Annotated in this window: 41 protein-coding genes and 1 CRISPR repeat array (1 of these 42 running past the window's edge); of the genes, 11 read left to right on the top strand and 30 right to left on the bottom strand. The window is 47.3% G+C overall.

Features of this window, described 5'->3' with window-relative positions:
• From MUB35_RS12665 to MUB35_RS12630, 8 genes are all read right to left on the bottom strand, one after another.
• Positions 1 to 101, bottom strand: partial view of an alcohol dehydrogenase catalytic domain-containing protein gene (locus MUB35_RS12665; protein WP_244806324.1) — the 5' end (the start) only. It extends 934 nt beyond the left edge of the window; only the first 101 of its 1,035 coding nucleotides appear in the window; its start codon is at positions 99 to 101; its stop codon lies off the left edge, out of view.
• A 90-nt stretch (positions 102 to 191) separates the two neighbouring features.
• Positions 192 to 1,475 carry a TRAP transporter large permease gene (locus MUB35_RS12660; RefSeq protein WP_033142236.1) on the bottom strand — a complete coding sequence of 428 codons (1,284 nt, stop codon included), beginning with the start codon at positions 1,473 to 1,475 and terminating at the stop codon, positions 192 to 194.
• Positions 1,475 to 1,975: a TRAP transporter small permease gene (locus MUB35_RS12655; RefSeq protein ID WP_148393724.1), complete on the bottom strand. Its 501-nt coding sequence runs from the start codon at positions 1,973 to 1,975 to the stop codon at positions 1,475 to 1,477. Before MUB35_RS12655 ends, MUB35_RS12660 begins: the two co-directional genes overlap by 1 nt.
• Before the next feature lie 15 nt (positions 1,976 to 1,990).
• Positions 1,991 to 2,992, bottom strand: coding sequence for a TRAP transporter substrate-binding protein (locus MUB35_RS12650; protein WP_244806323.1), 1,002 nt, complete (start codon positions 2,990 to 2,992; stop codon positions 1,991 to 1,993).
• Between the two features lie 12 nt (positions 2,993 to 3,004).
• On the bottom strand, positions 3,005 to 4,252 hold the full coding sequence (locus tag MUB35_RS12645; RefSeq protein ID WP_033142239.1) for an enolase C-terminal domain-like protein: 1,248 nt from the start codon (positions 4,250 to 4,252) through the stop codon (positions 3,005 to 3,007).
• Positions 4,253 to 4,366: 114 nt separating this feature from the next.
• Complete coding sequence (locus MUB35_RS12640; RefSeq protein ID WP_033142240.1) at positions 4,367 to 5,035, bottom strand: FadR/GntR family transcriptional regulator; 669 nt, start codon at positions 5,033 to 5,035, stop codon at positions 4,367 to 4,369.
• Positions 5,036 to 5,186: 151 nt separating this feature from the next.
• Positions 5,187 to 7,082: a heavy metal translocating P-type ATPase gene (locus MUB35_RS12635; protein WP_244806322.1), complete on the bottom strand. Its 1,896-nt coding sequence runs from the start codon at positions 7,080 to 7,082 to the stop codon at positions 5,187 to 5,189.
• A 56-nt stretch (positions 7,083 to 7,138) separates the two neighbouring features.
• Entirely contained in the window at positions 7,139 to 7,360 is a 222-nt protein-coding gene (locus MUB35_RS12630) for a cation transporter (protein ID WP_033142242.1), read from the bottom strand.
• A 188-nt stretch (positions 7,361 to 7,548) separates the two neighbouring features.
• Between MUB35_RS12630 and MUB35_RS12625 the strand changes: the two genes are divergently transcribed.
• On the top strand, positions 7,549 to 8,934 hold the full coding sequence (locus tag MUB35_RS12625; RefSeq protein WP_054352312.1) for an MATE family efflux transporter: 1,386 nt from the start codon (positions 7,549 to 7,551) through the stop codon (positions 8,932 to 8,934).
• Between the two features lie 47 nt (positions 8,935 to 8,981).
• On the opposite strand, the gene MUB35_RS12620 is transcribed toward MUB35_RS12625, so the two are convergent.
• Positions 8,982 to 9,914 (bottom strand): AraC family transcriptional regulator, encoded by a 933-nt coding sequence (locus tag MUB35_RS12620; RefSeq protein ID WP_033142244.1) that lies wholly within the window; start codon positions 9,912 to 9,914, stop codon positions 8,982 to 8,984.
• Between the two features lie 193 nt (positions 9,915 to 10,107).
• On the opposite strand from MUB35_RS12620, the gene MUB35_RS12615 reads away from it, so the two are divergent.
• Positions 10,108 to 12,117 carry a right-handed parallel beta-helix repeat-containing protein gene (locus MUB35_RS12615; RefSeq protein ID WP_244806321.1) on the top strand — a complete coding sequence of 670 codons (2,010 nt, stop codon included), beginning with the start codon at positions 10,108 to 10,110 and terminating at the stop codon, positions 12,115 to 12,117.
• A gap of 33 nt (positions 12,118 to 12,150) precedes the next feature.
• On the opposite strand, the gene MUB35_RS12610 is transcribed toward MUB35_RS12615, so the two are convergent.
• From MUB35_RS12610 to MUB35_RS12595, 4 genes are all read right to left on the bottom strand, one after another.
• Complete coding sequence (locus MUB35_RS12610) at positions 12,151 to 13,050, bottom strand: PHP domain-containing protein (RefSeq protein ID WP_244806320.1); 900 nt, start codon at positions 13,048 to 13,050, stop codon at positions 12,151 to 12,153.
• Positions 13,037 to 14,320 carry an MFS transporter gene (locus MUB35_RS12605; protein WP_227243850.1) on the bottom strand — a complete coding sequence of 428 codons (1,284 nt, stop codon included), beginning with the start codon at positions 14,318 to 14,320 and terminating at the stop codon, positions 13,037 to 13,039. Before MUB35_RS12605 ends, MUB35_RS12610 begins: the two co-directional genes overlap by 14 nt.
• Positions 14,317 to 15,369 (bottom strand): ROK family protein, encoded by a 1,053-nt coding sequence (locus MUB35_RS12600; RefSeq protein ID WP_103732404.1) that lies wholly within the window; start codon positions 15,367 to 15,369, stop codon positions 14,317 to 14,319. The genes MUB35_RS12605 and MUB35_RS12600 overlap by 4 nt, the downstream gene beginning before the upstream one ends.
• Before the next feature lie 104 nt (positions 15,370 to 15,473).
• Positions 15,474 to 16,025 (bottom strand): DUF2284 domain-containing protein, encoded by a 552-nt coding sequence (locus tag MUB35_RS12595; RefSeq protein WP_244806319.1) that lies wholly within the window; start codon positions 16,023 to 16,025, stop codon positions 15,474 to 15,476.
• A gap of 86 nt (positions 16,026 to 16,111) precedes the next feature.
• On the opposite strand from MUB35_RS12595, the gene MUB35_RS12590 reads away from it, so the two are divergent.
• Both MUB35_RS12590 and MUB35_RS12585 read left to right on the top strand, forming a co-directional pair.
• Entirely contained in the window at positions 16,112 to 16,612 is a 501-nt protein-coding gene (locus MUB35_RS12590) for a manganese catalase family protein (RefSeq protein ID WP_227210581.1), read from the top strand.
• Positions 16,609 to 17,118 (top strand): superoxide dismutase family protein, encoded by a 510-nt coding sequence (locus tag MUB35_RS12585; RefSeq protein ID WP_081960113.1) that lies wholly within the window; start codon positions 16,609 to 16,611, stop codon positions 17,116 to 17,118. The genes MUB35_RS12590 and MUB35_RS12585 overlap by 4 nt, the downstream gene beginning before the upstream one ends.
• Positions 17,119 to 17,203: 85 nt before the next feature.
• Here the strand turns inward: MUB35_RS12585 and MUB35_RS12580 are convergent, their stop codons facing one another.
• Together MUB35_RS12580 and MUB35_RS12575 are read right to left on the bottom strand one after the other, a co-directional pair.
• A complete protein-coding gene (locus MUB35_RS12580; protein ID WP_033139328.1) occupies positions 17,204 to 17,953 on the bottom strand; it encodes a NifB/NifX family molybdenum-iron cluster-binding protein in 750 nt (249 codons plus the stop codon).
• A gap of 130 nt (positions 17,954 to 18,083) precedes the next feature.
• Positions 18,084 to 19,268: an iron-containing alcohol dehydrogenase gene (locus tag MUB35_RS12575; RefSeq protein ID WP_244806318.1), complete on the bottom strand. Its 1,185-nt coding sequence runs from the start codon at positions 19,266 to 19,268 to the stop codon at positions 18,084 to 18,086.
• A 257-nt stretch (positions 19,269 to 19,525) separates the two neighbouring features.
• Between MUB35_RS12575 and MUB35_RS12570 the strand changes: the two genes are divergently transcribed.
• Together MUB35_RS12570 and MUB35_RS12565 are read left to right on the top strand one after the other, a co-directional pair.
• Entirely contained in the window at positions 19,526 to 20,650 is a 1,125-nt protein-coding gene (locus tag MUB35_RS12570; protein ID WP_033139327.1) for an aldo/keto reductase, read from the top strand.
• A 98-nt stretch (positions 20,651 to 20,748) separates the two neighbouring features.
• Positions 20,749 to 21,705 carry an alpha/beta hydrolase gene (locus MUB35_RS12565; RefSeq protein WP_033139326.1) on the top strand — a complete coding sequence of 319 codons (957 nt, stop codon included), beginning with the start codon at positions 20,749 to 20,751 and terminating at the stop codon, positions 21,703 to 21,705.
• A 66-nt stretch (positions 21,706 to 21,771) separates the two neighbouring features.
• Here MUB35_RS12565 and MUB35_RS12560 read toward each other — a convergent pair whose 3' ends face one another.
• The gene (locus MUB35_RS12560) at positions 21,772 to 24,147 is read right to left on the bottom strand and encodes a glycoside hydrolase family 31 protein (protein WP_244806317.1); all 2,376 of its coding nucleotides are present in this window, start codon (positions 24,145 to 24,147) and stop codon (positions 21,772 to 21,774) included.
• A gap of 348 nt (positions 24,148 to 24,495) precedes the next feature.
• Here MUB35_RS12560 and MUB35_RS12555 point away from each other — a divergent pair, with 348 nt between their 5' ends.
• Together MUB35_RS12555 and MUB35_RS12550 are read left to right on the top strand one after the other, a co-directional pair.
• Entirely contained in the window at positions 24,496 to 26,085 is a 1,590-nt protein-coding gene (locus MUB35_RS12555) for a DEAD/DEAH box helicase (protein ID WP_033139333.1), read from the top strand.
• 158 nt (positions 26,086 to 26,243) lie between these two features.
• Positions 26,244 to 27,119: a hypothetical protein gene (locus tag MUB35_RS12550; RefSeq protein ID WP_146051694.1), complete on the top strand. Its 876-nt coding sequence runs from the start codon at positions 26,244 to 26,246 to the stop codon at positions 27,117 to 27,119.
• A gap of 74 nt (positions 27,120 to 27,193) precedes the next feature.
• On the opposite strand, the gene MUB35_RS12545 is transcribed toward MUB35_RS12550, so the two are convergent.
• The 4 genes from MUB35_RS12545 to MUB35_RS12530 all read right to left on the bottom strand — a co-directional run bounded on the left by MUB35_RS12545 (position 27,194) and on the right by MUB35_RS12530 (position 30,259).
• Positions 27,194 to 27,796, bottom strand: coding sequence for a peptidylprolyl isomerase (locus tag MUB35_RS12545; protein WP_033139324.1), 603 nt, complete (start codon positions 27,794 to 27,796; stop codon positions 27,194 to 27,196).
• Positions 27,797 to 27,949: 153 nt separating this feature from the next.
• A complete protein-coding gene (locus MUB35_RS12540) occupies positions 27,950 to 28,405 on the bottom strand; it encodes a GyrI-like domain-containing protein (RefSeq protein ID WP_033139323.1) in 456 nt (151 codons plus the stop codon).
• 122 nt (positions 28,406 to 28,527) lie between these two features.
• Entirely contained in the window at positions 28,528 to 29,445 is a 918-nt protein-coding gene (locus MUB35_RS12535) for a helix-turn-helix transcriptional regulator (RefSeq protein WP_033139322.1), read from the bottom strand.
• Between the two features lie 22 nt (positions 29,446 to 29,467).
• Positions 29,468 to 30,259 (bottom strand): nitroreductase family protein, encoded by a 792-nt coding sequence (locus MUB35_RS12530; protein ID WP_033139321.1) that lies wholly within the window; start codon positions 30,257 to 30,259, stop codon positions 29,468 to 29,470.
• Positions 30,260 to 30,334: 75 nt separating this feature from the next.
• Here MUB35_RS12530 and MUB35_RS12525 point away from each other — a divergent pair, with 75 nt between their 5' ends.
• Positions 30,335 to 31,003 (top strand): MgtC/SapB family protein, encoded by a 669-nt coding sequence (locus MUB35_RS12525; protein ID WP_033139320.1) that lies wholly within the window; start codon positions 30,335 to 30,337, stop codon positions 31,001 to 31,003.
• A gap of 42 nt (positions 31,004 to 31,045) precedes the next feature.
• Here the strand turns inward: MUB35_RS12525 and MUB35_RS12520 are convergent, their stop codons facing one another.
• The 10 genes from MUB35_RS12520 to MUB35_RS12475 form a co-directional block, all read right to left on the bottom strand.
• Positions 31,046 to 31,858, bottom strand: coding sequence for a DNA-3-methyladenine glycosylase family protein (locus tag MUB35_RS12520; RefSeq protein WP_244806316.1), 813 nt, complete (start codon positions 31,856 to 31,858; stop codon positions 31,046 to 31,048).
• A complete protein-coding gene (locus tag MUB35_RS12515; protein WP_033139318.1) occupies positions 31,855 to 32,727 on the bottom strand; it encodes a phosphatidylserine decarboxylase in 873 nt (290 codons plus the stop codon). Before MUB35_RS12515 ends, MUB35_RS12520 begins: the two co-directional genes overlap by 4 nt.
• Positions 32,728 to 32,746: 19 nt before the next feature.
• Positions 32,747 to 33,424, bottom strand: a complete 678-nt coding sequence (locus MUB35_RS12510; protein ID WP_033139332.1) for a CDP-alcohol phosphatidyltransferase family protein — start codon at positions 33,422 to 33,424, stop codon at positions 32,747 to 32,749.
• Positions 33,425 to 33,485: 61 nt separating this feature from the next.
• Entirely contained in the window at positions 33,486 to 34,523 is a 1,038-nt protein-coding gene (locus MUB35_RS12505; protein ID WP_033139317.1) for a lysylphosphatidylglycerol synthase transmembrane domain-containing protein, read from the bottom strand.
• Positions 34,520 to 35,233 carry a phosphatase PAP2 family protein gene (locus MUB35_RS12500; RefSeq protein WP_033139316.1) on the bottom strand — a complete coding sequence of 238 codons (714 nt, stop codon included), beginning with the start codon at positions 35,231 to 35,233 and terminating at the stop codon, positions 34,520 to 34,522. Before MUB35_RS12500 ends, MUB35_RS12505 begins: the two co-directional genes overlap by 4 nt.
• Positions 35,234 to 35,408: 175 nt before the next feature.
• Positions 35,409 to 43,316 (bottom strand): DUF5695 domain-containing protein, encoded by a 7,908-nt coding sequence (locus tag MUB35_RS12495; RefSeq protein WP_244806315.1) that lies wholly within the window; start codon positions 43,314 to 43,316, stop codon positions 35,409 to 35,411.
• Positions 43,317 to 43,793: 477 nt separating this feature from the next.
• On the bottom strand, positions 43,794 to 44,831 hold the full coding sequence (locus MUB35_RS12490; RefSeq protein WP_244806314.1) for a LacI family DNA-binding transcriptional regulator: 1,038 nt from the start codon (positions 44,829 to 44,831) through the stop codon (positions 43,794 to 43,796).
• Between the two features lie 372 nt (positions 44,832 to 45,203).
• Positions 45,204 to 46,447: direct repeats of the CRISPR family, unit length 33 nt; unit sequence ATTTCAATCCACACCCTCCTCGCGGAGAGTGAC.
• Positions 46,448 to 46,738: 291 nt separating this feature from the next.
• A complete protein-coding gene (locus tag MUB35_RS12485; protein ID WP_244806313.1) occupies positions 46,739 to 54,292 on the bottom strand; it encodes a family 43 glycosylhydrolase in 7,554 nt (2,517 codons plus the stop codon).
• Between the two features lie 143 nt (positions 54,293 to 54,435).
• Positions 54,436 to 55,662 (bottom strand): helix-turn-helix domain-containing protein, encoded by a 1,227-nt coding sequence (locus MUB35_RS12480; protein ID WP_033139313.1) that lies wholly within the window; start codon positions 55,660 to 55,662, stop codon positions 54,436 to 54,438.
• A 340-nt stretch (positions 55,663 to 56,002) separates the two neighbouring features.
• Complete coding sequence (locus MUB35_RS12475; protein WP_244806312.1) at positions 56,003 to 56,512, bottom strand: cytochrome P450; 510 nt, start codon at positions 56,510 to 56,512, stop codon at positions 56,003 to 56,005.
• A 316-nt stretch (positions 56,513 to 56,828) separates the two neighbouring features.
• On the opposite strand from MUB35_RS12475, the gene MUB35_RS12470 reads away from it, so the two are divergent.
• Both MUB35_RS12470 and MUB35_RS12465 read left to right on the top strand, forming a co-directional pair.
• Positions 56,829 to 57,008 carry a hypothetical protein gene (locus tag MUB35_RS12470; protein ID WP_154266383.1) on the top strand — a complete coding sequence of 60 codons (180 nt, stop codon included), beginning with the start codon at positions 56,829 to 56,831 and terminating at the stop codon, positions 57,006 to 57,008.
• Positions 57,009 to 57,257: 249 nt separating this feature from the next.
• Complete coding sequence (locus MUB35_RS12465) at positions 57,258 to 57,452, top strand: KTSC domain-containing protein (protein ID WP_244806311.1); 195 nt, start codon at positions 57,258 to 57,260, stop codon at positions 57,450 to 57,452.
• The last annotated feature ends 219 nt before the right edge of the window (positions 57,453 to 57,671 follow it).

The following is a 57,671-nucleotide window of genomic DNA, read 5'->3' as shown; positions in this document are numbered from 1 at the left end:
TGAATCAAAACCTCATCATCACCGGGAACGGGAACCGGGACTTCACGCACTTCTACCTGATGCGGCCTTACAACCACTACTTCCTTCATTGTATTCTTCATTTTTCTTTCCTTTCCGGGTAATCCCCCTGCCCGAAATGAATTCCGGGCAGTATTTCATATTCTTAATTAAAATTCAGTATCATCTCTCTGTCAGGAAACCAGATTCGGCAGCAGCGTGGAGAGTGCCGGAACATAGGCAAAAATAATTGCACAAACTACTTCCACCGCCACAAAAGGAATCAGATTCTTTGCCACTTTGCTGACCGGCTGCTCCGAAAATCCACAGGCCACAAACATAGTCGTCCCAAATGGCGGTGTCGCCTGGCCAAGTGCCAACAGAAATACGAACAGCATACCAAAATGAACCGGGTCCACGCCGAATGCCACTGCGATCGGTGCCAGAATCGGACCGAGGATCAAATTGGTGGCGCCCACCTCCAGAAACATACCGCAGATAAGAAGCAGCACAATGATCAGTGCCAGGAACACATATTTATTACTTGCCACTGCCATGAATGCATTGGTGACCGCAACCGGAATCTTATAATAAGTGATCAGATATCCGAACATCTGTGCCGTAACAACCAGGAACATTAGGTTTGCAGTGCTGACAGCAGTTCCTTTCAGAATCTCCCAGACATCTTTTCCGCTGATTTCCCTGTAGATGGCAATGCACACCAGAAATCCGTAGAACACTGCAACCACTGCGGATTCCGTCGGAGTAAAAATACCTGCGTAAATGCCGCCCAGGATCACGATGGGCATGATCAATGCCCAGATTGCATCCTTGAAGGAAAGAAGAAATCTCCTGAAGGAAAATCCCGCCTCTTTTGGAAAATTACATTTTTTTGCTTTATAAAAGGCATATACACAGAGCAGGATTCCGCACAGGATACCCGGCAGAACACCTGCCATCAGCAGTTTTGCCACAGATACACCGGTAATATTACCATAAATAACAAATACTGTGGACGGCGGAATGACGATTCCCAGTGTTCCGCCAATTGCCTGTACGGCTGCCGCATAATCCTTGGGATATCCTCTTTTTACCATTTCCGGGTACATCAGACCGCCGATAGCCGCTGTTGTCGCAACAGAGGAGCCGGAAATTGCCGCAAAAAAGGTACACGCCACAATAGATACAAGTGAAATTCCTCCTGAGATCCAGCCTACAAAGGAATCTGCAAAGGCCACCAGCCTTTTGGAAAGACCGCCCTTTGACATGATATCACCTGCCAGAAAGAATGCGGGCAGAGCCAGCATGGAAAAGTTATCACACCCCGTAAAAATCTTCTGGGTGATCATGGCCAGTGATAATGCCGGGTCTAAAAATATAGCACAGATGCATGCACCTCCCAGGGCCCAGGTAATCGGCAGGCCGAGAAGCATGAGAACAATCAGTACAACGATCAAAGCTGCTGCGGAAGCTGACATCAGTTATTTCCCCCTTTCTCTTCGGTTGTTTTCATTGTTACGGTTTCCTGCAGTTTAAAGATTACGGAAATCACTGCAAGTCCAAATCCGAGACACAGGATTCCGTACATAACATTCATGGGAATCCTCATGGCCGGACTCAACTGGTATCCTCCAATGCGCAGCATACCAAAAGTGCTGTAAAAAAACACAGCGGATATAGCCAGTGCCAGAACCTGCCTTCCTATCTCAAAGGCCTTTTTCACTCCGGACGGCAGAAAATTATCTATAATGTCAATGCGTACCATGAGATTCTGGGATATACCCATATTGATTCCCAGAAGGATCATTGCCACGAACAGATACCTGGATGCCTCCTCAGACCAGGGTATGCTGTAAAAAATAACGTATCTGGTAAAAGTCTGCACCAGTATGATCACCATAATTGCCACCAGTATAACCGCAGTCAATGCATTCACAGCACTCTGCAGCCTGCTAAAAACCTGCTTTGCTTTCTCCATCTTCCTTCTCCTTTGCTATTTTGCTGCAGCTATCCTGTCAAGAGTCTCTTTGTAGTCTGCACCGTAAGTATCCCTGACACTCTGTGTCTCTGCAATCAGTTCTGTCTTATCCGGATAAGTCACCTTCATTCCCTGTTCCTCCAGTGTGGAAACAGCCTCCGCATCCATCTTCCGGCTCAGTTCCCGCTCCGCAAGGTTGGCTTCCTCCATACACTCCGCAATGACCTGCTGGTCCTCATCTGTGAGGGAATTCCATGTTTTGGGCGCCATCAGAACATACACCGTGGAATACACATGTTCTGTAATGGCCATATGCTTATTTACTTCCACCACATTATTTTTGTCGATGACCGTAGCAGGATTTTCCTGTCCGTCAATGGCGCCCTGCTGCATTGCGGTATATGCCTCACTCCAGGCCATGGGCACCGGATCCGCCCCCAGCGCTTTCCAGAGCTTCTGATGGATTTCATTTTCCATAACACGGATTCTCAGTCCCTTCACATCCTCGGCACTGTTGATCTCTTTCTTGGAATTGGTCAGATTACGGAACCCGGATTCCCAGATTCCTAATCCTTTCAGCTCCACCTTATCCAGTCTTTTGAGAAAGTCCTGTCCGATTTCTCCCATAAACACCTTATCCGCATGCTCTGTACCCTCGATCACATAGGGCAGGTCAAACGCTGCAATCTCAGGAATGAAATTCGCCAGCACACTTTGATTTACCACTGCTATATCCAGATTGCCCAGTTCACATGCCTCGATATTATCTCTCTCTGAGCCGAGCTGTCCGTTGTGGAAAACAGATATCTCAATTCTGCCCTCTGATTCTTCTTTTACATTCTCGGCAAACTCCTCCATGGAGATTCCAATGGCTCCGTCTGCTGCTGATGTCTGTGCCATTCTCAGGCTCACTTTTCCGTTTTCATCATAAATACTGCTGTCTTTGCCGCATCCCGCCATAGCCAGTGCTGCGAGTATTCCCGCTATGGACAATGCTGCCAGTTTTCTTACCTTCATGTTACCCTCCCTTTACGGTGTCTGCAGAGAACCGTCTCTCAATCTCGTTTGCGTCCATGTGGTGACTGTCTTTTCACACGGATATTTTGCTGCTTCCTTCTCATCAATATCCACACCCAGACCCGGTTTATCATTGGCATACACATAACCCCTGCGAAATTCGGGAAGACCTTGAAAGACTTCCAGCAGCGCGCCATGCGGCCCCTTCAGATCCTGTATCACAAAATTAGGCGGTTCGATTCCTGACCACTCCTGCACTCCGAAATTAGGTGCCGCCAGATCAATATGGATATTTGCCGCGTGAGCCAGGGGTGACATATCACCTGGCCCATGCCATGCGGTGCGCACACCAAACTGCTCCGCGAAAATCTGAAGTTTTCTGGCTGGTGTGATGCCTCCTATCTGACTGATATGTACACGGATAAAATCAATCAGCTGCTCTGCTATGAGAGTTTTCCACTCTTTAGGATTGTTGAAAAGCTCTCCCTGGGCAATGGGGATGCTGGTCTGTTCCCGCAAGTTTCTCAGCCAGTTTGTCTGCTCCAGCGGAACCGGGTCCTCCAGGAAAAACAGATCAAAGGGTTCCAGCTCCTTTGCCAGTTTGATAGCTTCCACAGGAGCGATGCGCTCATGTACATCATGTACCAATTCCATATCATATCCGATTCTGTCACGGATTTCTCCAAAAAGTTTTACTGTGTCACGAATATACTTCCTGGAGTCCAGATACATCCCATCATGTGCCCCTTCCGGCGCTGTCTCAGGTGTCTGTCCGTAAGGTGCCCCGCCGTAGCCGCCGCACTGGCAGCGCAGATGCGTAATTCCCATCTCCTGGAATCTTTGAATATTTTCACAGATTTCCCCGATATCTTTTCCGTCCACATGGCGGTATACCGGAATCCCTTCCCTTACTTTTCCTCCGAACAGCTGATACACCGGCATATCTGCCATCTTGCCTTTGATATCCCACAACGCCATATCAATGCCGGAAATCGCATTATTTTCAATAGGGCCGTTTCTCCAGTAGCCGTTCTGGTGCATAAGCTGCCATAATTCCTCAATATTCTCAGCGTCCCGCCCCACAAGAAGCGGTTTTAAATATTCCTCGATCAGGTGCTTTACCGTCAGATGGCGGTAAGCAAATGTAGCACAGCCCAGGCCGTACAATCCCGGCTGATTTGTCTCCACTTTGACTACGACAAGGTTAATGCCCTCCGGCGCTGTACATATGACCCGTATGTCCTGAATTTTAACTGACATCTCTCTCCTCCTATTACTTGTTACTCATCATACAAGTTAGAATATAAAAACATTGTCATTTTCCATATAACTGCCCGTTCCCACGGGAAACAGGCAGTTCTGTAAGAATCTGATTCACAGCTTTTTCATAGCTGCGTCCAGATGTTCATACATAATATCATGAGCTGCATCCGCATCGCCATTCTTAAATGCATCCAGAATCTGCGCATGGTAATGGATCCCTGAATCATAGCCAAACAGTTCATTCATCTGTTCATGATTCTGCCTGGTCTCCTGGAAAACCTTGTGCAGGCTTTTTTCCAGCAGGGCGTTGCCTGTAGAACGGCAGATAACTTCATGGAATTTCAGGTCTGCATTTACAAACTTTTCCCGATTTCCCTGGAACATCTGCATTTGCTCCAGATATGTCTCCAGAGCGGTGATGATCTTGGGCGTACATTTTTCCACTGCCAGTCTGCAGGCATCTGGTTCCAGTATTTTTCTGAATTCCAATACCTTTTCAATATCCCTGCAGTCCTCGGATGTGATCTTGTTCTCCGTCTCATCCCAGTTCTCCACACGGCTGTTGATCAGATAAGTCCCTTTGCCATGCACACTTTCCAGGACACCAAGGCCAATCAGATACTGCAGCGCCGTTCTGATACTGGAACGGCTCACGCCCAGCTCCTCTGTCATCTGGTTTTCTGACGGTATCTTCTCACCAACTGTCCAGTTTCCGGATTCAATATTCTTCTTCAGATAATCCACCACCTGGCTGGTTACATTGACACGTTTTATTTTCATATATCTTCCCTTCGTCTCAACTTGTAGGACAAGTGATAAGTTCATTATATTCTTTTTTCTTTTTCTGTCAATACAATTATAGAATAATTCTACCACAGTGAATGGATTTCGTAAATAATTGCCGAAAATAAGCGGTTCAATTTAGTAAAATTCACCCTGCCGGCGCCTCCCGGAAATTTTCTTTTCTCAACACCTTCTCCTCCTTCGGCACTCGGAGCGCGCGGACTGCATTTAATATGGCAATGACAGCAACACCCACATCTGCAAAGACTGCTGCCCACATAGATGCAATTCCAAGTGCTCCCAGAAGCAGAACAAAGGCCTTCACTCCCAGAGCAAAAACTATATTCTGGCGCACGATTGCCAGTGTCTTTCTGGAAATCCGCATAGCTGCCGCTATCTTTGACGGTTCATCTGTCATGATGACAATGTCTGCCGCCTCAATTGCCGCATCGGAACCAAGTCCACCCATAGCGATTCCTATATCTGCTCTTGCGAGCACCGGCGCATCATTGATCCCGTCTCCCACAAAAGCCAGCCTGCCTTTTTCACTTGTCCTGGCCAGCAGTTCTTCCATGTGTGCCACTTTATCCGCGGGAAGCAGTTCTGTATAGACCAGATCAAGCCCTAATTTCCCTGCTACCTTTTCGCCCACTGCCTTTGTGTCTCCGGTGAGCATAACCGTTTTCTGCACCCCTGCTTTTTTCAGTTCGCTGACAGCAAAGGCTGCGTCCTCCTTGATCTCATCCTCGATCAGGACAGCACCGCGGTATTTCCCGTCTTCCGCCACGTAGACAACGGTACCTGCTTCTTTCACTGGCTGAAACGTGATTTTTCTACTTTTCATCAGCTTTGCATTTCCTGCCAGTACATTTTTTCCATTCAGAGTGACAGAGATACCGTGTCCCGGGATCTCCTGTACATCAGAAACTGTAAACTGTTCGGTATTCTTTCTGTATGCCCTCACAATAGACCTGGAAATGGGGTGATTGGAGTCTTTTTCTGCACAGGCTGCCAGTTCCAGTAATCTTTCACCGGTGATTCCCCGGGGATAGCATCGCGTCACTGCAAAGGACCCTTTCGTCAGAGTACCTGTCTTGTCAAACACAACAGTCTCTGCTTTTGCCAGTGCCTCCAGGTAATTGCTTCCCTTGATCAGCACACCGCACTTTGAAGCTCCGCCGATGCCGCCGAAGAAACTCAGCGGAACAGAGATTACGAGCGCACACGGGCAGGAGATCACCAGGAATGTCAGCGCCCTGTGTATCCAGGGGGCAAACGCCTGCCCGGTAATAAGAGGCGGCAATATGGCAAGCAGTGCTGCTGCTGCCACAACTGAGGGTGTGTAGTATCTGGCAAAACGTGTGATAAATGCCTCGGACTTTGATTTTTTGCTGCTGGCGTTCTCCACCAGATCCAATATTTTAGAAACTGTGGATTCCCCGTAGGGCCTGGATACGCGGATTCTCAGGGTTCCTGTCTGATTAATGCATCCGCTGATGACCTCCGCCCCTGCCCCGGTTTCCCTTGGCATGGATTCCCCTGTCAGTGCAGAGGTGTCCAGAGTGGAGCTGCCCTCCAGAACGATTCCGTCAAGGGGTATGCGTTCTCCCGGTTTGACCAGAATCACATCTTCAACAAGAACTTCATCCGGTTCCACCCTGGTCTCTTTTCCATCCCTCACAACGTTGGCATAGTCCGGGCGTATATCCATCAGTCCTGCAATGGAACGGCGTGATTTGCTGACAGCATAGGACTGAAACAATTCTCCCACCTGATAAAACAGCATGACTGCCACACCTTCTTTATAGTCCCCCAGACACATGGCTCCCACAGTGGCAACGGTCATCAGAAAATTCTCATCGAATACCTGACCATGCAGAATGTTGGTGACAGCTTTCCAGATAATATCCCACCCGATCACGGCATAACAGACAAGAAATCCTATGAATTTTCCTGTTTCATTCAGAGGCAGCCATAAGACCGGCAGAAAAATGAGAATGGATGTGAGTATGCGGTATAATTGTTTTTTCTGTTTTTTTGTCATAATTCTCTTCCTTTCATAAATTGCGGCGGCAGGCAGTTCCCCCTGCCGCAATGATCTTAAATTTTTTTCACTGTGACATCCGGCTCAATTTTCCGAATCCGTTTCACCACTTTGTCCGCAATCTCAGAAAAGTACTCCTCAGATGCCTCCAGAACCATCTTCTGACTCAGAAAGTTCACTTCTACTCCGGTTACACCTTCCATCTTCCTTACAGAGTCCTCAATTTTTGCAGCACAGTGTGCACAGTCTAAATCTACCAGTTTAAATGTTTTTCTCATATTTACTTTCTCCTTTTCCGTTCATTTTGTTTTCATATGAATACATATTCATATGTTCATATATAATATACAAAGTATTATCCTGTCTGTCAATACTATTTTCTCTTTTTTTCAGATTCATCAAATTTCTGTATTGGATTTCTTCTTCAGATGGCTTAAAATAAAATCAGAAAGGATGGAGAACTCATATGGAGAATACGCAACAGATAAAAGAAAACCCGCTGGGCTTCAGCCCGATTGGTAAATTACTGCCCAAATTCGCGGTACCGGCTATCATCAGCATGCTGGTCAACGCGCTGTATAATATCGTGGACCAGATCTTCATCGGGCAGGGCGTGGGCATGTACGGAAATGCCGCGACAAACGTGGCTTTTCCCATTACCACCATAACTACAGCTATCGCTCTCCTCATAGGAATCGGAGGCGCCTCCAATTTTAATCTGGAACTTGGGCGTAAACATGAAGAAAAGGCAAAGCATATTGCAGGCACAGGATTCGGCAGCCTCATCCTGTGCGGCCTCATCCTGGTCATTTTGATCCGCCTGTTCCTGAAGCCGCTGATCCTGGCCTTCGGCGCTACCCCCAAGGTTCTGCCCTATTCCATGACCTATGTGGGGATCACCACCTGGGGCATTCCGTTTTTTATGCTGACAACAGGCGGCAACCATCTGATCCGGGCGGACGGCAGTCCTACCTATTCCATGATATCCATGGTCTCCGGCGCTCTGATCAATACTGTGCTGGACCCCCTGTTCATTTTTACCTTCGGCTGGGGTATTGCCGGAGCTGCATGGGCAACGGTGACCGGCCAGGTATTCTCCGCCTGTTTGGTCCTCTTCTATCTGCCCCGGTATAAAACCGTGGAGCTGAAGCTTAAAAATCTCATTCCCCGGTCTCACTGTATCAAAGCTATCGCGTCCCTCGGAATGGCCTCCTGCTTCAATCAGCTGGCCCTTACCGTGGTCCAGATAACCATGAACAATGTGCTTCGCCACTATGGTTCCCACTCCGTCTACGGAAGCGACATTCCCCTTGCGGTGGTAGGGATCGTAGCCAAGGTGAATATGGTGTTCCTGTCCATTGTCATCGGGATCGCCCAGGGTTCACAGCCAATCGTGGGATTTAATTACGGCGCCAAAAACTATTCCCGGGTGAAAAAGACGTATCTGTGCGCAGCCGGAACAGCAACTATTCTGGCTGTGACTGCATTTATATGTTTCCAGATCTTCCCCAGGCAGATCGTCAGCCTTTTCGGTTCCGGAGACAAGCTTTATTATCAGTTTGCCCAGAAGTATTTCCGCATTTTTATGTTCTGTACCTTCCTGAACGGCCTGCAGCCGGTGACCGCTAACTTTTTCACTTCCATCGGCAAAGCCACCCGCGGTATTGTGCTTTCCATGACAAGACAGATTCTGTTCCTGATCCCCATGATCCTGATCTTCCCCCTCTTTATGGGAATTGATGGAGTCATGTATGCCGGTCCTATTGCGGACGCGGCTGCCGGTATCCTGGCAGTTCTTCTGGTCCGGAAAGAGATAAGGCGGATGCCCGCAGACGGAGAACTTCCGGCGTAAAGCAACGTGTGCGGCTGTTTGCGTTTCCGCAGACAGCCGCACACGTTTCAGGTCTCCTTTTCGGGATGTTCTTTCCTGTCAAAATTAAGCTTCTTATACTGTTTCGGTGTAATATGATGATATTGTTTAAATATTTTTCCAAAATAGCTGCTGGTCCCGAATCCGGTCTCCACAGCCACCTCCAGAACACTTTTATCCGTATAACGCAGCAGCTCCTGTGCCTTCTGCAGACGCAGAGAGATCATGAACTCCACAGGTGTCTCCCCAAGACTCGTCTGAAACAGACGGTAGCACTCCCGCTCACTGATATGTATACTGGATGCAATATCCTGCACCGTAATCTTCTCACTGTAATGTTCCTGAATATAGGACAGCATCTGTTTGATTCGTTCATCCTCCAGGGCGTTGAAACCTGTCCCGCTTTTCTTCTCATCCATTGCCCAGGAATACACCATCTCCCAGAGCTTTGAGAAAAGATTCCGCAGGCGAAGCTCAAAAAAAGGCTCCCCCTTGCTGCTCAGTTCTGCCCCTTCCCTCATTTTTTCCAGAAACTCCGCGCTTCCCGTATCGGAACAGTAAAGGGGCACTGCGTCCAGTTGTTTCTGTTCCAGCACAGGAACAATATATTTGATATCCAGAATACTTCCCGATGCGCCTGCCAGAAAAGAACGGTCAAAGAACTGTGACTGCAGCCTTACCTCCTCCACAGGCTCCAGAGGATGCAGATAATGCAGAACCCCGGAATTGACAAATATTCCGTCCCCCTCATGCAGTATGAATTCATGATGATTGGTCTTATACTGCATACTTCCGCCCAAAATATGTCCGAACTCAAATTCATCATGCCAGTGCCACGGAATATCCCCGAAGAAATACGCCTCCGGTCTCGGCACATATAAGCCATAGTGAAGCATCTGGTTCTGATAAACGATTTTTTCCTTTTTTCTTCCGTCCATATCCAATTTTCTGAATTGTACCATAGCGACCTCCGTATATGGCAGGATTCTTATATTTTCAGGCAGTATGATTATTTATATATCCCTAAATTCACAGTATAATTATATTATCACAAGACCGGGAAGGTCAATAGAAAAGTTACTGTTCACAGAACTGCGCTTTTTGCAGGGCTGTAAATAGTAACTAGTTTCAAACAGCCAAAGGAGGATAACATCTATGATTTATTATGTAGCCGCAAATGCTCCCAGAAACGGATGCGGTACTAAGGAAAAACCGTTTCAGACCATCAGTGAGGCAGCCGCTGCCGCCCGCGCAGGAGACGAAGTCCTGGTAGCTCCGGGTATTTACCGGGAATATGTAAATCCGAAAAACGGCGGTACAGACGAAAACAATCGTATTGTCTACCGCTCAGAGGAGCCGCTGGCCGCTGTCATTACCGGCGCGGAACCTGTAAAAAACTGGACACAGTATCAGGGCAATGTCTGGACAGCCCGTATTCCCAACGGTATCTTCGGCTGCTATAACCCCTACACCACAGTCATTGCAGGTGACTGGTACCGTGCTCCGGAACCGGTGCATACCGGTGAGGTATACATAAACGGCAAATCCATGTATGAGGCATTTTCACTGGAGGATGTCACAAACCCATCCATTTACAAAGGTTCCTGGGACCCGGATTTTACCCTCTATAAATGGTACACAAAACAGGAAGACGGCTTCACTGTCATCTACGCCAACTTCCAGGGTGCTGACCCCAACGAGGAAAATGTGGAGATCAATGTGCGGCGCAACTGCTTCTACCCGGATAAGACTGGCGTTAATTATATCACGCTGTCAGGCTTCACGGTAAAACAGGCAGCTACCACATGGGCACCGCCCACTGCTTACCAGGAAGGCATGATCGGCCCCCACTGGTCAAAGGGCTGGATCATTGAGGACTGTGAGGTTTCCGATTCCAAATGCTCCGGTATCTCCCTGGGAAAATATCTGCAGCCGAACAATGAAAACAAGTGGACCACCAGATTCTATAAAGACGGAACCCAGACAGAACGTGACGCCATCTGCCAGGCACAGATTGAGGGATGGACAAAAGAGAACATCGGTTCCCACATTGTCCGCCGCTGCAACATCCACGACTGCGGACAGACCGGTATTGTAGGACATTTAGGCGGCGTGTTCTCTGTGATCGAGGACAACCACATTCACCATATCAACAACAAACAGGACCTGGCAGGCGCAGAGATCGGCGGTATCAAAATGCATGCTGCCATTGACGTGATCATCCGCCGCAACCATTTCCACCACTGCACCCGCGGCCTGTGGCTGGATTGGCAGGCACAGGGGACTCGTGTCACACAGAATCTGTTCCACGACAATGTTCCGCCAAAAGGAACAGAGATTGCCAATGGTCTGGCTCTGGCTGAGGACATTTTTATCGAGGTTTCCCACGGTCCCACACTGGTTGACAACAATCTGCTTCTGTCCGACTGCGCATGCCGCATCAGCACACAGGGCACCGCTCTTGTACACAACCTGATCGCAGGTTCCTTTACCTGGGTAGGCGCCGGTGTAGATAACGGCGGACAATATCTGCCATCCCCGAGGTATACGCCATATCACGTACCGCACCGCACAGAGGTTGCCGGATTTATGACGATCCTTCACGGTGATGCACGTTTCTACAACAATATCTTCGTGCAGAAGGAAATCCGCCGGGACCTGGCTGCCTATGCGGAATCTGAGGGCATGGGCACCATGGATAAATACCAGTTTATCTGCGGAACAAAACCGTACGACGGATATCCCACGGCAGAGACGTACTTTGGACGCTTCAACGCAGAGACTGCTGTGGACCATGACAACAAAGACATCTATTATGACCATCTTCCCATCTACACCGGAGGCAATGTATACTTTAACGGCGCCAAACCGTGTGATGCAGAGGAAAATTATAAAGTGGATGAGGAACACAAGATCACGCTGGAATTAAAAGAGGAAGGCGGAGAATACCGTCTGGAGACCAATCTGTATGATTACCTGCCAAAATTTGAGACTCCGTTTGTAAGCACAGAACTGCTGGGTGAGGCATTTGAGCCGGAACAGAAATTTGAAGCACCTGACGGAACTCCTATTGTATTTGACCGGGATTACTTTGGAAGAAAGCGCGATATGATGCCGCTTGCAGGTCCTTTTGCCTGCGGATGTGAATTAGAGGATGTATTATAATTCTTACCGCTCCTTATGGGACCGCCTGTTCTGCTATAGAACAGGCAGTTTCCATAAGGAGCATTTTTTCAATTCTGATGTAAGTCTTTCATCGCTCCACAGGGCATTATGACCTCCCAGTACGATGTTCGGCTTATTTTTGCCATGGAAATCGCTACCGCAGGTGACAAACAGTCCCTTTTGTTCCGCGGCTTCCAGATAATGCAGTGCCTGCTCCCTGCTGTGGTAGGAAGAAAATACTTCAATGCCGTCAATTTTCTCCTCCGTGATCTGATCCAGCAGTTCATCATTTCCGCCCAGATTCTGCCCCGGATGCGCAAGAACCGCCGCACCGCCCGCGCTGTGTATCAGGGTCGCAGCATCAGGAAGGGATAGATAGGATATCTCCACATAGGCCGGCTTTCCCTTTGCAAAAAAATCCCAGTAAAACCGCACATTTGGCATATCACTTTTCTCCCCGCCCGGAAGGTAGGGGGCCAGTATTTCATACCGGTCTGCATCCCCGCGTTTTAAGACATATTCAGCAATCTGTTCCCCGGTCACAACACCGTTATCTGCCCCGGCAAGAATTTCATCCGCATCCACCACAATACCTGCTGCCTGCCGGAAAAGCCGGATTTTTTCCTCTGCCGCCCTTCTCTCCTGTTGTAAAATATCTTGTTCCACGGCTGCAAATTCTTCACGGTTCACATCAATGCCATATCCCAACAGGTGAAAATTCTGTCCTCTATACACACAGTCCAGCTCCACACCCCGGATAACCCTGACTTTAACGGCTGCTTTTAAAGCCTCGGCCACGCCATGGACACAATTGTGGTCTGTTACGGCAATCCACTCCATCCCGCATGCCTCACACTGCCTGATGATCTCTTCCGGAGAAAACTCCCCGTCATCACTGAACTTTGTATGGATATGAAGATCAACCCTTGACATGGACACACACCTCCCTTCTTCCCTGCACACGGTAATAAATGACCTGCAGCAGCAGAATGCCTGCCGTAGATATCAGATACAGGCAGTGAATTCCGTTTATGGCAGCAGTGGATTTCACTGCTGCGCCTGCCTCCAGAAATCCTTTCACTGCCCCTCCGATCATGGGGCCTAAAATAAACCCGAGTCCAATGACTGCCGTATAAAAATTATCATACATGATCCTGTTGTCTTTCGGCATCAGCTCATACCGTCTGTTAAACACAGCGACTACAAAACCGGCATTTGCAACGGAAGATATAAGAAACGCAGCCGGAATAAACAACAGGCAGTTCTTCGGCGCCGCAAAAGACATAAACAATGTCTCACCTGCAAAAAGCCAGATGGAGGTTTTCAAAACAAATTCATGTCCCCGCTTATCGCTGATCCTCCCCCATAAGCCCAGAAGCACGATCTGGGGCAGGGATATGATCATATACATAGCCGTCACCGTTTTATAGGGAAGTGCCAGATATTTCATCATATACACCATGGTAAAGCTGTCTGAAATATTGAGAAGCAGATAAAAAGCCAGGATATAGACCACAAATCCCACAAACTTCCTGTCTTTCAGAGGTATCTTCAGTGCATCCCCAAGTCCGCAATTTATTTTCAAAGGCCGGTACGGCGCGCTGTCAGGTGTCCGCATCAGAAGCATGACTTCACAGATACTCATCACCGCCGCTGCCCCGAACAGAACGGCAAATCCCAGGTATTCCCCCTGCATATGGTCCATCCAGAAACCGCCAGCCACAGATAACAGGACCGTAACGCCCAGTGTCAGCGTCTGTCTCAGTGATATGTAACGTCCGCTTTTCTTTTCATCCATAAACCCCATCATCCACTGGTTCAGCACTACCGTCGTCTGGGCCTGAAGCGTAAAAGCCATGACCACCGCCAGGACAAAGACGGCGATCTGCATCCGCTTCGGCACCACAGCCGGTATGAGTACAATGAAAAGCGTGGCGGTTCTGGAAAGTGCCGTAAATATAACAGTCAGCCGCTTACGGCTCTGAAACCGCTCCAGATATGCCGCAAATCCAAGGATCAGCACCCCGCAGATATTCACGATCACGCTCAGATAACTGACCAGCACATCCCCTGCTCCCATAAGAAGCGCAAGGCCACTTAAAAACACGCCGCTGGTCAGATACGAAAACGCCGTTCCAAATGCTGTCTGCACAAAAAAGCAGATCCGTGGCCCGGTATCCAGAATTTTCTCTCTCCGCTTCATAAACATGGCTGCTCCTTTATAAACTGTACCTCATCAAACATCTTTGCAGCGGTCAGACTTGCCATCCCGTCAAAATAATCATGCCACACATCCGGGGAGTAGAGAATCTCTGCCAGCAGGTGTTTAGGCAGGAAGGCGGAAAGCCCGTCACCGATAGGCCCGATACAGTCCTTTTGCAGACTCGGGCCGCCAAGGACCACATACTGCGGATTCAGAATCCCGCAGATAAAACTGATGACCCGAACCACCAGATCAACATATCTGACATCCTCCATAGGCTCTGCCATGCACGCATCCAGCGTCTTTCCGTCTTCCATGGGCAGCAGACCCAGCTCCCCTGCAAAATTATGATGTCCGCGTACAACTCTGCCCCCTGAGATAAAACCGGCGCTTACACAGCCCTTTTCAAAGTAGAGAAAAGCCATATTCGTGTTCTCCGGATTCTCACAAGGAAACTCCTTTGCGTAACACCGTCCGAATCCGATGGCAGTGGCATTCAGGTCATTTTCCAGCACCACAGGAATCTTGTACCGCTTTTCAAGGCTGTCGCCAATATCTATTTTATATAATTTCCCGTCCGCCTCATTTGTTCTCCAGTACCCTTTCCCTTCCACCGCGCCGGGCACGCCAATGCCTATGGACTTGATTTCTCTTTTTTTTATCTGTTCATCCATCCAAGCGGTGATGGCGCTTTCAAAATCTCCGTTTGCTGCCTCCAGCCTTGTTTTTTCCACGATCTCTCCGCAGACATTGATCAGCAGACCGTAGATCTGGTCTCCTGTGATGCAGAAAGCCGCACCGTAATACCGGTTGGGCCGGAACCCATAGCGCTCTGCTTTTCTTCCTCCGCTGGATTCATCGTATCCAACACTCTCGATCTCTCCGTTCTGCATCATTTCAGACAGCAGAGAACGGACTGTGGTGGAACTGATCTTCGTCTCATAGGCAATCTCTGCCCTGGTGGCAGTTCCTTTTGCTTTCAGGACTTTTCGTATGAGGGAAAGATTTGCCTGTTTCAATACTCTTGGTCTGGCAGTCAGAGTGTCCATATGCATTCTCCTTTTCACTTTTATCAGATACTTTTATAAGTTTATAATAAAAGTGTACAGCAAATATCTCTCTCTGTCAACTTCCTTTTTCTTCCATATATTGTTTACTTCAAAAGCCCGCATACCAGAACAAAATAATGGGGCAGCCTTCCCTCTTCCATCCATTCCAGTTCTATTCCCATCAGCTTGCTAAGTGTCAGTCCCACATTGCCTCCGATGGATTCTATGGAATAACGCATCTTTTCCGGAAATCGACACGCTTTTTTATTCGGTCTGGTACAGTTTCCTTCGCACAAAATACAAGAGCCTGCTGACAGGCTGATACTTCCCGGATATTGTTTTTCCTTCTCCCAGAGCATTTCCGACAGCTTTTCCTTCTCCACACGGAGGGACTGTCCAAGGATTTTATCCTGTTCCGCCTTTGTAAATGCCTTCCCTGCAAACTCCTCATCAAAGATTATTTTAACGGCTGTCAGTTCCAGGGTCTCGTATTTCCTCCAGTATGACAGAACATCAAAATCATAAGATGGGCAGGACCATACCTTTTCATAATTCGGACATGCCCTGCAGCACTCCAGAAATGTGTCCACATCCACATAGCCTTCTATGTAGTCCTCCACCGGTACCACTGCTGTATAAGTTTCTGTTTTGTACATATTCTCTTTCCTCCCGTGTGTCTCTGTTTTTGGCAATGGGTAATTTTCTTTTTGTATTCTTCTTTCAGTATAACATCTCTCTGTGACTGCTGCTATCTTTATCTTCTCTCCATGGGTGTAAAACCGATGATGAGGCAGGTACTGAGGAACTGGCACACATGGAAATGGTAGCCACCATTGTACACCAGCTTACACGCAACCTTTCCATGGAAGAAATCGAGAAATCCGGCCTCGGTCCCTACTATATTGACCATACAGTAGGCATCTGGCCTCAGGCTGCCGGGGGTGTCCCCTTTAACGCCTGTGAGTTCCAGTCAAAGGGTGATCCTATCACGGATTTGTTTGAGGATATGGCAGCAGAACAGAAAGCGCGGACCACTTATGACAACATTCTGCGTGTCATCAGAGATCCGGATGTTGTGGACCCCATCCGTTTCCTGCGTGAAAGAGAAGTTGTGCATTTCCAGCGTTTCGGTGAAACCCTCCGTTCCGTTCAGGAAGAACTGGATTTCAAAAACTTCTATGCATTCAATCCCAGCTTTGACATGCCTGCCAAATGCAGCTGCGATTCAGGCTGCAGCAAATGACATTCATGCGCCGGGAATTATTGGAAGCCATGCAAAAGGTGATCACCACTGCACCGGAAGCTTACGCCTTTGTTTACGGTGGAAAAAAATATCCTCATATCAAAGGTTTCGTATACTTTTTCCCGCTGTGGGGAGGTACGGTTGTCCTTGCTGATGTTGCCGGACTTCCCACATCGGAAGCTGCCTGCCGGGTAAAAATCTTCGCCTTTCACATTCATGAAGGTTCTTCCTGCGAAGAAAATGCAGAAGGGGATTTCCCACTAACCGGCAGCCATTTAAATCCAAAGGATTGTCCGCACCCGGAACACGCCGGAGATCTGCCTCCGCTCTTTGAAAATGACGGCTATGCCCTTTCCATGTTTTATACCAACCGGTTCGTCCCGGAGGAAATCATTGGCCGGACGGTTGTGATCCACGAAAACCCTGACGACTTCAAAACCCAGCCCTCAGGGGATTCCGGCAGCAAAATAGCGTGCGGGGAAATAAAAAGCAATCTGGAAGATTAAAGCACCGCATTTCATTCCATGAAAATAGGCATCCGCAGATGAACCTTCACCTGCCGATGCCTTTTTCCTGACTTTGAGTATAAAATTAATTTCCGCAGTGATGGCCGCACTCATGGGAATGCTCACCGCAGCTGCCGCTTCCGTGCTCATGCTCATGATGTGCACAGACTGTATCCGGATCATAATTCAGGCTTCCTGCCAGAAATGCCTCCACCTGGGCATCCGCATCTCCGCATGCTCCGGGATAAAGCTGGATCCCTGCCTCTGCCAGCGCATTCCTTGCGCCACCGCCGATACCTCCGCAGATCAGCACCTGAGCACCGCACTGATTCAGAAATCCGGCCAGGGCACCATGTCCGCTGCCATTGGTATCTATCACTTCAGAGGATACGATCTTACCGTCCTCCACCTCATATACCTTGAACTGTTCTGTGTGTCCAAAATGCTGAAATACCTCTCCATTGTCATATGTCACTGCAATCTTCATGTTTGAATCTCCTCTCCTGAATGATTGAACGCACGCATTCTGCCGGTGTTCTCTCTGCCCGCAGATTCTGTAGCTCCCGCCGCTGATTTCCAGAGATGACGCCTCCACCAGAAAACGCGCCAGCTTCTTCCTGGCTTCCGTATAGACCGCCTGGACAGTGGCTCTTCCCACTTCCATCTGCACCGCACACTCTTCCTGGGTATATCCCATATAATCAATCAGCCGAATCGTCTCATACTCCTCGACTGTCATCCGTATCCGATGCGTAGGCTGACCGCCCTCACCCGGCACAAAAAAACCGCACCCCGGCAGCCTGCATATCCTCTTTTCCTTACTCGGCCTCGGCATCTCTCCACCTCCCGCAGCCTCTCACTTCTCATGCATTCATTATTAACATATGCTTATTATACTCATGTTATTAGCATATGTCAACTATGTATTCAAAAGTTTTTTCTACCGGCCCGTCCGCATTTTTATCTCACAAATAATTTGCCCCTTTCAATATTTCATACACATCCCTCTGATGCAGCTCCCTAAACTTCGCCACCGTAAACGTATCCTTCCCCGTTGCCCTCTCAGCCATATCCACCAGTTCTTCTTCCGTCAGCACCCCGGCCTCCAGTTCTCCCAAACAAACCGGCATTCCCAGTTCCCTGAAATATTCCACCGTTTTTCTTATCCCTTCTCTCGCAGCAGCCACATCATCTTCCGCCTGCACACCCCACACCTTTCTTCCATACTGCGCAAACCGCCCCGGCTCCTCCATATACACATACAGTGCCCAGGACTCCCAGACAGCAGACAGGCTGGCTCCGTGTGCCACATCGTATTTTGCGCTGAGCTCATGTCCGATCTTATGGGGTGCAAAATCTTTTTCCGCTCCAAGCCCCGTAATTCCATTATGGGACAGACTGCTGCACCACATCAGTTCACTCATGGCCTCGTAATCCGTCTGGTCCTTCCACGCCTTTCTCCCGTTTTCAATGACAGTCCGCAACAGCGCCTCCGCAATCTCGTCTGTCATCTGATTTCCCTTTGTATGGGTAAAATACCGATCCAGGGTATGCATCATAATATCCACGATTCCGCATGTCACCTGATATTTTGGCAGCGTGTAGGTAAGCTCCGGATTCATAATGGCAAATTTCACCCGGTTAAAATCCGTGCTCAGCCCCTGCTTCCTTCCAATGGCCTCATTTGTCAGCACCGCGGAATCACTCATCTCACTTCCCGCTGCCGCAATGGTCAGAACCACTCCCACAGGAAGGCTTTTTGTCAGAGGCACTTTCTGTGTCCAGATATCCCAGAGCGCAGTTCCCGGATTCGCCGTCCCGTGTGCTATCCCTTTTGCCGTGTCAATGGAGCTTCCCCCGCCCACAGCCAGAATAAAGTCTGCTCCAAAGGAAACCGCAGCCTCCACACCTGCCTGTGCAAAGGACAGCCGCGGGTTTGGTTTCACCCCGCCCCACTCTTTGAAGGCGATCCCCGCCCTCTCAAGTTCCGCTTCGATCCTGTCAAGCAGCCCGCTTCTTTTCACACTGCCTCCGCCATAGACAAGGAGTACCCTGTTCCCGCCCCATTTTTTTACTTCCTCTGCTGTTTTCTTCTCCGCGTCTTTTCCAAACACTACTTCTGTAGGTGCGTAATAAATAAATTCCTGCATAATTTCTCTCCTTTTCTCCCGTAATTCCTGTTCTTCCATGCGCTTTCCCAGGCGGTACGTGCCTGGGCTGCCCCTCCTTTTTGGGACATTCCTGCGCATTCTGGCCATTAAGTTCAGTATACTTTATTTTTTCACATATTTCCACGAAAAACCCCTAATAATTCAGGAAATCTCTTGTCATTCCCCTGCATAGAATGATAAAATAGATATCAGCTACTAATGAAACCATTTTGACTGAAACGAGGAGGTTTTACACTATGGAATACCGTAAATTTGAAAATCTGGGCGTATCTCCGTCCCTTCTGGGCTTTGGCTGCATGCGCTTTCCGCAGACACCTGACGGAAATATCGACGAGGCGGAAGCTGAGAGAATGCTGGACCGCGCACTTAAGGCCGGAGTCACCTACATAGACACAGCCTATCCATACCACAACGGCGACAGCGAACCCTTTGTAGGAAAAGTCCTGAAAAAATACGACCGCAAAAGCTTCTATCTGGCAACCAAACTGCCCGTATGGAATGTAAAAACCCTGGATGACGCAAAACGTATTTTCCAGGAACAGCTTGACCGTCTGGATGTGGATTATGTGGACTTCTACCTGCTTCACTGCCTGGACAAAGAAAAATGGCAGAATGTCCTGAATCTGGGTATCATCCCTTATATGGAAGAGCTGAAAAAAGAAGGAAAGATCAAGTTTTTCGGCTTCTCCTTCCACGATGATTTTGAAACCTTTAAAACCATAGCCACTTACCGCAAATGGGACTTCTGTCAGATCCAGTACAACTACGTGGACACAGACATACAGGCCGGTGACAAAGGCTACGAGCTGACACAGGAGCTGGGTATCCCTCTGGTGATCATGGAGCCTGTCAAGGGCGGCTCTCTCGCCACTCTGCCGGATTCCGTCACAGAACCATTCAAGGATTACAAACCAAATGCCAGCATTTCCTCCTGGGCGCTTCGCTGGGTGGCAAGCAAACCCAATGTAAAAGTAGTTTTAAGCGGTATGACCACTATGGAACAGGTGGAGGACAACCTGAGCACATTTGAGAACTTTACGCCGCTTTCCCTGCAGGAAAAGGAAATCGTAGCTGATGTTGCCACTGCCATCAAACAGCGCACCAAAAACGGCTGTACCGGATGTGCATACTGTATGCCATGTCCCTTTGGCGTGAACATCCCCCAAAATTTCCGCATCTGGAATGATTTGTCCATGTATGAAAATAAAGAACAGGCCAAACGTGCCTACTTTAATGACTTGGAAGAAGATGCCCGGGCTGACCACTGCCAGAAATGCGGCAAATGTGAGGAAGTCTGTCCCCAGGCCATGTCCATCCGCGACGATCTGGAGCGCGTTAAGGAAGCCATGGAGAATCTTTGATTTTTTATACAGTCAATGCACAGACCTGACCGAATAATCACCTCCTGATTTTCATATACTGTAAACGCCGGAAAGAGAAAAGGAGTATTGATAATACTATGAAGGAAAAATTATCTTCCAAAACTTTAAAACATGCCGCGGTCGCAGGGGCAGGTGTCTGTATAGGGGCCTCCTATGTGCTCACCAGTTTTCTGAGGCGTTTTGCCCTCTCCCGCACATTTCCCATGTACCGGACGGAGCGGAAAAATACAGACAAGCCTGATCCGCTGGGCGATTTCCTGCGTCCAGGCAAGGAATGGATCCGGAAAGAAGCTTCCTCAGTCACTCTGATCAACCGGGACGGCATGAAGCTGAACGGGCTGTTTCTCCCCTCCATCCAGGCGGGAAGCACACGCTATGTGATCCTATGCCACGGCTACCGCAACAACTGCTGTGAGCTGGGCATGTATGCCAGACACTTCTGGCACAGAGGATATTCCGTGCTTCTTCCCGATGCCAGAGGACACGGGGACAGCGAAGGCAAATACATCGGTATGGGTTGGCAGGAGAGAAAAGATGTGCTGGAGTGGATTGACTTTCTCCGCCAAAAGGACCCCAAGGCCCAGATAGTCCTGATGGGCATTTCCATGGGCGCAGCAACAGTAATGATGACTTCCGGCGAAAATCTTCCGTCCAATGTAAAGGCTGTGATCGAAGACTGCGGATACACCAGTGTCTGGGAAGAATTCAGCGTGCAGATCCACAATTATTTCCACCTGCCGCCCTTCCCCTTTTTGTACCTGTCTTCCCTAGCCTCCAGAATTCGTTACGGTTTTTCCTTCAAGGAAGCCAGTGCCATACGGCAGGTGGCAAAATGCAACCGCCCCATCCTCTTCATTCACGGCTCAAAGGACACCTTTGTTCCCTTCTACATGCTGAACAAGCTGTACCACGCGGCCAAATGCGAAAAGGAAAAGCTGGTTGTGGACGGTGCCGGACATGCGCTGTCCTGTGCCACTGACCCCAAACTGTATTTCCGTACCGTAGACAGATTTCTGGACAAATATATCATATAAAGAAGAGCTGCCGTACAGGATAAATTCCTGCACAGCAGCTCTTCTGTCTTTTTAAAAAATTTCTTCTCAGCAGGCGGTCAGCACTTCTGTAACCGCACACAGCAGCGGTTCCTCCAGCTCCATGGCAAAAAGGGCCGGAACTGCTCTCTCACCCAGCTCCTCCACAGTTTTCAGCACAGCCTCTTTTACATCATAGGCAATCTGCGCACGCTCCAGGATCTCATATACACTTCCTGTCATATCCTTTTCAGCCATCATGAGCCCTTTTATAAACCGAACTTTAATCTCACTTGTCACCGGTACTTCCTCTGCCCTGACCGTAAGGGTTCGTGTATCGGCATCATAGGACTGCACTGCTTCCATGGCCTGTCCGTCTGCCAGCACCTCTGCAGCAGCATTTTCCACGCCTTTAAAGCGCAGTGTCCATGTCCTTCTCTCAGGCAGCACGGAAATATTTCCTTTCGCGGCAGAGATCAGGAAACTCTCCCCGTTTTTCTGTGTCAGCTCTGTGCAGACCCAGTTTTCATCTGCATCCTCCGGTGAATCCCCCTCATCCTCCCAGAGGGAAAAGCTGCCGTCAGCTCCCGGGAAGATACAGATCTCCAGATTCTGCGGATTACTCAGATCATTCATCTGCTCCGGAAGCTCCTGCATGGGCACAATGCCTCCGGCACGGACAAATACCGGCATCTCCTCCACACATCTATAGACAGAGAACAGACGTCCGCCTTCATATCGGCGCCCGTTAAAGAAATCAAACCAGGTGCCTTTTGGAAGCCATGCCTTCGCGCATCCCATACAGGTGCAGGTATCTGCCGGATCTGTGACAGGTGCTGCGATCAGCTCTGTTCCGAAATAATATTCATTCGGCACATGGTAAGTCTCCTCCCTCTCCGGCTCCAGCCAGTACATAGGCCGCACCAAAGGCTGGCCGTCCCTGCTGGCGTAACGGTTCATGGTGTACAGATACGGCACTAATTTATGGCGCAGGCGAAGAAATTCTTCCATGACGCTCTGCGTGATCTTGTTATATTTCCATGGTTCCTTGCCATTGAAAGGATTATCCGTGCTGTGCAGGCGGTTCAGCGGTGAAAATACACCTAACTGCACCCATCGGGCAGTCATCTCATCATCGCGAACCCCGTGCATATGGCCTCCGATGTCGTGGCTCCACCACCCATATCCTGCATTGCTGGCAGTTGCGGTAAAGTAGGGCTGGAATCTCAGGCTCTCCCAGGAAATAACCGTATCACCGGAAAATCCGATGGGGTATCTGTGGCTTCCGATTCCGGCATATCTGGAAAAGGTGAGACGCCGTTTTCCTCTCCTGGCACTGTCCAGATAATGAAAATGGTTCAGCATCCAAAGCGGATCCAGTCCCGGAATCTTTGTGACGGTTCCCTGCTGCCAGTCCAGCCACCAGAAATCAACGCCCTCGTCCTCCAGAGGATGATGCAGCTCCTCAAAGTACACCTCCAGAAAATGCCTGTCCGTCACATCAAACGGCACCGGCTCCCCGCTTTTTGGATCTATTCCCATACGTTTCGCCACCCGCTCGTAGGCCTCCTCATAGGCACGTACCCCGTCCGCAGGATGTACATTCAGTGTGATCTTCATATTTCTGCTGTGAAGCCAGTCCATAAACTCTTTTGGGTCCGGGAAAAACTCACGGTTCCAGGTATATCCGGTCCAGCCGCTTCCGTATTTCGGATCAATATCCACCAGATGCCAGTCCATATCCACAACGGCCACCGAGAAGGGAATCCGCTCCCGCTCAAAACGCTCCATCAGCTCCTTGTATTCCTGCTCTGTGTATCTGTGATAGCGGCTCCACCAGTTTCCGAACACCCATCGGGGCAGCAGTGGTGTTCTGCCGCAGAGATAGTAGAGGTCCTTTACTGCCTCCTGATACCTGTGGCCATAGCCGAAGAAATAGAGATCAATACTTCCCTCCGGACGCAAGTCCACCCATCCATCCTCTGTAACTGCCATACTGCGGCTGTCATCCACAATGGAAAATCCGTTTCTCGACACCACACCGCTTTCCAGAGGAATAGCCCCGTCCGCCTCGTCCAGAGTGCGTGCTGTTCCTCCCAGATCTTTTACAGGGTCCTTATAATGCCAGTTCGTCTCATTGGATTTTCCGCCTGTCACTTTGATAAAAAGACCGTTTGGGGCAAATTCCTGTTTGTTGTAGGTAAGCTCCAGGGCACTGGTAAAGATTTTCAGTTCCCCCTCTGTCTCTGACACCTTGAATACAGGCACCGGAAAATCCCGGTTGAGAACTGTCTGGGTTGCCCTGTCCTCAAAACTTCCGTCTCTGCTGTATTCCAGACGCAGAAGAAATTCCGTCAGAACTGTGATTCTGTAGTTTTCCCCCTGAATAATGCTTTCTTTTCTGGCCATCGGCCTTGCCTCCAGCTTTTCATTGATTCCGCTCATGTCTGATCCTCTCCTGTAAAATTTTTTTTCTTCCGGAGTTCTCTCTCCGTTTTCCTTTATTGTAATTGTTTTGTATAATACCCGCAAAGGTTTTTTAAGAAAACCTGCTGTTTTTATGCAATATCGTCATTTTTGCCTCTTTATCCTGTCGATATCTTCTAATTGACATTGGTTTCTGATTCTGGTATGATGTAAGCTGCTGATTGTGTATAAGAGGGTGCCGCGATAAGCATTTACTGCGCTTATGCGACACCCCTTTTTCATGCAGCAGCACATTTCAGCGTGACGAACCTTTATATAATGAAGGATTCGGGGCAGTCCCCCGATAGAAAGGATTATTTATTTTATATGGAAACAACGAAATTTGAAGAATTGGATTTATTCCCGGAAATTGAAAAAGCAGTGAGATACATGGGTTTTGAGGAGGCCTCCCCCATTCAGGCCAAAGCGATTCCTGCAATGATAAGCGGCCGTGATATTATCGGCCAGGCACAGACCGGAACAGGAAAAACCGCAGCCTTTGGTATCCCTCTTTTGCAGAAGATAGATATTAAAAACAAGAAACTCCAGGCCATTGTACTCTGTCCCACAAGAGAGCTTGCCATTCAGGTGGCGGATGAGATCCGTAATCTGGCAAAATACCTGCACGGCATCAAAGTGCTCCCCATCTACGGCGGCCAGGACATCGTAAAACAGATCCGTTCCCTGAAAAGCGGAACACAGCTTATCATCGGTACCCCGGGCCGTGTCATGGACCACATGCGCAGAAAAACCCTGAAAATGGAAGATGTGCACACCGTTGTCCTGGACGAGGCGGACGAGATGCTCAACATGGGATTCCGCGAAGACATCGAGACCATTTTAAGCGGAGTTCCGGAAGAACGCCAGACGGTACTCTTCTCCGCCACCATGCCCAAACCCATCCTGGAGATCACCAAGAAGTTCCAGAAGGACGCTGAGGTCATTAAGGTGACGAAAAAAGAACTGACCGTTCCCAATATTGAACAGTTCTACTATGATGTAAAGCCAAAGAACAAGGAAGAAGTGCTCTCCCGTCTTCTGGACCTCTATTCCCCAAGACTCTCCGTAGTGTTCTGCAATACAAAGAAGCAGGTGGACCTCCTGGTCAATGCCCTGATCGGCAGGGGCTACTTCGCTGCCGGCCTGCACGGAGATATGAAACAGGCCCAGCGTGACCGCGTGATGCAGAGCTTCCGAAAAGGAAGAACCGACATTCTGGTTGCCACAGATGTAGCTGCCCGCGGCATTGATGTGGATGACATTGAAGCTGTATTTAATTATGATCTCCCCCAGGACGATGAATACTATGTTCACCGTATCGGACGTACCGGACGTGCAGGAAGAGAAGGCCGTGCCTTTACCTTCGCCAGCGGAAGGGAGCTCTACAAATTAAAAGAGATCCAGCGCTACTGCAAGACAAAAATCTATGCGCAGAAGGTACCTTCCTTAAACGATGTTGCCAACACCAAAATGGAAAACATTCTGGAAAATGTGGACTCTGTCATTGAAAGAGAAAATCTTTCTCTCATGATCGATGCCATTGATGAGAAAGTCAACAACTCTGACTACACAACTCTGGACCTGGCTGCTGCCCTGCTGAAAATGTACATGGGCATGGTGCAGGAGGAGCCGGACGAGGAAGTTGTGGATTTCGGTGACACCGGAGCTGAGGAGCCCGGCATGGTCCGCCTCTTCATCAATATCGGTAAAAAACAGCGTGTCCGTCCCGGAGATATCCTGGGCGCCATTGCAGGGGAAAGCGGAATGCCCGGCAAACTTATCGGAAGCATTGATATGTTTGACAAATACACCTTTGTGGAGGTTCCCAGAGAGTATGCCAAAGATGTGCTGAATGCCATGAAGACCGCCAAGATCAAAGGAAATACCATAGCCATTGAACCTGCAAATCAAAGATAAGAAAAACATCTGCCGTGATTTGCATAACACCCGAAAGGGTGTACAATCATCCGATCGTATGTTAAAATGTCTGTATCCTGATAAAATAAGGGGATACAGACATTATTTTTATGCCGAAATACAGCATTTACATGCTGCCGGCAAAAGGGGGTATACCAATGAAGAAAAAAATTGCAGCACGGATGCTCTCGGCCATCCTGGTTTCCGCCATGCTTTTTTCAGTAAGCGGCTGCGGCAGCCGTCAGGCAGAAGAAGCATCCAAGAAGACGGAGGCGGCCGCAGAGACGAAAAAGGATTCTCCTTCTGACAAAGATACGAAGGAAGAGAATACGGAAGCTCCGAAAAGCACCGTAAAAATACTGGACGGAAAGGGCATTACACTGAATAACGGGGAGAACAATGCCGGTACGCCGCAGTCATACGGGGAACCTTCCCAGGAGACAGAAGTCCCTGCAGAGTCAGCGGAGACAGAAGTTCCGGGCAGCACCCAGACCGGCCCTCAGGAGATTCCGGACCCTTTGGCAGGCACGGAAGAACGCCGTGATCTGACTGCAGAGGAACTGGACGCTTTCTCCGCCTTCGTCAGTGACATGGAGAATTACGGTTTTCTGTGCTCTACCTACAGCGTTCCTCAGGAGGTTGACCTGGATCAGGTTTTATACACCGGCGCAGGTATGAGTTCTGAACCGCTTACCTTTGAGGAAAGCGCCGCACTGCAGGCAGCGGAGGGGGAACCGGTCTTTACAGATGTGACACATCTGACCTCACAGCAGATCGAGGACTTTCTTCAGCGCAAGATGGGAATCAGCCTGAGCGAAGTCAGCCGCTTTAGCTGGACTTATCTGGAACAGTTTGACAGTTATTATGTCCAGCACGGAGACACCAACCGTGTGACCTTTCTTTGCACCAGCGGATGGACAGAGGACGGCATGTACTATCTTGACTGCCAGACTGAGAGCGGCGACATTCACACTGCGCTGACGCTGGAGAGAAGCGGTGACACGTATCTGTTCCGTTCCAATATCTTGCAGTAAAAAACTGCCGTACCGGCTGCCGGGAAATATTCTTCCCGTCCGCCGATGCGGCAGTTTTTACTTTTCAATACAATCTAGTCCACCACTTCTACGCTCTCTATGACCGGCTGGTCCTCCGGCGCCACACTTCCGTTACTGTCCGTTGTTTTCACCTCATCACAGATTTTGTCCACAACATCCATGCCTTCTGTCACATGACCGAAAGCGGCATATTCCTTGTCCAGATGTGAGGATGTCTCCTGTACAATAAAAAACTGGGAACTGGCGCTGTCCATATCGCTGGAACGTGCCATGGAGATGGTTCCTCTCGTATGCTTCAGAGGATTGTTCACTCCGTTTTTGGAGAACTCACCTTTGATGGTCTGATCCGCACCGCCGGTGCCGTCTCCCTTCGGGTCACCGCCCTGGATCATGAATCCCTTGATGATCCTGTGAAAAGTCAGGCCATTGTAGAACCCCTCCCCGGCCAGATCCATAAAATTTTCCACGGTCACAGGCGCCGCCGAGCTGTCCAGCTCCACAGAGATGGTGCCGTAATCCTTTATATGGATCTTCACATGATGCAGGTCTTCAGGTGATGCCTGGCTGACCGGCTCCTCCTGCTGTCCGCCGCATCCTGTCAGAAGAACAGACAGTGCCAGAGTCACTGCCGCAAGTAAACAGTTCCATTTTTTCATATCTCATGCCCTTCCTGTTTTGACCGGAATATCACGTTCTCCGGCCATATTGTCTTATATTATGGTCTATATTTTGGCCGCAAAATGCATCTGCGGACAACAACGCCAGTATACCATATTTTTCGTCCCCGGAAAAGACTGAGCTTCTTATTTTTATTTCAGACCTATATAAATATAAATGACTGCGTTCTCCACATCCTGATTCCGGTATTCTTCAAAATCTGCGCCGAATGCCCTGTCCAGATCCATTTTCCACAGCTCCTGCCAGAATGCCGCCACTGCACGCTGCATATGGCCTTTTACTGTAAATCTGGCATATCTGCCCGCAGGAATCCGCAGGCTCACCATACCTTCCGGTGCCTCCCCTTCTGCATCTGTCTCGCACCCCACGGTAAAATCATAATCGTCCAGAATCCCTCCGGCATATCCGGAATAAATTCCCAGCGGCATTCCGCTGCACTTATCCGGTATAGTATCGTGGATTCCCTGCACAAAAAATCTATCCCAGAGTCCGCCGATCACGGCTCCCACATCAGGTGCCTGGTTATTCGTACGTGCTCTCAGGCCAAAAACCTTTTTCTCTTCCAATTCTAGAATTTCATATTCCATTTATAACAGCCTCATCTCTTCTGATTTTCCCGGCCCGGACAGAACCCGCAGGAACCGCCGGATACGGGATAAGGCTACTATAACAGATGAACCATGACAACTGTCTGTCATCATTGCCGGGGTTATTCCGTTTCTTTTTGATAACGTCTCTGCATTCTGCCGAACATGTCCGCCAGTTCCTTCCGCAGCTCTTCCGGTTCCAGAAGCTCCATCTGTTCCCCAAAACTTAAAAGCCATCCATAAAGACTGTTCCTGTCCACAAAATCTGATTCAAACAGCAGGAATCCATCCTCCTGTTCTGTAAAACACCCCACCCCGTACTCTTCAATGAGACGCCATTTCATACCGGATGCACACCGCACCTTCACATGGATGGAAGCGGGATAGATACGCCTGGGGGACCAGTCACAGTCAGGGAGCTGCCTTTTATCAAACTTCTCACCTGTATCCCGAAGACTGTCCATACGGTTTAATTTGAACATCCGGTAATCGTTTCTCTGCCTGCAGTATCCCCACACATACCAGGAAGACCACTGAAAAATCAGAAGATACGGCTCAATCTCCCGCTCCCCCTCTCCCCTTGGGGAATAATACCGGAAGCTTATGAGGCGGCAGGCTTCAATGGCATTTTGTATCCGTTCTATCTTTGGCGCAAGGGCGGATTTATACCAGGAGGACAGATCAATTCTGATATGGTCATTGCTGGTGAGCACGTCCCGGCTTCCCACGGACAGCTTCTCCATTAGAAGCTGATACCGGTTAGTTCCCGCCACACTGTCCAGGCTCCTGAGCCCTGCCAGAATGGACTGCATGTCCCCGGAAGTCAGAAGCGTCTTATCCAGCCGGTATCCCTCCATAATGGAAATGCCGCCGTTCTGCCCCTGGGTCGTGACCAGCGGAATCCCCGCCTTGCAGATATCCTCCACATCCCGGTTAATGGTTCGTCTGGAAACCTCAAATTTTTCTGCCAGATAAGGGGCTGTCACCTTATCCTGCTGCAGCAATATAGAGAGTATGCCGATCAGCCTGTCTATTTTCATCTCTTTACCTCAGTTTTCCTTACTATTTCCACAGAATATCCGCTTTTTTCCTGGGCGCGGTGCGTCTGTATTTCACATCCGGATATCCCAGCAGCATACAGCAGGAAACCATCTTTTCCCCGATTCCCAGCCACTCCCGCAGAACAGGGCTTTCCTTAATAACACGCATCATATAGCCGCTGTAGAGCGCTCCCAGGCCCTGTGTAACGGCCATATTCTCGATATTGGCAGCTGCAAGGCCTCCATCCAGAGGATTTTCCGAAGCAATGACCAGAAATACAGGTGTATTGAAAAAGAATGTATCCTTCTCCCTGTCACGCTCCCATAATTTATAGAATAAGGAAAATGCCCGGGCATAATCCGGCCCTGTCTCTTTTAAGGACCGGATGATCCCCGGCATTTCCTGCCAGACAAGGCTTTTAAACTCTGCCAGCCGCTCTCGGACCACCACGAAAGTACAGTCCTGCATATTTTTGGCTGTGGCTGTATAGCGGCCCGCCTCCAGGATCTTTCCTATGGTTTCTCTGTCCGGAATCTCCTTCTTAAAACTGCGGATGCTTCTGCGGTACTTTACAGCTCTTAAAAAATGTTCACCGGAAACGGAAAACTCACCCTCCCGATACTCCTCCACATCTTCCATATCAAATTCCGGGATGGACACCGCATTGACCGGACAGACCGCAACGCAGTGGCCGCACTGGATGCACGGACGAATGGCCGCAGCTATTCCCTCATCCAGATGAATGGCACTGCCCGGGCAGTCCTTCACACATGCCCCGCATCCCACACAAGTTTCCTGATTGATCACTATCATGGCAAAATCCTCCTTTGCTGGCTATTGAAATCATATTCTGTTATAATAGATGGAAATAGAAACGGAGGGATTTATATGGAACTTATTCTGCTTTATTTGAAGTATCCGCTCCGCATGCTGGGCGCCATTCTCTGTGGTGCCCTCATCGGATACGAGCGGGAAAATCAAATGAAAATGGCCGGCATCCGCACACATTCCATTGTGTCCCTTGCCTCCGCACTCATGATGATCGTATCAAAATACGGATTTTTCGATGTCCTGTCCTCCCACGTAAACCTGGACCCATCCCGTATCGCCGCGGGTGTGGTCACTGCTATCGGTTTTCTGGGCGCAGGGGTCATCTTCACCCACAAGATGAATATCAGCGGCCTGACCACCTCAGCAGGGCTGTGGGCAACGGTCGGCGTGGGCATGGCACTGGGCGCGGGTATGTATGTTCCCGGCATCACTGCCACTGTCCTGATACTGCTTCTGCAGTTTTTCTTCCACCGAAATTTCCGCTGGCTGAAATCCTCCAGCATTGAGCAGGTGACCCTTATCATGGAGCAGGAGGATGATCTGCGCAGCATCCTGGAGAATACCTTTCACCTGGATGAGATCAAGATCACCAGCATGAAGGTAAAACGCCTGAAAGACAATCAGGTGGAAGTGAAGCTTTTCGTAAAGTTCCCGGACAGCTATGATATCTTCCATACCCTGGAGCTTCTCAGGAAAAATCCCAAAATCACTTCCATCGATCTATAGCTGTTATCTGACAGCAGGCTATGTATAAGGCCTGCTGCCTTTCTATGCCGCGGCATTTAAATCGTGATAAAACATGTACTGCTGCAGGATTCCCGCATATCCCTTATACCTTTCATGGGGAAATCCACCCGGATAATGGGCCTCCAAAATCTTTTTCACATGGGTATCCACCGGAAATGCCTCTATATGGTAAAGTCCGAAAAGGCAGATACAGTCTGCCACCTTTTTTCCGATCCCATACTGTTTTACCAGCTCTTTGTGGGCAGTCTCATAATCTGCCAAACGCAGCATTTCCAGGTCCAGACTGCCGTCCAGGACAGCCTGTGCTGCACCTAAAATGTACTTATCCCTGTATCCCAGTCCCAAGGTGGAAAGGACTTCTATACCTGCATGCGCGATTGCTTCCGGTTCCGGGAATGTATCATACCGCAGCCCTTCCTCTGTATACTGTTCTGTTCCTACGGTACTGCACAGCAGTTCAATGCTTTTTCTGATGCGGGAGATATTGTTGTTCTGGGATACTAAAAAGGTCACTATCATTTCCCATAGATCCTGACGCAGGATCCGTATACCCCATCCTTCCCGCACCGCTTCCAGAAGATAGGTATCCTCCGCATCTACCGATCTTTTGATCGCGCCGTAATCTGTATGCAGGTCCAGATAATCCTCCCAGATTTCTCCAAACGCTTCCTCTGTGCAGGAAAAAGAAAACATGTCCCCATTCTGTTCTATTTCCAGATACTTTCCAAAAGCGGTAAGGGCATACACATTTTCCCTTTTCTGGACCATTCGGAAGCACTGCCCGGACTCTGCGATCTGCCGCAGATCCAAATCTGCTATTTTTCTCTCTGTCATTCCCTGTCCGTTTCCTCCCCCAGTCTCTCTCCCATTTTCACAATGGTCTCATAACCGTTCTCTGTATTTTCCAAAAAACGCCGGTCAAACTTCACCGCATCCTTCTGAAAGAGCAGGATCACAGTGGAACCGCCGAACTCAAAGCGTCCCTTTTCCTCTCCCCTTCTCACGCTGCCCTCCTCATGATAATTGGTGATACGCCCCACCATGAGTGCACCTACTTCCATCATGAGCACCACCTTAAAATGCTCACTCTGCAGCAGAGAGAATTCTCTTGTATTTTCCTTATAGATGGGACAGACCTCATTTGCCGCCGGATTCACCGTATGAAATACACCCGGTATCCTGATATTGACGGATTTGACGCCGTCATCCACATAGCAGTAGCGGTGATAGTCATCTACGGTCAGACGGAAAATGCACGCGTATCCTCCCCGGTATCTCCCGGCAATACGTCCGGAACGCAGCAGGGAATCCACGGTATACTCTGTCCCTTTAATAGAAAAGCGTCTTTTCCCGTCAATGGGATAGACGCTCAGCTTTCCATCACAGGGACTGATCAAAGTGCCTGCATCCCCCTCTATGGGCCGGTGTTCCTTCTTGATCTGTCTTGTAAAAAAATCATTGTAGGAGGCATATTCCCGCCCCTCATACAAGTCAAGGTCGATGCCCTGCCGTTTCACAAAGGGTTTGATGAGCACTCTGGAACACCTGCTGTCCAGAAGCCATCCACCTGCTTTGGAAACTCCGGGCAAAACCAGGACCTTTAAAGCCAGACGTCCTGCCCTGTGGGTATACATCCACCGAAGGAGTCTGTCCTGCCCGGAATCCTCTGTTGTGATCTTTCCTTCTCTGTCTATGTATTTCATCCCGTTATCCTCCTGTATCTTACAGCTTTCGCAGCCAGGGAAGCCACGGCCAGCCGTGTCTGAATTCTATGCGGTATCTGGTCCTGAGAATCATAATGCAGAGAGCCACAGCCACCACTGCCACCAGAACTGCCAGCGTGGAGTTCTTTGGCTTTCTAAACCGGAAATTCACCACGAACAGTGTCCCTACCACCAGAAGCGCCAGGTGCAGGCATATGATGAATACAAAATCCGGCACAAAAAACTGTATCATGAACACCAGTGGAAGCACCACAGCCATGGAGGTGATGGGAAGGCCCTTGTAGTATTTCTCCCCCTCCTCGCTGACCAGTGCGCCTTTCATTTCCATCACGTTAAAGTAAGCGAGCCGTATGACAGAGTTGACACAGTACAGCGCTATGATTACCAGCCCCACAGGCCCCCTCACGCCTAAAAGGTAACATATCATAGCCGGAAATATACCGAAACAGACCACGTCACACAGGGAATCGATCTGGATGCCAAATGATTTCTCATCCTCTGTCCTGTTTTTCATGGAACGGGCGATTTTTCCGTCAAACATATCACACAGTCCTGACAAAGCCAGGCAGAACACTGCCACCTTAAATCTGCCGTGTATTGCCTGCGACATTCCGAATACGGAAGAAATCAGGCTTATATAAGTCAATATCACTGAATAATTATAAAATCCTATCATCTTTTTTCTGTCCCTCTTTTCTTTATCCTTCCCGGTACATAAGGCGCCGGTTCTCAAAACCCTACGCGGCACTGTCCTGGACTTTACGTCCTATTGTAAAATGCGCAACTGCAGTCATACCCGCGCTGAAAAGCAGCTGCACGTAAAAAGCGATTCCTCTGCTTAAAACCATGCCGGGCAGCAGCAGGCTGCCCACAAAAATCGTCTTGAATATGATCAGAAACAGATTCTCACTGATTCCCATTCCTCCCGGCAGAGGCAGCATATCCACAGACACAGACACTACCGCCTGAAGCATGACCACATCATAGACACTTGCCCCGTGCAGACCGAAGGCCCGGTAAACAAACCATGTCACAAAAAACAGGGCAAATCTCTGCAGAAATGTGATCAGCAGCACATTTACGATCACTTTCCCATGTCCTTTCAGATAATCCGAAGTAACCGTATAGTGATTCATGGACTCTTCCAGTTTCCTGGTCCTCTCCTCTTTTTTCCTGAAAATCCGCACATGTTCCAGAATCGCAAGTCCCTTCATCATAATGAACTTTGCCAGTGAGGGACACAGCACCAGGACAGACATGGCAATGCAGCAGAATACATTTAAAGCCACTCCCAGATAAAAGACCGGAAGAATTCCTTCCAGATATTTATGTACAAACCCTCTCTGGAAAAATGCAACAAAAAGGCCGATAAACACCAGCACCGATTTGTACGTGATGGTAACGATCATAAGCACCAGTGTAGCCACCGGAACGGGAATCTTGTTTTTCCTCATATAATAAATCTGCATAGGCTGCCCGCCGCTTGCGGACGGCGTGATACAGCTAAAAAAGAACCCGATACAGGAATACTGGAAGCAGGTCCTTTTCTTTGTCCTGATACTCAGTGTTCCCAGCATGTAATGGATAATGATGGATTCTCCCCAGATAAAAATGATCACGCCCAGCACCGCCGGAAGAAGATACCAGGGGTTCACCCTGACGATGGCCTTCAGCACAGCATGGAGATCCTCCCCGTGGAAAACACTGTATATGGTCAAAATGAAAACCGCTGCAAGAAACAGTCCGTTTCCTATTTTTTTCTTTTTACTTGTCAAACTTCACTCTCTTTCCCGCAGGCACTTTTTCTCCTGCTAAAAAACATTTCATATAATCTGTCAAATACTTTTTTAGACAGCCTGTAAATATTCGTATGGAATGCAATATAATAAGTAATTTCCGCTATGGCGATCCCGCCGAACACATCCACTATGTAATGCTGTTTTGTCACCTGCGTGGACACACATACCAGCAGGGCAAACAGGCAGGAAAATACCCGGTACGCCTTCGGAACCGATTTTCTTCCCCGAATGCCGATAAAGCAAAACCAGCTTACCAGGCAGTGGATGGAGGGGAAGAGATTCACCGGCGCATCCATGTTATATACAGCCTGCAGCAGAGTCACCCAGATGCCCTCCCCTTCAAGCGCAGGCCTGACATTCGTTGTTGGCAGCAATAAAAAAAACACACAGCAGACCAGCCTTGACATCATGTCTGCCGTGGCAAAACGGATACAATGTTCCTCGCCCTGCCTTGCGATCAGTATGTAATTTATAATCCAGAACAGATAGCATCCCAGATAGACGGATACAAATCCGGGAACCAGAGGTACCGCCCTGTCAAAGGGCAGCGTCAGGTCATAATGCTTCCATTCGCCGGCAAGCTTGGCAATCCCAAAATACACAATACAGTTCACTGTCACACAGGAAAGCAGCGGAAATACTGCGTATGAGGGAATCCATGCATTCTTTTTCTGTTTGTTCTGCATAGTCTGTCTCCTTAATACATCTAAAAGGTATTATAACAGATTTCAGCAAATAGTCTAATAAAATTATCTTAATAACAATATTTTACTGTTTTGCGCAGGTTAATGCAAAAGAGCATCTGCCGGCTCAGTCGCCGCAGATGCTCTGTAAAAAATTCTTATTTTATTTTGTTATTTCTTATTCTGTCCGTCTTCTCTTGAGAAGACACACGATTCCTGCAAGGGAGAGCACAGCAACGCCTGCAAACGGAAGAATTGGTGTTTCATCTCCTGTTTTCACACTTTTGGCACCATTTCCGGAACCGGAACCGCTTCCTTTGCCTGAACTGCCTTTTCCTCCAGTGTTTCCGGGCGCCTTGGGACCGGAACCTGATTTTTTCTTCAGATTCTTCATGGCTTTTTCAAGTGCCTGCGCTTTTTTGTCTACATCACTCTGTGACGCGCCGTCAGCGTCCAGGATTGCCTTTGCCTCCTTTAATGCCTGGCTGAAGGTTTGAAAGCTTGCTGCTGTGTAATCTTCTTTTTCCAGCTTTTCCGCCTTTTGGATCAGGGCTTTGATGCGGCTCAGATCCAGGCTGCTTTCGTTGTTTACCTTCACAAGCTGATTCATTGCTGCCTGCAGGTCTTTACCTGCCTTGTCCACAGTCTCCTGGTCCGCTGCTTTGTCAGCCAGAACTTTCTGGGCGTTTACCAGTGCCAGGTCAAAGACTGCCCATGTATCTTCCGTATAGTCAGCTCTTGTAAAACCATTGGCTTTCTCCACAAGCTTTGCAAGTGCTGCCTTGTCTGCCTCCTGCTCCGGGTCTTCCGGATCTTTTTCCCTTAATACCAGGGCTGCCATGGCTGCATTCAGAAGAGCTGTCTGCTCCTCCACCTGCTCCGCAGTGGCGGCCTCATTCTCAAAGACTTCTTTTGCTGCCTTCCAGGCCCGGGCAAATCCTTCCCAGCTCTCTTTTGTATATTTGGATTCCTCTTTTTTCTCTGCCTCCTCAATCGCTGCTTTCAAAGCTTCTTTATTTACCACATCTGCATCTTTTTTCTCCAGGTTCTCCATAGCAGACCGCAGGGCATCTCTTGCGTTGTCGGCTTCCTCCTGTGTGATATCTTCTTTTTCCGCCGCAGCTTTGGCTGCTGTCAGAGCCTCTGCAAACAGATTCCAGGTTTCCTCTGTGTAAGCATCCTCTGTCTTCTTCTCAGCCCGGGCGATCATACTGTTAAGCTCTGTCAGATCTGCTTTTTCGGTCAGGCCTGATATGGCATCGTTCAGCTCTGCCAGTACAGCATTCACAAGTGCCTGGTCCGCATCTGTATCGGCATAAATATCTTTTGCCTTTTCATAGGCTTTTCGGAACGCTTCCCAGCTTGCTCCTGTGTAATCTGCCTGCTGTTTTCCTGCCGCCTCAGCCAGTGCTTCCTTCAGCAGTGTTTTATCCGCGTTTTCCTTGATTTCATCTGCGTACCGGCCCATTGCCTGCCATTCAAGGACTCCGGTTCCCCTTGACGGGTCTTCCTCACTGCCCTCCCGCAGAGCCGGTTTCATAATCATCCGGATGGAGGTTGTGGTAATCTTGTCAAATGTTATCGTGTTAAATGTATCCGCATCGCATCCCATACGATTTTCAGAAACAGGAAGCCATGTGCCCTCCTCACTGAGATACTCAATCTGTACGGATGCAGGAAGGAAATCCCCGTTTCCATTTTGGAAGAAGTATACACTGCTGCCTTCCAGAACCACCGGTTTCTCCCAGGTATAGGATACCCAGCCGTCTTGTATGCTGCCGTTCTCATCGTAGCGGTCTAACCAGTTGTGCCATGCACCGTTTGCTGTATCCGCAGAATTCTCGGGTACTGCACCGTCATTTAAAGCTGCAAGTCCGCCCAGATCGTATGGTCTGCCGTCCTGTCCGTCATAGCTGCATAATCCCTCTGCCGCCGCACAGGCCGCCATATTTCTGACCCCTGATTCAGTGCCGGCTTCTGTAAGGTTTTCCATGGCCTCCATAAGGCTGTCAAGAGCGTTGTCAACCTGCTCCTGATCCGTATATATATCATTCAGAACTTCTTTTGCATCTTTCAGCGCCCGGTCGAATATTTTCCAGGAATCCTCTGTATAATCTGTCTCCTGTTTCTCCTCTGCCGCCTCTACAGCTTTCCTGAGCGTATCTTTGTTTGGCAGTTCTTTTGCGTAAATGCCCATTACCTGCCATTCAAGGACTCCGGTTCCTCTGGAAGGATCTTCCTGATTCTCTTCCCTGAGGGCCGGTTCCATGTTCATACGAATCGCTGTGGTGGTGATTCTGTCAAATGTAGTGGTATTGAATCGGTCAGCTTCACAGCCAAGTCCCTCTGCACCTGTAACCGCGTTCCAAATGCCTTCCTCATCCAGATACTCAAACTGTACTGCTTTTGGAAGAAAATCTCCGCTTCCGTTCCTGAAATAATAAACGTTGGTGCTGTCAAGAACCACCGGTTCATCCCAGGTGTAGGATACCCATCCGTTAAGAATCTGGTTTTCACTGCCGTAACGGTCATGCCAGTTGTGCCATACAGGGCTGCTCTGGTCTGCAGAATTTTCGGGTACTGCGCCGTCATTGAGGGCTGCAAGGCCGCCCAGGTCACTGAGCCGTCCGTCCAATCCGTCATAATTGCACAGGCCGTCCGTCTTAGCTCCCAAGGCCAGATTACGGATACCCTCTCCGCCCTTTTCTTCCAGATTATTCTGTGCTTTTACCAGCCTGGAAAGGGCTAACTTCACTTCCTCACTGCTTACATCCGGATCGGCAAGGACAGCCTTAGCATCTGCCAGTGCCTTTTCAAAGGCTGTTTTTGTCTCCTGTGTATAAATCTCTGTTTCAATGCCTGAAGCCTCCTCCACAGCTTCTGTGAGAGCCGTCTTATCTGCTTTTGCTATGGTGCCGTATACCTTCCATTCCATCAGGCCAACACCATTTTTACCATTTTTATCTTCATCCTGTTTTACCATGGTCACCCGGAAAGCTTTCGTTGTCACAGGCTCAAAGGATGTAGTGTTGAAACCGTCAATTTCTGTTGGGTAAGCGGTCGGTTCTGTTACCTCATTCCAATTTCCTTCCTTGTCCAGATATTCATATTTATAAGATTCCGGAATATTAATACCACCGTTTGTGGTGGTGCTTCCGTCATACCAAAAATAAATATCACTTTCGTTTAATGTCACATCTGTATCCCATGTGTAAGTAACCGTTTCATATTCACTTTCATTGCCCCATGTACCGTATCTTGCGTACAATGACGGATCCGGATCCTGTGAACTTTCAGGTACAACTGCGTCATTTACCGCCGATAATTTTTCCCAGTCGGATATAAAGCTGGTTGACGGTGTTGCACTGTACGCCAGATTTGCATCCATTACAGGAAGGGTGATCATCACTCTCTCCAGTCTGGCTGCTGCCGCATCCACCTCATCCTGGGATGCTTCTGTATTGTCAAAGACAGCCTGCGCCTCCGCTATGGCTGTATTCAGGATTTCCTCAGCACCTTCCTCAAAAATATGGAGATTCAGGGCTTTGGCCTTATCCAGAGCTGCCTGCAGAAGTTTTTTATCTGCTGCGGATTCATCAGAGTAACCGTATACTTTCCATTCGATCACACCGCATCCCAGTGTCTTCGGGTTCATGATCATGCGGAATGCTGTGGTGGTCACAGGTGAAAAGACGGTTTTATTATACTGATTTAATTTTGTACCAAAGCCGTCCCCGTTCTCTACATCTCTCCAATTACCTTCACGGTCAAGATACTGGAAATTGACGGAGGCCGGCGCAAAGTTGCCGTCTGTAAAATAATAAGCATCCGTGCCTGTAATGGTAACCTCTGCGTTCCAGGTGTACTGTACCCAGGCTTCTCCTTTCTGGTCTCCCTGCCAGTTGTGCCATACACCGTGTGACTTGTCATTGGAGTTTGCAGGGTCAAATCCATCGTTTAAGCCTGCTACACCGCCCAGGTCATCCGGATTATCAAAAACAGCTGTGGGTACGGCCAGCAGAGCGATATTCTGTTCTTTTCCTTCCACTACCTGAACCATTGTGGAAACTTCCAGTTCCAGGGCATCAATTCTTCCTGAAACCTCAAATTCCCCTTTCTTTGCGTAGGAAGATTTGTCAATCTCATTCCATGTTACCTGTTCATATTGGCACAGACCGTTGGAATACTCCACCTTGGCTGTTTTCGGCATTTCAGGTGCTACGCCTACAGAGGTGATGACTGGTGATACCACAACCTCTGTCACGGTAACTGCCTCATCAGATCCATACGCCGCCTTGATTTCCTCTGCGCTCATGGCTTTTGACAGCATTTTAAAGTTATCATAGGTACCGTTCAGCCATGGAGTGCTTTCAGAATAAGAACGTCCCAGAAAGCTGCGCTGGGTGGTACCCAATCGGCTGAAATCAAATTCCGCATCCTCTATCTCTGCGTATGCTTCCCCGTTGATATACAGCACTGCCCTGTTGTCTTTCAGGGTGACTTCTATATTCTGCCATGCATCCGGGTTGAGGAGCACACCTGATTTTGCTGTTATGACCTCTTTTGTCTTCTGGTTTGTTATATTCAGCGACAGTTCGTTGGCGCTTTCGCAGGCAGCGTAGAACAAATTATCATCCATATCGCCGAATTCGAAAAGTCTCGTCCCGTTTGTCTGTTTGCCGTTCAGTTTTATATCCATGGATATGGTGGCCTCTTTGGTATATTTTGTAAGGCCGCTTTTCAGCTTCACGTATCCGCCGATCTCTCCATCCATGGAAACACCTCTGCCGTCTTTTCCTTCGGAAAATTCCACATTTGCTTTCAGTTCAGCATTGATACCTGAACCGCTGATATCTTTTACAGTTTTATTCTCTGTATCAACATTTGCCTCCTCAAAATCATAAGAAGCGATGGTTTCCGGAAGCTGCGGTATGCCTTCCACTGTAATCTTTACCGTATCACTGGCTGTATTGCTTCTGCCTTCTGCTGTAAGTTTCAGGGTGTATTCCCCCGCTTTGTCAAATTCCACTTTTGTGGAAACCGCTTTATCGTTTGCAAAAGTGACTTTTGCACCGGCTGGCGCCTCCTCTGCTGTCCATGTCACATCAGGGGTTCTGTGCAGCCATGCGGCATCTCTTGCCATACCGTGGAGAACCGTTTCTTCCTCCATGGTAACCCGGGTATCCTCCCCTGCATCCACAACAGGTGTTGTATCATTCAGAAGCTCCCCTGGCTGAATCCTGATCCCGGCGCTGTCACCTTCCGGAATAGGCAGAGCCACGGTCGTGGTCTGATTCTGAGCTTCAAAGCTTCCGGCTGTCTGACCGTTGACAAAAACCTGATAGGTACCTGCCGGAATACCGGTAATGTCCAGATTTGATTCATGTTCCTGTCCCGTCACATTTACGATATCCAAAGAAATACTGCTTCCGTCTTTGGAAACTACTGCGCTGCTGTACTGATCTCTGTACAGTTCCAGGGAAACCTGCTCATTGATCAGGTTCAGTCTGTGGTATACGCCATCGAGAGGCGTCACCTCATAGCTGCTGCCATTGTCAGAGACTTCACAGCCATATCCAAGAAGTCCGAATACCGGGTCTTCTGCCACATCAGAGGAAGCGATCCTGATTGCTCCAAACAGGGCCAGATCTGCCTCTCCTGACATCTGTCTCCATCCATTGTGGAGTTTTCCGCCTCCGGTTCCCAGTGCCGTATCATTTCCCATCTCTGCCTGATATGTCCAGGCAGCCGTGCCCACATTTTCCGCATCCGCGTCAATCTGGCCGGAGTTGATGACAGTGAAGTTAGCCAGTTTACCTGCATAGTTAATGCGCTGTGCAAGTCCTGCCTCCTCAGATGACATGCCGTTATCCTGCCTGCGCAGCCAGTCATCCATGCAGTATCCTGCCAGGGAGGCTGTATACTGGAAGTTGAACCAGTTTTCGCCGCAGATGGTAGTTGGATTTCCGTAATGGTACCAGATTGGCTGTACACCGCGGCAGGCCCTTGTCTTTTCGTTTACTTTTGCCATGACCTCCTCGTTTCCGAACATTTTTGCCATGGTATATACAGCTTCCTCACTGGTATTGTCATATGGGTATTCTGAAATGTACGGATATTTGTCATTGGCAAAGTTATTAAATTTTTTCTCCATGACAGATTCCAGGTTTTCTGCCTCTTCCTCATATCCTCTCTCTTTAAGAGCCTGGATAATAGATGGTGTAGTGGACTCTCCCATAAGTCCTGTATTCCAGTTGTATCCTACACTTCCTTCGTTATAGAGGGCATCCATAATATGATAACATCGGAGCAGATAGGTGTCCGCATCCTCTTTGTACTCGATCAGATCCGGGTACTGCTCTGCGATTTTATACATGGAAAAGTAAGTATTATAAATATGGGGGTATGCGAATCCTCTGTATGTCGGTGTACCGTTCGGTTCCGGCATCAGGAAATCGTGTATCAGGAAATCTTCCTGGTGTTCCTGCATCAGATTCTCCCAGATAGCTGTATCCAGATATTCGTCCAGGGCCTGTACCTGCTCTTCCACAGGATTATAGGAATTCATTTCCGCCAGATACTCTCCATGGACATATCCCCAGTCATCACCCCAGCCCCAGTATCCGTCAAAGGAACCGCGTTTTGACTTGCTGTCCATCATCCAGTCATCAAATACTTTATCCTGGATAGCTCCCGGCGCATCCCACTGTGTTTTCAGCAGAAAATCCGAGTGCAGATTCAGAGCGGACTGTAAATCATCCATCATATAGAACTGCAGCATGGTTGTCTTCTCTTTCCCGTTCTGTCTGTAGTTCACAATGATATCATTCTGTCCCAAATCTCCGAAAGCGATATTATAAATATGGTACTGCTCACCGTCAATCACTTTTGTCTCTGTAAACTCTGCATAGGTGTTATCCTCTGTCTTTTCGCAGGGCAGGTTATTGGATACCGTATTGGTGCCCCGGTGAAGGTTATTGGTATGAGGACAACGGAATTCAAAGGATATATCCTCTGACGGAACCTTTGTATGCAGATACATTTTTGCCGGCATATCCCTGGCGAATGTCATGCCCGGGACTGCCACTGCATCCATGATGCCCTCTTCATACAGGGTATCTTTCATCTCTTTTTCATCCGCCACACCTGTGAATTCAAACGCGTAGGTTTTGCTTTTTCCGGCTTCAAGCGTCATACTGGTACTGTCCATATAGCCCTTATTGCCTGATTTCTCATCTGCACTGACAGCATCTGCGTGAATATAAAATACATTCAGACCATTTGCCCAGTCAGCCTGATCCATACACCACTCTTTTTCTTCTGCTCTTCTCTGTCCCACCTGCCAGTGGTCCTGGTATTCAAATCCTGCACCTGTCTCCGTATCCGGAGTCATGAGCAGAAAATGCCCCTCACCGCTTGGTCTTGTGGCATACACATAGGAAGAATCTTTTCCCACAAAGCTGTGGTCCACAGTGCAGGTTTCGTATGCCTCTCCCTGGTTTACCCATATTTCATGGAATGCCAGAGGCACACCAAAGTCACCGAAAATAAGATCTGTGTCCGTGGTATTTTCTACGGTGATTTCCCAGCGAAGCTGGTCATCCGCCAGGGAATAGGTCTCCACCAGCCTGAAATCCCTGATGGCTCTCTCCCCTTCCGTTTTCGTGTTGTCGTAGGTTACAACAATCTTATTGTCCTTTAACTCCACGCTTCTTCCCGCATCAGAGGAATTTGTCAGCGCTTCTGTCCAGTTCTCCTCCCCGCTCTTCTTTGTCTTGAACATCAGGTCACCCATCCATTCATGGGCAGGCGTGTCCTGTTTTGGATTGTCATTGACGTTCATGACATAGTTGGTATCATATTCGTCTCCGACAATTTTCAAGGATGTAATTTCCCCGTACCTGCCGGTCTCTACATCAAAATATTCATTGCGGAGATGATATCCCTTATCTGTCTTCTCTGCGATGAATTCCCGGGCTGCTGCCTTTATCTCTATTGGGCCGAGATACGGCAGACAGGTTCCAAGAGTCATGGCTGCTGTCAGGGCTAAAGACAATCCTGAGAGTGCGTATTGATTCTTTTTCATCTTATTCTCCCTTTCTTTAAAACGTTTTACTAACTATGGAAGAATTATACTTTATAACAATACCTTGTACAACATTTTTTTCTTATTTTATATGGTTTTTGTGATAATTAGAAAATTTTATCGCCCTATTATTGTACATTTTATACAATTTTAATTCGTTTTACTTTGGCAATGGAAAACAGAAAAGGTACAAGTCTGCAATCATCAGGCTACTTGTACCTTTTATATTATTTTTCCTATTTACGCTACTATTTTGTCTAAATAACAATACAATTTAAGGAACTTTGTGTATGAAATTTTATATTTTAGTATAACGTTTTACTTATTTCACCTGTTTATATCACTGGATAGTACCGTGCTCTTCTGCAATTGGATAAAATATCGGCTGATGTCAGTGTGATATACCGGTTTTTTTGACTGTTGAATCGAGATATGATATTTTTGTTCTTTATAGATTTTATGAAACAGATGATAGTATTACTGAATCCTGCAAATGGAATTGCGGTATATTACCTGGCAGGGTATTTTATATTCCCTCTTTTCCGCCTCTCCTGCCTGATTTTCTAACTTCATGGTCAAAAGTTCTGCCGCTATATTTCCCATATAGCTCAATGGCAGTGCAACCGTAGACAGCGTTGGGTAAAACGCTTCACTAATTTCTCTGTTATCAAAACCAATAACTGATAAATCCGTTCCTATCTTCAAACCTTTTTCATTGACATAGTCATATACGCCGCCTGCCATAATGTCATTCATAGCGAAAATCGCAGTGACTCCCTGCTGGATCAACTGTTCCGCAGCTGTATAGCCGTCCGCACGATTCCACTCTCCACTTATTTCCCAACACGGATTGAATGGGATTCCGTTGTCTAAGAGAGCTTTCATAAATCCTCTCATTCGTTCCATTGTATGGTGGCTTTGATGATTTCCTGTGATGACTCCTATTTTTCTATGTCCCATGGAAATAAGTGTTTTTGCTGCCTCATATCCGCCCTGTTCATCATCATAAATAACCGAAGGTACCTCACTGCTGTCCACTTTTCCATATACTGCTACTGTTGGGACCGCTAACAGTTCCGGAAATTGTTTCATCACATGGTAATGGCCTTCCACATATATGATACCTTCCACTCTTTTCGCAAGCATCTCCTGCATTTCGCCCTGAACCAAGCTGCTGTATTCTTTATACGTATAGAAAGCGTTGCCGTATTTCTGATACATTCTCATGTTGCCCATAAGCAGAGCATAGCCCTTTTTTTCCAGACAGGCGCTTATGCCGTCCACAATGGCAGGAGTATGGAATATAGTCAGATCCTCTGCTATGATTCCGATTGTTTTGGTATTTTTTTGTTTCAGATTTTTTGCCATATAATTCGGCACGTAATTCATCTCTTTTGCTTTCTGCAAAACCAGTTCCTTTGTCTCCTGTCTGGCCTTTTCCTTGCCATTTAGTATATTAGAAACCGTTGAGATTGAGACGTTACATGCCTTTGCAATTTCCTTGATTGTTGCCATGTTCATCCTCCGACAGTTATATTCTCCCAAATCCAAGAATAAATCCTGCATAACAAAACAGCGCCAGCCCAACGACCAACGCTGTAGGTAAATTACCGGGTTACTGTGCCATTATTATAGTTAGATTTTTTGCTGGTGTCAATGGGTTTTGTCATGATGGTCAAGGGGATTTGCGTAATCGGGAGATTGGTTGTTTGTGAACAACTACGGTATCTCCAAATGCAGCGCTGATATAAATGGCTCTATTCTGCACTTGATTTGTAAAGAGTGGATTTTTCCTTTGTTGGGTATTTGGTTTTATTGCTGTTTCAGTTTACATCCTTCTTGCGGAGAGGGACGTTTCCCCGGCCGTATTCTTTGTCTGGGTGTCATATTTCAATCCACACCCTCCTCGCGGAGAGTGACCAAAAGTGGTATGCCAATTGCACGGCAGTACGCTTATTTCAATCCACACCCTCCTCGCAGAGAGTGACCAATGAGAATCGGTCTTGAAAAAGACTTCATACCAATTTCAATCCACACCCTCCTCGCGGAGAGTGACGTTTGTATCTGCAGGATATATTCATCTGCATACTGCATTTCAATCCACACCCTCCTCGCGGAGAGTGACCGCCAGCTCCCTGGGCGGAAAAACTGATACTGGAATTTCAATCCACACCCTCCTCGCGGAGAGTGACCCGACCTGGTAACCGGCAGCCTCCACAATATCAGCATTTCAATCCACACCCTCCTCGCGGAGAGTGACCGGAATTGGAAAAAGTTTGTAACGCACTTTCTATGATTTCAATCCACACCCTCCTCGCGGAGAGTGACGATACACATTTTGAGCAAGGAGAAATGCCAGTAATTTCAATCCACACCCTCCTCGCGGAGAGTGACAGCTTACAGGAACTTAATGGAAATAATCGGGATAATTTCAATCCACACCCTCCTCGCGGAGAGTGACTTATACACGCCTGGTGGTAGATCACCGTCCGCAATTTCAATCCACACCCTCCTCGCGGAGAGTGACTCAGGCCAAACTTGTAATACCATTTTACGACGGTATTTCAATCCACACCCTCCTCGCGGAGAGTGACAAAAATCACACTGCAGACAAGGACGGAGTTGCTATTTCAATCCACACCCTCCTCGCGGAGAGTGACGGTTCCTGTAAGTAAATAGCAAGCTTTTGCACCGGATTTCAATCCACACCCTCCTCGCGGAGAGTGACAGAGCGCTGGGCAGTAGGCCGTGAGGATATCCCGATTTCAATCCACACCCTCCTCGCGGAGAGTGACAGGTCCTGCATTGGACGCTGAACAACAAGAACGTATTTCAATCCACACCCTCCTCGCGGAGAGTGACTAACTATCCCAGTCCACAGGGATCTCCCTTTCCAAATTTCAATCCACACCCTCCTCGCGGAGAGTGACTGGATTGAGACAGAGCCAGTATTGAAGCCTGACGATTTCAATCCACACCCTCCTCGCGGAGAGTGACGATAATACCACGATAACAATAGACTTGGAAGAAGTATTTCAATCCACACCCTCCTCGCGGAGAGTGACATAATAACATCGTAGCCGCTGCATACATCAAGGATTTCAATCCACACCCTCCTCGCGGAGAGTGACAGCAAAATCTCCCAAAATACCAACATCGTTTTAGAACATCTTGCACAAATATTACACATATATAATTCCTTATTTTTTATTTTAACATAATTATCCTCCTTTTTCCATAAAAATATAGGTGCGAATCTCCCTGGAATTTTATGTCCACTTGGGATTCGCACCTATTGAAATTATATTTTCTTTTTAAAAAAGGGTACTTTCTCCTTCCTGATTTTCCCCGGCCCCCGCAGATGAACTTTTGTCATCTTCCGGGGGATAAAAGAACTGCGTTTTATGCTGTTCTGTTTTTGATTATGACCTTTTTCTTTTTCTCAAGATACTGAGTGTGCAGGCAAATATAGCGATCAGTGCAACGGCGCCCAAACCTGCAAACATGCCGATTGGTGTCTCATCCCCTGTTTTTGCAGAAGAGGTTCCTTTCTGGCTTCCACCGCCGGATGGTCTGCTTGGATTTTTGCCTTTGTCTTTATTGTTGTCAGTCGGCGGTTGGGGTTTTGGATTTGGTCCGGCTGTAACTTTTTCAAGCTGGTCCATTGCTGCCTGCAAAGCTGCCGTGGCTGCATCAATCTGTTCCTGTGTTGCGGTTTCACTTTCATAGATATTTGCCGCATCATCAAAGGCTTTCTGGAATTTTTTCCATGTTGTTCCTGTATAGTCATCTTTTTTCAGCTGTGAAGCTTCATCTATCAGGGCTTTTAATGCGGATTTATCTGTCTCTTCCTCTGTCTTTGCAGGATGTTTTTTAAGCTCTGCCATGGCTTCTGCCAGTGCAGTAATCTCTTTATTTACATCCTTCTGAGATGCATCTTTGTTATCATAAACAGCTTTTGCCTTGTTAAGTGATTCTTCAAAAGCCTTCCATGCTTCCTCTGTATAATCTTCTTTGTTCAGCTGTTCTGCCTGCTCGATCACTGCCTGCAGTCCGCCTTTATCCACTACGGTAACTTCCACCGGAGTAAGGCCATTATACGCCTCAGACAATGCCAGATCTGCTGTGTCTATTTCTTCCTCTGTAAGTCCTGGTTTATTCTGAAGTGCTTTTGCTGCTGCAAGAGCATTTTCATATATTGTCCAGCTTTCCTCTGTGTAACTTTCTGCAGAAGAAACATGGGATTCATAGCCTTCTATCATAACGGCAAGTTTCTCTTCCAGTGTTACAAGTTCAGCCTGAGCCTGGGTCAGTGCTGTCACTGCATTGTCAACATCGAGCTGTGTTGCCAGTTCACTGTCACGTACATCGATTGCATTTGTAAGTACATCTGCATATAATGCCCAGGATTTTGCTGTATACAATCCTGCCTCTTCTTCTGAAGGCGCATTTTCAATTGCCTCCGTAAGAACTGTTTTATCTACAACATGTTCAGGTTTTTGTTCCAAAGCATTTTTTGCCGCCTCAAGTGCAGCGATTGCATCGTTTACAGCCTGCTCATCATTTGAGCCTATCAATGCCTGCGCAACTTCCAATGCTGCCGCATAATCAGCCCAGCTCTCTTCCGTATAACTGTCTTTACTGCTCTCCGGAACTGCATTTGCGGCAATGCCTTTTTCCAGAACGGACTGGATCGTAACTAATTTTTCCTTGCCTGCGTAAAATGCTGCGCGCAGTGCTTCCACTGCTGCATCAATTTCATCTTTTAATGCAGCCTTATTGTCTGCCACTGTCTGGGCTTCTGCTCTGGCAGATTCTACTGCAGACAGATATTCTGCCCAGGACGCAGATGTATAAATGGAATTATCCATGGCATCTACTTCAGCGATAAGGTTATTCAGCGCATCTTTATTTGCAGTGCTTTCCAAATCTTCCAGGGCTTTTGCAAGAGCCTTTGTCACCTCATCAATGGCTTTCTGGTCAGCTTCTTCATTTCCGGAAGCTATTCTTGCTTCTTCCAAAATAATGGACAGCGCTTCCCAGGTTTCCTCTGAATAATTGTCCTTTTTCAATGCATCTGCGGCAGTGATCAGAGTATTCAATTTGTCTTTATTGACAGCAGCATCATTATGAGTTACACCAATCCAGCTGATTACAGGATCCGGATTTCCGGTCTTACTGATTGTAACTGTGACCTTTCCTTTGGTTTCTTCTGTCACTTCAAATGTCTGATTTACCTGAAGGTCTGTGCTCGTGTTATAAACGGTAAATGCTTTTTCTGCCAATAAATTATCACCGGAAGTAATCGTCATTTTTGAAGGTCTGCCTGTATTCCACCATTCCTGGAAACCAGCCGATACTGTATAAATACCAGGTTCCAGATTGAAGGCATATACAATATTCTTTCCGCCTGCAGCCCACCAGCCATTTGACAGGTAAGTATCACCGGCATGATGTCCCAGATCAAATTTATCTTTGTCAACTAAATTTGTAACACCGACATATCCGGCGCCGTTTTCTTCCGTATAGGCTTCGTCCGGTACTGCATTTTTCAGTCTTCCCAACAGATTTGCATTGACAGTGTCATAGTATTCTGATGTATCTGCTCCACTGTCGAAGAAGTAGATCAACTTGGGATTTACAATGCTGATCTCGTGTGTAAACTCTCTGTTTCCATCAGTCAAAATTCCTGTCACTGCGGCAACACCCAGTTTATTTTCATCAAGACTGCCGATATCCCATGTCACTTCTTTCTCAACGGAACCACTTCCGAAGTCTACCATAACAGTATCCGGCAGAACATCTGCAATCTCGGATACGGAACTGACAACTGTCGGAAGTTCACTGGTCACTTCAAAGCTGGCTTTATTCTCAAGTTCTTCCAGTGTCCAGTCTGCATAATTTTTCAGCTGAATCTGATTGCCCGGAAGGAATTCTACCGGCAGCCATACATATCTGGAATCACTTAAATCCCCGCCGGAATCCGGATTGAACCAACGGTCGCCCATGTAAATAAATTTGCCGTTTGCTGCATCCACAGGGAATACACAGGTACTCTGTGTATCAAAGGTAGTACCTTTGGTATCACCAACGCAGGGATCTCCCATAACGGTCCACGGTCCAAGAGGATGATCCGCTACTGCATACTGTGCTTTATTCGGACTCCATCCCGTACAGCCGGAGTTGATGATATAATATTTGTCTTTGTACTTAAACATAGCCGGAGCTTCTCTGGAAGCATCGATAAAGTTTCTTGTATAATCCGATGCTGTCAGTTCCTCTCCCTCTTTGCCTGTTCCTTCCACTGCATCCGCAGGGTCTGTGATCAGTCCTGTGTAATCTGCGTTTAATTTTGCGATATAAGTTGTCAGGTTTCCATCAGAAGAATAGATTACGTACGCCTGTCCGTCATCGTCCTTGAACAGATTCATATCACGCACGGCTCCGCCCACATTATCCCAACTGTGGTTTGCATCCGCGCTGTCATGCAGTTTGTATGTACCTAAAAGCTTAAATGGACCTGTCGGGCTGTCGCTGATGGCAACACCAGCTCTTGCTTTGCCGTAGTCTGCTGTGTTGGTCGGTGTACGTCCGTCTGCATGGAACCACATGACATATTTTCCTGTTGCGTCATTGTACAGAACTTTCGGACGCTCAATAACGGTTCTGTCCTCAGCCAGATTCCAGTAAACCTCTTCCAGTTTGCTGCTGTAATTCTTTGTATCATCCGGTGCCTGGTCTTTATAATCTCCGTACAGGCTGCTGAAATATTCGTCTGTCTCAAAGATAGAAAGATCGGCCTCATAGCCCTCTTCCTGGTCTTTGCCGTAATCCTCTTCGGATACCGGAATGCTCTTGAGAACGGCACCTTCATCTGTCCAGTTATACAAATCTGTAGAGGTATACAGATGAACACCTACTACCGGACGGTATCCATTTGTCTTATCTTCGCCGTACCAGTAATATTTTGTTTCTCCATCGATGGTGAACTGCTGAATCTGTCCGCCGTGTGCCTGTATTTTATTACCGTTGTTGTCAAAAAGCTGTGCTCCGTTCGTTCCTGTGATAGAGCTGTAGGTGAATACTTCTTTCAGCGCATTATATGCTTCTTCCAGTGCATTCAGCGCATTTTTAATGGCTTTCTGGTCTGTTGACTGCTCTTCGATCAATTTTCTTGCCTCTGTCACAGCAAGATCAAAGTCTTTTTTTGTCGCGTCAGAATAGCTGTGTCCATCCATTGATGCCTCATAGGAATTGATCTTAGCCTCAAGGCCCTCCACCGTATAAGCTGCAACTGCCTCTACCATAAGATAACTGAGAACCGGGTCTCCGTACTGGTTCGTACGTTTTGGGCTGTGAACCATCACATTCAGTTCTCCGTCATGAACCTCAACTTTATAGGATTTCTCAACTAACTGGCCTTTTGTGAGTTTCAGATCGCTCTCAACAGTTTCTCCTTCCAGCTTAATATCCACATTTCTGGTATCCCACGGATTTTTGAAACCGGCTGTTACAACATAATCATTATTGGATCTCTGAGGAACTTCAAATTTATATTTGAATCCACTGACATCTTTGATAAACGTTACGCCTGTGTCGGCCATATAGATATAACTGCTTGTGATATCCGCTGCACCGCTGCCGCCTTTAACGATCTTTGAATTTTCATCATTCGGCTCATATCCCCAGCTTAAGCCTGTTTCCGCATCTGCACTGTATTCCTGGTCAACATTTGACTGATATAAACCACGTCTGTAACCATCCGGAACGACAGAGGCATCAGAAGTTCCGCAGTTTACAAGATAGAGAACATAATCATTGGCTGCTATCTGTTCTTCCGTATAGCCTTCTCCTAATCCTGTAATGGCATCCTGAATCGCCGCTGCGCCTTCTTGGATCTGGTCCTGTGTTGTTGCAGATTTCAGCATCAGCTCTCTGCCTGCTGCTACTGCTGCATCCAGAACTGCCAGCTTTGCTGCCGGGTACTGGGCTCTGTCCACTTCACCCGCTGCTGCTATGGCATCCTGCAGTTCACTTAAATCCAGAACCTTTTGAATCTGGATGAAGGAAAGTACAGGATCGTTATTTTTCTGCTTTGCCACACAGAATGTTACATCCCCGGCATTTTCAATTGTAATATCTTGTGAGTATGTGTTCCACGGGTTGTTTCCATTCCAAGTGTTGGTTTTTCCAATCTCTACAGTTTTTCCGTCCTGTTCTGCAGTAATAACCATTTCTCGCTGTTGATTCCACCACTCCTTAAAGCCAAAATTAACTTTATAATTACCCGCTTCCAGCGGAATGGTATACTTAATTACCTGATCTTTATTCGCATACCAACCTGTATCATATTCATCCGTCACCGTTCCGTTATACTTACCATATTCATCCAGGTATCCCCATGAACCTTCTGTATACGCCTGATCTGCTGTTTCATTTAAAAGATCTGCATACTGGTCCATAGCTGCGTATTTTGGAGATTCCGGGCTGTTACAGTCAATGAAATAAATCATGTTTGGTGCCACAACCTGTACGTTAGCGGTTGCTGTCATTGTGGTGCCTTCCACGGTACCTGTAACTTTTGTATCTTTTGTCAGGTCAACGCCTTCCAGATCCCATGTAACTTTTTTCTCCAGCGTATTGTTTTTGTTTGTAACCACTTCTACCGTATCCGGCAGTTCTGCTGCAACGCCTTCCACAGTATATACATTTACATCATCAATCCTGACGATTTCTTCTGTACTGCTGTCATAAGTCACACCGTCCACAATATAAGTTGTGATGGAATTTGCCTTCAGTACTGCAGTAATACTCTTCTTTGCAGTGTCTGCCGCAATGGTATCTTCTGAAGACACATCAGCCCAGTTTTCACCGTCTTTTAATGTTCCGCTTGTACGTATAGCAGTCACATTGTCGCCCATGGTACTGAAGCTGGACAGGTCAAATTTCCATGTTTTGTCCTCTCCTGCTGTGTTCACTGCCACAACGACAACTTTTCCGCTTTCCGGATCATATGCTGCCAGTGTGTCATCGCTGGAACCGATAATTGTATATCCGGGACGAATATATCTGGATAACTGGCCATATGCATAATATTTCTTTGTAAGCAGTATTTCCTGATTGTCATGATCGCCGATGGCGATTCCCCAGTATCCGCTGTTCATGTTAACACGGTTATAGAGCTCTTCCAGACTGGCATAATCCGCATCGCTGCTTGTTTTTATCTCTTTATCCACATGCATATCAATGGCATTCCATAAAATCCATGCATTTGCTTTCAGTCCGTTTACATCTGTCATCATTTGTTTTGCCAGACCAAGGGCTGCGCTCATCTCTCCTGCATCTGTTCCTGCAGTATAGGCACCGTCAACCTCTGACATCCACAGATTCTTGTTTTCCTTCTCTGCCAGTTCTTTCAGCTCAGCACGTCTGGAACCGCCGTATGTATGTGTGTCGATTCTCTGGATGATTCCTTTTGCTTCATCAGAAAGAGCATTGTAGGAGGTAATGGCCGTATCAATACTTGTCTCATCTGTGCCGCAGATTATGATATTGATTTCCCGCTTCTCCAGCTCTTCATTCAGCATCTCAATAATCTTTGACTGGGATTCTCCCTGGTCAAAATGGCAGCCTTCCTGCTTATTGCTGTAAGCTCCCCAGTAACTTGTATACGGCTCATTCATAGGTGTTGTGCTCTGGAAGGTGATAACACCCTCCTTGTTCCAATGCTCGATCACATCAGCCATATAGACTGCAAATGCACGATAAGAGTCAGTCCTTAGATTATCCTTATTGGAATCTACTGCCCCTGAACTGCATCCGCTGTTTGTCATAAAATACGGCGGGGAATTGGAAAATGCCTCGGCTATGAAGTCTTCACCGCTGGCCTCAGCAGCTGCTTTCAAAATATTGATCTGATTTTCATCTGCTTTCCAGTTATAATTCCAGGCATAGCCGCAGCTTGCGTCGGATCTGTCGTAATTCTCTTCATACCATGCAAGCTCATGTTCACTTTCATTTATCTTTGTTACATCCGTTGCATATCCCGGAATTGCGGAATCAGAACGGGTGATATGCTCACTGTGAAGGAATTCTTCCCCTTCCGGCAGTTTGCCCTCCTCACCGGATTTGATGACTGCCATTTTTACAAAATCAAGTGTCCAGTCACTTTTACCGGCGATATTAATCGTATTGTCTCCTGCATTCAGCGCAACATCGGAGATTGTTACAAGAAACAGCATATTATTATTGCCTGAAGCAATGATATGGCTGTTAATGGTGTCTGCATCGACAAGATAATCCTTTTCATCATTAACACGTATTGCTACATCACGCTTATTGCTTCCGGTAAGAGTAAGGAGCAGTTTAACCGTATAATTTCCTGTTTCCTCGGCTTTAACGGTATAACGCAGATTGTCACCATCGCCTGGCTCGTCATCCAGTTTGTTTATCCAGCCAATCGACTGAAAGCTCCCAACCTCACTGCCTTTTGTAATACCGAAGTCCGCGTCAGATACTGTGTATTTCAGGCTTTTCATTGCTGTATTTGTTCCGACAGACATTTTTTTGCCTTTGTACTCTGGTTTGCATCCTTCTGTCTCCAGGTCGTAAAATTCTGCTTTTTCGTTTACCGGCACTTTTGTCGGCTCTCCTACCAGATCACCACCGCCCACATTGTAACGGCCAATGTTCATATCCAGGCCCTCATCACTGAAGAAAACCCTTGCCGCTTCCTCTGTCATCTTATCACTGTAGCCAAGGCGGTTTGCCCACCAGCAAAGTGATGTACCCCATCCCTCAAATTCACCAAGTCCATCCTCATTGGTGTCATGAAAGGTAGATGCCAGGCCCGGCTGAAGCTTGATCACTCTGTCGGCGTCCGCTGCAGAGACCAGTTGAAGTCCGCCTAACGGTATGGATGTCAGGCAAAGTGCTGCGGTAGTGGCTGCAGCAATCCCTCTTTTAAAACTTCTCATTCTCTTTCCTCCTTTTTTCCTTTTTGGTACACCCAGATATTTCCCGGGCTGCATGTCCTGCCGGTCATGCTGCCTACCATTTCTAATTATAAATAAAAAAACGGCTAAAATATATCACATATCTTAGCCAAAAGTCACATTTCTTATTTCATTTTCCATTTTTTCCTATTTCCGAATTTCCTTCTGTATTCATTGGGATTCATACCCACCACCTGCTGAAATGCCCTGGCAAAATGGCTTTGGGAGCAGAATCCAAGATAAAAGGCAATTTCCTGAATCCGGTAATCCGAATACTTTAAAAGATTTTCTCCCCTCCGCACTTTCTCTCTGCGGATGTAATTGGTGATGGTGATCTTTTCCTGAGAGCTGAAAAGATGGGACAGATAGTCTGCATTGATATCCATATGTTCCGCAATGTCGGCTACCTGAATGGGATCATGCAGATGACTGAATATGTAATCCTTTACCTGTCCGATCAGAGGATTTGTCTTTGTCTTCTGCTTCTCTCCTCCCTGTATGTTCTCTTCATCCACAAGCCTGGCATAGACAAACTGCGCCTCTCGCTTAAATGCCTCCACCTCAGGAACATTATCAATCTCCTCCACCTGCTGAATGAGGCTGTCTGCCAGGGAAAAGGATTTCTCCACGCTGATCCCTCCCCGGATGGCGGCTCTTGATGCCAGCGTGATATTGCCAACCGCCACATTTTTATGGGAACGGAGCGGATCTTTTGCAAGGACTCCGATCTCTCCCTCATAAGTCTCTGATATACTCTTTGTCAGAGCCTGAATATCGCCCTTTTCAATGCTGTCCAGTTCCCGCAGTTCCTGCTCATAAGGGTTATGCAGACCCGCGCTTTCCTGCCGTTCAAAAATATCCTGGGAGATGCGGTTCTGTAAATTCATGGTGGCTGTATAATTTTGCTGGTTTCTTTTCCACAGCCGGGCCGCCGACAGCTCTTCGCCGGTGAGATGCCAGTGCAGAAGCAGAACTCCGGAAACGAACTTGTCCAGAGGACAGACAGGAGGTATGTAACCGCTCTTCCTCCCCAGGTTATAGTATCTGCGGATTTGAATGAGAATTTCCTGGCTCAGAGGGCCGATCGTTACCGGACCGGCTATGATTACCGTTCCCTTTGACAGCCCTTTGGCAAATATTGCATAGACCAGGCTGCTCTCCGTAAAAATAACCGGGTGCTGTTCACTTTTTTGGGAAAATACTTTCTCCACAAATTCCGGATTTTTCTCGAAAATCAAAGTTTCTATGTCCCTGGCACCGAATTTCTGTATAATTTCTTTATCTGTACTAAATAAATGAAACGGAGTATGGATCAGATTTACCATATGCTCTAAAAAGTATGGCTGCAGCATTTTATAGTCCTGCCTTTCGTGATTCCTGTTCTCTTACTGACATGAAATAACTCCCCCGCATTTTCATACGGGGGAGCCTCTGCTTGGACACAATACGCTTTCGCGTACATTTATTCTATTTGTCATAGGGCAATCTCTTTCATTCTGTTTTGGGGCAAAGTTTCTATTCTCTTGATATTTTTCGATTAGCTCTGCCATCCTAGATTGTCCTTTGATATTTTCCTTGTTATGACTGATAACTATATTACAATTAACTGCTTAACTGCTGCCCTTGATAATTTGATAATATAACCGTCTACCGATTTACGCTTTCAGATTTACGCTTTTAAACTATCTGGACTTATTGAAGCCGTTCAAGAAATTTTTTGCTTGAATGTACATCATAGTCAGTTCCATTACGGACACGTTCTATGATTCGCTTCTGCCTATCAATCAGAGGTATTTCTTGCACCTCTAATCGCTGTCTAAGCCCACTTGCTACCATAAGCCTTTGCCATTGAGAATTATCAACTTTGTAATCTATATCTGTCCATTCTTCTTTTGGCTTCATAATACGGAAATTCTCAATGATGTATCTATAATATTTAGTAATTGGTACATCTTTGGGAATTTCTTCTCCTATGTGCTTAAAGTTCATTCTAAGATACCGTAAATGTTCAAATGAGCCTTTCTCGAATTGCTTTGTTTCTTTTTCCAATTCTTTCAATTCTGCTTCTGTCAGCTCTGTTATCTCTTTTCTAGTATCTACTATTTGTGCAGATAATCTTTCTTGCTCAGATAACATCTGAGCAGTTATCTTTGTATTATCTACCTTTTCGGCTTCATTTACTTTTATATTGCTTGTTTCCAAATTACATCACTCCAATCATATTTTTCTATAGATATTTTATATAGATTTTGTATATATAGATATTTTAATTGAAGTTGTGTTCCCACCACCCTCCCCTAGTCCAGTCTTGGGTGTTCTCAACCTGTAAGCAGTTCCTATTTCCATACGATTTCTCGTATAATAATAAGTGGAGGATTTTTTGATGCACCACCATCAAATTTCCTCTGCCTAAGAGTTGCTTACAGAAAGTTCTGTCTAGGTTAGTTCTGTCTAAGTTAGTTCAGCTCTCCCACCAGAGCTTTACTATATAACCCTATACAGAAGGGAAGTGTTCGTTATGGATATTAATTTCAATAAGTCTACCAACATTACTTGGAAGCCTGATAATACCTTAGAAGTCGCATCTTCTAATGGTCATGTTTCTAAGATTACTGGTGTATCCTTTGCAAATTATTTACTTGTAAAAGATAATCCAAAATTGTTAAAGCTTATTGAGAAACGTGCTGTTTCTCTGTAATGTTTTTAATCATTTTTCTCCCAAAAGAGAACTTGTAAAATTGTATAGTATTTACTTATTTGTTGTAGGAATGTTCTATGTCCAGTAGAATGTTCCTACCTCATAGGATATTTATACCCTTCAGGATGTTCCTATCTCTGTATGTTCCTATCTCTAAACAAATTCTCGTATACTAATAAGTGAGGGATTATTGATACCCTTTTCACCATCAATAATTTCCTCTAATTTGTTATGGAGGGAGGTGTCATTATGGATATTAATTCTATTTCTTGGGATTCAACTTTACTGAAAGTTCAATTCTCAAATGGAAAAGTAATGGTTTATGAAAATATTACTTTTTCTGAATATCAACAGTTGTTATCCTGTTTAACTGCTGCCGATAAACCATCAATTGAAGCTATGCTTAATGAGCTGGAAATATACCATGTTCATCATGTAGCTTAATTCTTGAAAGGGTTACTCTACTGCAATAGAGTAGCCTTTTCTTTTGTAGCGTGTCTGTTGTAGTTGCGTGTCTATATTAGACGGTCACATTATCAAATTATCAACGAATCATGAAAGCTTATCTCAGCCTATAATGAAAATAGGATACTGACTCCACTACTTTTTTCACTTCTCTTTTTGCCTTACAATAGTCTTAGGCAGGATTAAGTTTGATTGCAC

The organism is Blautia sp. NSJ-175 (assembly GCF_022867815.1).
GTDB classification, from domain to species: domain Bacteria; phylum Bacillota; class Clostridia; order Lachnospirales; family Lachnospiraceae; genus Blautia; species Blautia celeris.
Note: the sequence above shows the minus strand (reverse complement) of the source record. Positions and strands in the feature narration are given on the sequence as shown.

Coding starts and splice junctions, on each gene's coding strand:
- MUB35_RS12540 (WP_033139323.1), bottom strand. CDS start 28,405: ATGGAATATGAAATTCTAGAATTGGAAGAGAAAAAGGTTTTTGGCCTG.
- MUB35_RS12585 (WP_081960113.1), top strand. CDS start 16,609: ATGACATTCATGCGCCGGGAATTATTGGAAGCCATGCAAAAGGTGATC.
- MUB35_RS12550 (WP_146051694.1), top strand. CDS start 26,244: ATGAAGAAAAAAATTGCAGCACGGATGCTCTCGGCCATCCTGGTTTCC.
- MUB35_RS12570 (WP_033139327.1), top strand. CDS start 19,526: ATGGAATACCGTAAATTTGAAAATCTGGGCGTATCTCCGTCCCTTCTG.
- MUB35_RS12495 (WP_244806315.1), bottom strand. CDS start 43,316: ATGAAAAAGAATCAATACGCACTCTCAGGATTGTCTTTAGCCCTGACA.
- MUB35_RS12625 (WP_054352312.1), top strand. CDS start 7,549: ATGGAGAATACGCAACAGATAAAAGAAAACCCGCTGGGCTTCAGCCCG.
- MUB35_RS12560 (WP_244806317.1), bottom strand. CDS start 24,147: ATGAGCGGAATCAATGAAAAGCTGGAGGCAAGGCCGATGGCCAGAAAA.
- MUB35_RS12650 (WP_244806323.1), bottom strand. CDS start 2,992: ATGAAGGTAAGAAAACTGGCAGCATTGTCCATAGCGGGAATACTCGCA.
- MUB35_RS12645 (WP_033142239.1), bottom strand. CDS start 4,252: ATGTCAGTTAAAATTCAGGACATACGGGTCATATGTACAGCGCCGGAG.
- MUB35_RS12580 (WP_033139328.1), bottom strand. CDS start 17,953: ATGCCGAGGCCGAGTAAGGAAAAGAGGATATGCAGGCTGCCGGGGTGC.
- MUB35_RS12520 (WP_244806316.1), bottom strand. CDS start 31,858: ATGACAGAGAGAAAAATAGCAGATTTGGATCTGCGGCAGATCGCAGAG.
- MUB35_RS12605 (WP_227243850.1), bottom strand. CDS start 14,320: ATGAAGCGGAGAGAGAAAATTCTGGATACCGGGCCACGGATCTGCTTT.
- MUB35_RS12515 (WP_033139318.1), bottom strand. CDS start 32,727: ATGAAATACATAGACAGAGAAGGAAAGATCACAACAGAGGATTCCGGG.
- MUB35_RS12630 (WP_033142242.1), bottom strand. CDS start 7,360: ATGAGAAAAACATTTAAACTGGTAGATTTAGACTGTGCACACTGTGCT.
- MUB35_RS12480 (WP_033139313.1), bottom strand. CDS start 55,662: ATGCTGCAGCCATACTTTTTAGAGCATATGGTAAATCTGATCCATACT.
- MUB35_RS12510 (WP_033139332.1), bottom strand. CDS start 33,424: ATGATAGGATTTTATAATTATTCAGTGATATTGACTTATATAAGCCTG.
- MUB35_RS12490 (WP_244806314.1), bottom strand. CDS start 44,831: ATGGCAACAATCAAGGAAATTGCAAAGGCATGTAACGTCTCAATCTCA.
- MUB35_RS12565 (WP_033139326.1), top strand. CDS start 20,749: ATGAAGGAAAAATTATCTTCCAAAACTTTAAAACATGCCGCGGTCGCA.
- MUB35_RS12575 (WP_244806318.1), bottom strand. CDS start 19,268: ATGCAGGAATTTATTTATTACGCACCTACAGAAGTAGTGTTTGGAAAA.
- MUB35_RS12595 (WP_244806319.1), bottom strand. CDS start 16,025: ATGTACAAAACAGAAACTTATACAGCAGTGGTACCGGTGGAGGACTAC.
- MUB35_RS12610 (WP_244806320.1), bottom strand. CDS start 13,050: ATGTCAAGGGTTGATCTTCATATCCATACAAAGTTCAGTGATGACGGG.
- MUB35_RS12555 (WP_033139333.1), top strand. CDS start 24,496: ATGGAAACAACGAAATTTGAAGAATTGGATTTATTCCCGGAAATTGAA.
- MUB35_RS12620 (WP_033142244.1), bottom strand. CDS start 9,914: ATGGTACAATTCAGAAAATTGGATATGGACGGAAGAAAAAAGGAAAAA.
- MUB35_RS12485 (WP_244806313.1), bottom strand. CDS start 54,292: ATGAGAAGTTTTAAAAGAGGGATTGCTGCAGCCACTACCGCAGCACTT.
- MUB35_RS12500 (WP_033139316.1), bottom strand. CDS start 35,233: ATGCAGAACAAACAGAAAAAGAATGCATGGATTCCCTCATACGCAGTA.
- MUB35_RS12660 (WP_033142236.1), bottom strand. CDS start 1,475: ATGTCAGCTTCCGCAGCAGCTTTGATCGTTGTACTGATTGTTCTCATG.
- MUB35_RS12640 (WP_033142240.1), bottom strand. CDS start 5,035: ATGAAAATAAAACGTGTCAATGTAACCAGCCAGGTGGTGGATTATCTG.
- MUB35_RS12525 (WP_033139320.1), top strand. CDS start 30,335: ATGGAACTTATTCTGCTTTATTTGAAGTATCCGCTCCGCATGCTGGGC.
- MUB35_RS12470 (WP_154266383.1), top strand. CDS start 56,829: ATGGATATTAATTTCAATAAGTCTACCAACATTACTTGGAAGCCTGAT.
- MUB35_RS12635 (WP_244806322.1), bottom strand. CDS start 7,082: ATGACAAAAAAACAGAAAAAACAATTATACCGCATACTCACATCCATT.
- MUB35_RS12600 (WP_103732404.1), bottom strand. CDS start 15,369: ATGGACACTCTGACTGCCAGACCAAGAGTATTGAAACAGGCAAATCTT.
- MUB35_RS12615 (WP_244806321.1), top strand. CDS start 10,108: ATGATTTATTATGTAGCCGCAAATGCTCCCAGAAACGGATGCGGTACT.
- MUB35_RS12535 (WP_033139322.1), bottom strand. CDS start 29,445: ATGAAAATAGACAGGCTGATCGGCATACTCTCTATATTGCTGCAGCAG.
- MUB35_RS12655 (WP_148393724.1), bottom strand. CDS start 1,975: ATGGAGAAAGCAAAGCAGGTTTTTAGCAGGCTGCAGAGTGCTGTGAAT.
- MUB35_RS12530 (WP_033139321.1), bottom strand. CDS start 30,259: ATGATAGTGATCAATCAGGAAACTTGTGTGGGATGCGGGGCATGTGTG.
- MUB35_RS12545 (WP_033139324.1), bottom strand. CDS start 27,796: ATGAAAAAATGGAACTGTTTACTTGCGGCAGTGACTCTGGCACTGTCT.
- MUB35_RS12465 (WP_244806311.1), top strand. CDS start 57,258: ATGGATATTAATTCTATTTCTTGGGATTCAACTTTACTGAAAGTTCAA.